Origin of the sequence: Klebsiella sp. 4_1_44FAA, from assembly GCF_000238715.1 — a bacterium.
Classification (GTDB): Bacteria; Pseudomonadota; Gammaproteobacteria; order Enterobacterales; family Enterobacteriaceae; genus Klebsiella; species Klebsiella pneumoniae.
Map to the genome: position 1 here is coordinate 383662 of NZ_JH414799.1, position 57671 is coordinate 441332.

Here is a 57671-nt window from a genome sequence, read left to right on the forward strand (position 1 = left end):
TGCGAGGCGTCGAGAATTTTACGTTCGTTGAACACGTAGGTGCCGCTGGCGGCTTTCGCCACGCGAGCTTTCCCTTCATCGGTGCTGGCGACAATAAAGTGCCACGGCTGGGAGTTGGTGCTAGACGGGCTGTACTGCAGCAGCGTTTTCAGCTGTTCCGCTTCCCCGGCAGTCAGCTTTTTCGTGGCGTCAAAGGCCTTGGTGGAATAGCGCTTCAAAGCGACCGATACGATATCCATAACTCTTCCTCACAGTTTACAGCACCTTACCGGTGCGTTCAGGAGAGGAAGAGTACAGCGAAGATCGCAAAATGATAAGGGTGAAAAATGCGATAACACTTATCGCATTTGGCTGAAAATCAGCGCGGACGCAGGCGCTGCTGGGCCTTTTTACTCAGCTTGTTCACCACCTGATGCCACGAATCGTCAATCAGCTCGGCCAGCAGATCCTCGCTGATATCCTCTCCTGGCACCACCGTGATCCAGTGTTTCTTGTTCATATGGTAGCCGGGTTCGATACTGCGATAAATTTGCTGATTCAGCAGCGACTTCTGCGGCTCGGCCTTGAGATTGACCAGCGCCCGCCCGCGAATAGTCATGGTGATCATAAAGATGCGGCCGTCGACCTTAAACACGTCGTACTCTGGCCCAAAGGGCCAGCAGTGTTCGGTAAACGGGTAGGTCAGGGCGATACGGTGAGCGCAGGGATGCAGTGTTTCCGGCGTCATTATGCGTCCGCCTCATGCAGGGCGTGCCACATGGCTTCAAAGCCGAGGGCGATAATCTCCCGGGCGCGCTGCGGATCGTGGCTGGCGAATTCGATGGTGGTTTCCGCCAGCGACAGAAACAGGGCGTCGCCAAAGGCGCGGTACGCCTCGCTGAGGAATATCTCTTTCACCGACAGCTGGCACATTTCGTTGAGCTCCGGAAAGCTCTCTTTTACCTGGCGGCGGGTTTCGTCGGTGATGCGCTCGCTGAGCGCCATCCGGCGGATCGCTTTGTGCTCCATCGGGTTGCGCACGCCCCAGTCGATATAGCTGTTCCAGATATTGCGCGCGTTCTCTTTCGGGCGCTTCTCGTCCGGATCCAGCCCGGCGATCATTGTGCGCACCAGGCGCAGCTTAATCGCGAGGTACAGCTCGTTGAGCAACTCATCCTTGGTGGCGAAATAGCGAAACAGCGTTCCCTCGGCCACACCGGCGCTGCGGGCGATGGCCGACGTCGAGGCGGCTATGCCGGACTGGGCGAAAGCCGCGGTGGCAGCTTCCAGTAACGCTTGCTTTTTATCTTCACTCTTTGGACGAGCCACTACTTTTTTCCTCACGCAGGTTTAAACAAACCGCCGATCTTGGCACGTCTGACCAGGTCGCTGCAACGGCGGAACGCAAAAATTGAAAATCGTCTTGACGACTTTCATCGCTTTCCTAATAATGAGTGCGTACTCACTCATAATCAAGTTATATCATAAAGCCTCCGGGATGGGGGCTTTTGTCTGGTCAGGATATGAACCGTGTCACTTTCAGCGTGGTCGCCATCATGTTACTCGCAGCAGCAACGACATTGCCGTTTGTTCTTAATGCCGGTTTTGGTAAAGCGCCGCAGGGGGCACAGCTTAGCCAGGTGGAAGCGTCTCCCCACTACCGGGACGGCCAGTTCCATAACCAATTGCCCACGCCAGGGTTCACCGGGCAGAAAAATATGCTGGCGGCGTGGTGGGATTTCCTGATGACCAAACGGGAAAACGCCCGTCCCGCGCAACCGCTGCCGCTGGTGAAGACCGATCTGGCGACGCTGCCCCTCGGGCAGGACGTGATGGTCTGGCTCGGCCACTCCTCCTGGTACCTGCAGCTGGCGGGAAAACGCATCCTGATCGACCCGGTGTTCAGCGATTACGCGGCGCCGTTCTCCTTTATCAATAAAGCCTTCCCCGGCGACTATCCGTGGCGGGCGGAAGGGATGCCGGAGATCGATCTGCTGATCATCTCCCACGATCACTACGACCATCTGGATTACGCCACCATTCGCGCCTTACTGCCGAAAATTAAGCGGGTCATTACGCCGCTGGGGGTCGGATCGCATCTGCGCTACTGGGGAATGGACGGGGCGCTGATTACCGAAGCGGACTGGCAGCAGGCGGTACCGGCCAGCGACGAGCTCACCGTCCACGTGCTGCCGGCGCGGCACTTTTCCGGCCGTGGGCTGAAGCGTAACCAGACGCTGTGGGCCAGTTTTCTGTTCGTTACCCGGCAGCAAAAGATTTATTACAGCGGCGACAGCGGGTATGGGCCGCACTTTAAAGCAATAGGCGATGAGTTCGGTCCGGTCGATCTGGCGATCATGGAGAACGGGCAGTATGACCAGGACTGGAAATATATCCACATGATGCCGGATGAAACGGCTCAGGCTGCCGACGACCTGCGCGCTCGCGCGGTGCTGCCTGGGCATGCAGGACGATTCGTTTTGGCGAAACACAGCTGGGATGAACCGTATCAACGGCTGGCGGCTGCCAGCGAAGGAAGGGCCTGGCGTCTGCTGACGCCTGTGCAGGGCGAGCCGGTGTGGGTCGCCGATAAGACGCAATCATTTAACGCCTGGTGGCGCTAAGCGCCAGTGCAGTATCAGAGGAGAGAGCATATGACGATTTCCGCTCAGGTGATTGATACTATCGTCGAGTGGATTGATGATAACCTGCATCAACCGCTGCGTATTGATGATATCGCTCGCCATGCCGGGTATTCGAAATGGCATCTGCAACGGCTGTTTTTACAGTACAAAGGGGAGAGCCTGGGGCGCTATATTCGCGAAAGGAAGCTGCTGCTGGCCGCCCGCGATCTGCGCGACACCGATCAGCGGGTCTACGATATCTGCCTCAAGTATGGCTTTGATTCGCAACAGACTTTTACCCGCGTCTTTACCCGGACCTTCAATCAGCCGCCGGGCGCCTACCGCAAAGAGAACCACAGTCGCGCCCACTGAGGCGCGCCTCTCCTGGTTTACCGCTCGAGGGAAAACCAGCGACGCCACACCCAGCGCAGCACCAGATACTCAATGGCGCCCAGCGCTAAGAACCACAGACAAAACAGCACCGTATAGAGCTGGTTGAGATCCATCATATGGAATGTCTCAACCAGCTTTTGCGCCAGCGTCAGGCCCAGCGAAGGCGCGGGCAACAGCAGACAGGAGAGCAGGGCCAGCAGTAAGATCCCGGCGGCGGAGAGCAGCGTTTCCAGTGGATGTTTCATGTCATGTTAATCATCAGTTAAAAAACATATTGTCCGGTAAAATAATGCTTAACGCAATATGCTTTGTTTTTTTACTCGCTATAACACGACTATTTTAAATATTATCGCCTGCCTTTCGCTCTCATGTTAATTAATCTGAAATAATTTGTAATTAAGTTAATTGCAGCCGGGTGTAAATTAACGTCATTATTATGCCAGCGCTTTTACAAAACTGTAAGTGCTATATCCCACCAGCGTAGCAATGATAATGGCTAACGCGATGTACAGCGCCAGACGGCGCCCGCGGTAGATTCCAAACATATTTTACCTCGTTTAGTTTTGGTTTATTAATATTCTGTAATAGTTGGTTTGTGGAATTAACTTATCACAAAATTTTTATTTTGCGAAAAATTTAGACTTGTATTGGTTCACATTTTTATCGGCATTTTTGCCCTCTTTTACCTCATTGGCCAGGAATGATTTCAGGCTTTCCGACTCACGGAATTTATAAGGAAAATGTAAATTGACCAAGATGAATAACCCAAAGTTTACGCCGCCCTCGGGCGACACCGCGCCACGGCAGGTCTGGCAGCAGACCGTTGACGCAGTGCTGGCGCAGACCAAAAGCCAGGCCGCTGGGTTAAGTTCCGCAGACGCCGCCGAGCGCCTGAATACCTGTGGGCCGAACGCGCTGCCGGAAAAGAAAGGCAAACCGGGCTGGCTGCGCTTTCTCGCCCACTTTAACGACGTACTGATTTACGTGCTGCTGGCCGCCGCGGCGCTGACCGCCATCATGGGGCACTGGGTCGATACCCTGGTAATCCTCGGCGTGACGGTGATTAACGCCCTGATCGGTCATATCCAGGAGAGCAACGCCGAAAAATCGCTGCAGGGGATCCGCAACATGCTCTCCAGCGATGCCCGCGTCCAGCGTAACGGCAAGCATGAGACTATCCCGACGCGCGACCTGGTTCCGGGGGATATCGTTATCCTGCGCGCCGGCGACCGCGTGCCGGCGGATATGCGCCTGATTGAAACCCACAACCTGCGGGTGGAAGAGGCGATCCTCACCGGCGAGTCGACGGTGGTGGATAAAATCACCGACGCGCTGGAGGGCGATCTGCCGCTGGGCGACCGGGTGAACATGGTCTTCTCCGGGACCACCGTCAGCGCCGGCGGCGGCGTCGGCGTGGTGACCGCCACCGGCGCGCAGACCGAACTCGGCCATATCAACCAGATGATGGCGGGTATTGAGAAGCACCGTACCCCGCTGCTGGTGCAGATGGATAAGCTCGGCAAAGCGATTTTCGCCATTATTCTCGCCATGATGGTGGCGCTGTTTATCTTCAGCCTCGCGCTGCGGGATATCCCGATGGGCGAGCTGCTGCTGTCGCTGATTAGCCTGGCGGTAGCCGCGGTACCGGAAGGACTGCCGGCGATCATCTCGATTATTCTGTCGCTCGGCGTGCAGACGATGGCGCGCAAGCGGGCGATTATTCGTAAGCTGCCGACCGTGGAAACCCTCGGCGCCATGACCGTGGTCTGCTCGGATAAAACCGGCACCCTGACGATGAACGAAATGACCGTCAAAGCGATCATCACCGCCGACTGCTGCTATCGGGTGGAAGGCGACAGCTACGAGCCGCAGGGGCGGATCTTCCTCGAGGGGAGCGATGAGCCCGTGCAGGTTCAGCCCGGCACCGTGCTGGAGACCTGGCTGCGCACCATCGACCTGTGTAACGACAGCCAGCTTACCCAGGATGAGCGCGGTCTGTGGGGGATCACCGGCGGGCCGACCGAAGGGGCGCTTAAAGTGCTGGCGGCGAAAGCGCAGCTCCCGGCGGTGGAGGCCCGTCTGGTGGCCAAGATCCCCTTTGACTCGCAGTACAAATATATGTCGACCCTGCAGCACATCGATGGCAATGCCCGGGTGCTGATCACCGGTGCGCCGGACGTTATCTTCGCCATGTGCCGCGAGCAGATGAGCCGCCACGGCGCGGTGCCGTTCGAGGCGCAGTACTGGGAAGAGGAGATGGCGCGCTTCGCCCGTCAGGGACTGCGGATGGTGGCGGCGGCCTGTAAGCCGGCCAGCCTTGATGCCACCACCCTCAACCATGAGGACCTGCAGGAGGGACTGATTTTCCTCGGCATCGCCGGGATGATGGATCCCCCGCGTCCGGAAGCCATTGACGCCATCCACGCCTGCCAGACCGCCGGCATACGCGTGAAAATGATCACCGGCGACCACCCGCAGACGGCGATGAGCATCGGCCAGATGCTGGGGATCACCAATAGCAGCCAGGCCATGACCGGCTACCAGCTGGAGCACATGGACGATGCGGCGCTGGCGAAGGCGGCGGTGGAGTACGACATCTTTGCCCGTACCAGCCCGGAGCATAAGCTGCGCCTGGTGAAAGCCCTGCAGGATAACGGCGAAGTGGTCGGCATGACCGGCGACGGCGTCAACGACGCGCCGGCGCTGCGCCAGGCCGACGTGGGTATCGCCATGGGTATCAAAGGCACCGAAGTCACCAAAGAGGCGGCCGACATGGTGTTAACCGATGATAACTTCGCGACCATCGCCAGCTCGGTAAAAGAGGGCCGTCGGGTCTATGACAACCTGAAGAAGACCATCCTCTTCATCATGCCGACCAACCTGGCGCAGGGGCTGCTGATCATCATCGCCCTGCTGGCGGGGAACATTATTCCGCTGACCCCGGTGCTGATCCTGTGGATGAACATGGCGACGTCGGCGACGCTATCCTTCGGCCTGGCCTTTGAGGCCGCAGAGCGCAACGTGATGAACCGTCCGCCGCGTAAAACCGGCCAGCATGTGATGGATGGTTTCGCCGTGTGGCGAGTGGCTTTCGTCGGGTCGATGATCGCGATTGCCGCCTTTATCCTTGAGGCCTGGCTGGCGCCGCGCGGCCACAGTCCGGAGTTTANCCGCACCGTGCTGCTGCAGATGCTGGTGACGGCGCAGGTCGGGTCTACATGATCAACTGCCGCAGCAGCGACAGCTTCTCCCTGAGCATGGGTCTGCTGCGCAACAAAGGCATCTGGCTGGTGACCGGCGTCCTGCTGCTGATGCAGCTGGTCATTATCTATGTCCCGCTGATGCAGAGCATGTTTGGTACGGAAGCGCTGCCGCTGCGCTACTGGTTTGTCACTCTGGTCATCGGCGTCGCCATGTTCCTGGTGGTGGAAGTCGAGAAGCGTCTGACGCGCCGGTTCCGCAAAACGGCCTGAACAATCTCGCGCGCCTCGCTGCAGGCGCGCGTTACTGTCGCAAGGATCCTCTATGATTAAAACCTTCCGCTTTGCTCTGCTGGCCTGCGGTCTGGTCGGCGGCACCCTGACGGCGACCGCCGCGCCGGCGGTGCCGGTCCGCGTCGCCACGGTTGAACTGGCTCCTCATGCTGAAGAACGCGCTATCCCCGGGCGGGTCGAGGCGATCCGCGCCGTCGACATTCGCGCGCGCACCGAAGGGGTGATTGTTCAGCGCCACTTCCAGGACGGCCAGTATGTTACCGAAGGCGACCTGCTGTTTACCCTCGATGACGCGCAGCCCCGCGCGGCGCTGGCTCTGGCGCAGGCCGAGCTGAAAAGCGCCGAAGCCTCATTACGTCAGTCGCAGCAGTTGCTCACTCGCTACGAGCGGCTTATCAACAACCACTCCATCAGCCGCAACGACGTCGATACGGCCCGGATGCAGCGCGACGTCGCCGCCGCTGCCGTACAGCAGGCCAAAGCCCGCGTCGAGGCCCAGCTGATTGTGCTCAGCTACACTCAGATTGCGGCGCCGGTGACCGGTCGCGTGGGCCATAGCGCCTTTCACGTCGGGACGCTGGTCAATTCGTCCAGCGGCGTGCTGGTGGACATTGTGCAGTTGGATCCGGTGCGGGTCTCGTTCGCCCTCGACGAAGCCGCGTTTTTCAGCAAAACCGGCCAGCACGCCGATATCCACGCTCTGAAGCAGGCGTGGCTGGCGCAGATTGAGGTTGATGGTAAACGGCGCGACGGGGTGTTGACCTCTATCGATAACCGGATCGACGCCCGCACCGGCAGCGTAGCGGTGCGGGCCGAGTTTGCCAATCCGCAGCACCGTCTGCTGCCGGGCGGCAGCGTGACGATCCTGTTCCGTCCGCAGGAACTGCCGTCGCGAGTGATGGTCCCGGCCGCCGCCGTGCAGCAGGATCCGCAGGGCTTTTTCAGCTGGGTGCTGAAGCCGGACCACACCGCCGGGCAGCGTCGTCTGACCCTCGCGGGGCAGCAGGGGCAGCAGTTTGCGGTCGAGAAAGGGCTGCAGGCGGGCGAGCAGGTGATCACCGACGGCGCGCAGCGGTTGCGCGAAGGCGCCGCGGTGCAGGTGCTGAACTAGCTAAGGAGAAGGGATGCTGTACCTTTTTTTATCCGTCGTCCGCGATTTGCCATGGTGATCGCGCTGCTGCTGACCTTTGTCGGCGCGGTGTCGCTGAAGCTGATCCCGGTGGAGCAGTACCCGGCGATCCACCCCCCCGGTGGTGAACGTCAGCGCCAGCTGGCCGGGCGCCAGCGCGTCAGACGTGGCGGAAGCCATCGCCGCCCCGCTGGAGACCCAGCTCAACGGCGTCGATCATATGCTGTATATGGAGTCCACCAGCTCGGATGAGGGGACGTACCGCCTGAGCATAACCTTCGCGGCGGGCACCGATGCCGACCTGGCGGCGATCGACGTGCAAAACCGGGTGGCGCAGGCGCTGGCGCAGCTCCCGGCGGAGGTGCAGCAGAATGGCGTCCAGGTGCGCAAGCGCGCCAGCAATCTGCTTATGGGGGTAAGCCTCTACTCGCCGCTGGGCACGCTGTCGCCGCTGTTTGTCAGCAACTACGCCAGCACCCAGGTGCGCGAGGCGCTGGCCCGCCTGCCCGGCGTCGGCGAGGTGCAGATGTTTGGCGCCCGGGATTACAGCATGCGTATCTGGCTGCGCCCGGACCGCATGAACGCGCTCAACATCACCACGGATGATGTCGCCCAGGCGCTGCGCGAGCAAAATGTGCAGGGCGCGGCGGGGCAGGTGGGCACCCCGCCGGTATTTAACGGCCAGCAGCAGACGCTGACCATCAACGGGCTGGGGCGTCTGAACGAGGCGGCCAGCTTTGGCGAGATTATCCTCCGCCGCGGCGCGCAGGGGCAGCTGGTGCGCCTCGCCGACGTGGCGACCATTGAGCTGGGCGCCCGCAGCTACAGCTCCGGCGCCCAGCTGAACGGTAAAGCGTCGGCCTATCTGGGGATCTATCCGACGCCCACCGCCAACGCCCTGCAGGTCGCCAGCGCAGTGCGTGCGGAGCTTAACCGCCTGCACACTCGCTTTCCGGCGGATCTCACCTGGGAGGTGAAGTTCGATACCACCCGCTTTGTGGCGGCGACGATCAAAGAGATCGGCGTCTCGCTGGCGCTGACCCTGCTGGCGGTGGTCGTGGTGGTGTCGCTGTTTTTGCAGAGCTGGCGGGCGACGCTGATCGTAGTGCTGGCGATCCCGGTGTCACTGATCGGCACCTTTGCGGTGCTCTATCTGCTGGGCTACAGCGCCAACACCCTCAGCCTGTTCGCGATCATTCTCGCCCTGACGATGGTGGTGGATGACGCCATTGTGGTGGTGGAGAATGTGGAAACCAAAATGGCGGAAGGGCTGGATCGCCTGCAGGCCACCGCCCAGGCGCTGCGGCAGATCGCCGGGCCGGTGATCGCCACGACCCTGGTGCTGCTGGCGGTGTTTGTGCCGGTGGCGCTGCTCCCGGGGATCGTCGGCGAGCTGTACCGGCAGTTTGCCGTGACGCTCTCCACCGCGGTGGCCCTGTCGAGCCTGGTGGCGCTAACCCTGACGCCGGCCCTCTGCGCGCTGCTGCTGCGCCCGCGTCCTGCCCGGCCAGCGGCGGTGTGGCGGGCGTTTAACCGTCTTCTCGACGGCATCCGCGACGGCTATGGCCGGCTGGTAGGCTGGATGAACCGCCGCCCCTGGCTGGCGCTGGCGGCGACGGTGGCGGCAGGCGCGCTGGTGGCGTTCAGCTTCACCTCGATGCCGAAAGGCTTCCTGCCGCAGGAAGATCAGGGTTACCTGTTTGCCAGCGTGCAGCTGCCGGAGGCGGCGTCGCTGGAGCGTACCGAAGCGGTGATGGCCCAGGCGCGTAAACTGCTGATGGCTAACCCGGCGGTGGAGGATGTGATTCAGGTGTCCGGGTTCAACATTCTCAACGGCACCAGCGCCTCTAACGGCGGGTTTATCTCGGTAATGCTCAAGGACTGGCATCAGCGGCCGCCGCTGGATGCGGTGATGGCGGATATTAAGCGCCAGCTGCTGTCGCTACCGGAGGCGACGATCATGACCTTCGCGCCGCCGACCCTGCCGGGCCTGGGCAATGCCTCGGGGTTTGATCTGCGCATCCTGGCGCAGGCCGGTCAGTCGTCGGCGGAGCTGGAGCAGGTGACGCGGGAGATCCTCCAGCTGGCGAACCAGCATTCGCAGCTGAGCCGGGTGTTTACCACCTGGAGCAGCAACGTGCCGCAGCTGACCCTGACGGTCGACCGCGATCGGGCGGCGCAGCTGGATGTGCCGGTGGCGCAGATCTTCAGCAGCCTGCAGACGGCGTTCGGCGGCACGCGCGCCGGCGATTTCAGCCGTAACAATCGTGTCTATCATGTGGTGATGCAAAATGAGATGCAGTGGCGCGAGCGGGCAGAGCAGATTAGCGAGCTGTACGTCCGCAGCCGCGACGGCGAGCGGGTGCGGCTGAGCAATCTGGTCACCATTACGCCGACGGTGGGGGCGCCGTTTATTCAGCAGTACAATCAGTTCCCGTCCGTTTCAGTGAGCGGTTCAGCGGCCGAGGGGGTCAGCAGCCGCACGGCGATGGCGGCCATGGAGCAGATTCTGCAGGCCCATCTGCCGTCGGGATATGACTATGCCTGGAGCGGGATCTCCTGGCAGGAGCAGCAGACCGGCAATCAGGCGGTGTGGATCGTGCTGGCGGCGGTGGCGATGGCGTGGCTGTTCCTGGTGGCGCAGTATGAGAGCTGGACGCTGCCGGCGAGCGTCATGCTCTCGGTGCTGTTCGCCATCGGCGGAGCGCTGCTCTGGCTGTGGACCGCGGGCTATGCCAACGATGTGTATGTTCAGATAGGGCTGGTGCTGCTGATCGCCCTGGCGGCGAAGAATGCGATTCTGATCGTTGAGTTCGCCCGCAGCCGGCGCGAGGAGGGGCTGTCGATAGTCGACGCTGCGCGAGAGGGGGCTACCCGCCGCTTCCGCGCGGTAATGATGACCGCGGTGTCGTTTATTATCGGTATCATGCCGATGATGCTCGCCACCGGCGCCGGGGCGCAGAGCCGGCGGATCATCGGCACCACGGTATTCAGCGGGATGCTGGTGGCGACGATGGTTGGCATCCTGTTTATCCCGTCGCTGTATGTACTGTTTCAACGTATGCGCGAGTGGGCGCATCGGCGGGGGTAAGCGCGGCGCTACCGGTCGGTAACGGGGATACTCCAGGCTGCAACGACTACCGGGCGGTCCCCTCTCCCTTTGGGAGAGGGGGAGGGTGAGGGTGGGTTTTGCGTTCACGTTGCGTTTGGGCGTGAACCCCGCCTTATCTGCCGACCTCCGGTTAGCTGATTTCAGCGGGAATCAGCCCTGCTGCACGCCCGTAGATTTCAGGGGCCATACCATAGCGAACAGACTCTGTAGGCCCGGTAAGCGCAGCGCCACCGGGCAAGGACATCGGGCACGGCGGCAATACCTTGCCCGGCCTGTCGTTAATTTATTCACTCTCCTGGCTGGAATGGCCGCCCCCAAACGCGCCCGCTATTTTCTCTCCACCGTTATCATGGTCACGAACGGATGATACTGCCACGGCACGCTGCCGCCTTTGCGGTACATCTTCGAAAGGGTGCCGTCGAGATAAAAGCATCTGCCGCACGCCAAGCTTTGACTGCGCATAGCAGGCAAAATCGTAAAAGTTGGTCTCGCGATCGCTGAGCATAAACACCACCCGGCCCTGCTTATCGATACCAACCCCGTTGCGCAGCTTGCGCGAACTGGCGGAGGGCTTCAGTCGCCAGTTGATGGCGCCATTTTCAATCAGCATCGGGCCGGACTGCACCGCATAGCGGATGGCGGGAGAGGGTTTGTACGCCGGCAGCGGCACGATTTTCGCCCGGCCGTTTTCCACCAGGAATACGCCGCCGGGGCGGATAAAGAAGTTCCCGCCGCCGGCGGAGCGGTTTACCGGCGTCAGCCGTTTGCCGTCTTCGATATACAGCCCCAGCGGCGCGTAGGCCTTATCGTAAATGCCGCCGTTCATCGCCATCTGCACCCGGCCGTCGCCATCGATACCCGCCAGCAGCGAACGCAGGGAACCCCAGGCTTTGCCGTGCCGATCCTGCCAGTACATCGCAATGCGCTCTTTCTGCGCATCCACCCGATAGCTCTGCAGGGTCAGCGTCGGGTCGGTGAGGGTACAGGCGGCGCTGGCGACGGCGGCCAGGGGCAGCAGCGCCAGAGGGAGCAGGCAACGTAATAACATGGGCAGTCCTTTCTATAGTCTGCGCCGAGTATACCCGCCTCGCTGCCTTATGCCGCCCAAATCTCACAGTGTTTTTGCACCAGCCCGGAAAGCGAACCGCCGTTGGCGATAAAGTCGCGCATCTGCTGCGCCTCGCTTTGCGGCGATTTCGCCTGGCGAACCACCGCCTCCAGCGCTGCCGTCGCCTTCAGCTGATGGGCGAAAGGGGCCAGCCGGTCGGCGAGCTGCAGGATCTCCTGGCGGATGCTGCGCTGCTCCCCGCTGCGCACGTCGGTGAGGGTCCCGTCCAGCCCGTAGCGGCAGGCCTGATAGCGGTTAAAGGGGTACAGCAGATAATCATCAGGCTGGTGCTTAAAAGGACGCTCCGTCAACAGCCAGCAGGCCAGGGTCTGAATAAAGCCGGCGATGTGGATCGCCTGGGCAAGGGTCAGGGGGGTGTCCATCACCCGCACCTCGACGGTACCAAACTGCGGGCTGGGGCGAATATCCCAGTGCAGATCCTTCATGCTATCGATCATGCTGGTGTAGCTCAGCTGGCGGAACAGGCGACGAAACCCTGCCAGTCGGCCACCCACGGCATCGGACCGTTGTCGGGATAGGAGGAGAAGCGGTTCAGGCGTGAACAGGCGAAACGGCTGTCGGTACTGTCAAACCACGGCGAGGCGGCGTTAAGGGCGATGAAGTGCGGTACAAAGCGCGACAGGCCATGCAGCAGATAGATGGCGTCGTCGCCGCTCTGGCAGCCGACGTGCACATGCTGGCCAAAGACCGTCGCCTGCTGCGCCAGATAGCCAAAATGCTCGACGGTTTTGACATAGCGCGGGTTATCGCTGATTTGCTGGCGCTGCCAGGCATGAAAGGGGTGGGAACCCCCGCCGCAGATCTGCAGATGATGGCGCAGCGCCGCGCGCTGGACCGCCTGCTGGATGGCGCTGAGCTGGATTTGCGCATGGCTGATGTCGCGGCACACCCCGGTGGCGATCTCCAGCATGCTCTCGGTGATGTCGTGTTTGGCTTCTCCCACGGTCAGCTCATGCTGGACGTCGGCAATCAGCGTCGAGGCATCCTGGCTGAGGTCGTAACCCGGCGGGTTCACCACCTGCAGCTCCAGTTCGATACCGAGGGTAAAAGGATCGGAGCGGTGAAAATCGGCTAAAGGCATAGTCTCTCCCGGTCGATGTGTTCCCTGAAGTATAGAAGGGATTGATCCCGACGGAGAATACGCGGCGGCGGTGGACGGGGGATGAATAAAAAGTGACGCAGAGTGATTATTTGAAATTTGCCATATAGCGGCTGGTGCAATTCTGCAACATATTTCCCGCTGGCGGTGCGGCGGAATAAGATGCAATTATTTTCCCATAATTATCATGGTGATAATATAAGTCATTCTTATTTTACCGGTCGGTTTTGGCCTATTTTCGTCCGCGTAAGAACTGGTACGCATTTTGCCTGTTAATCCGTGACATTTTATTTAACAGGGATCATGTGATGCACAAAACGAGATTATTTTCGCGTGCCGGTCGTTTCGCCGTGGCGGTGAGCGGCGCACTGGCCCTGGCGGGCGCCGCCTTACCTGCCAACGCCTCCACGCTGCGGATCGCCATGACCGCCGCGGATATTCCGTTAACCCTTGGCCAGCCGGATCAAGGTTATGAGGGCAACCGCTTTACCGGCATCCCGCTGTACGACGCGCTGGTGGAGTGGGATCTGTCGCAAGGTGAAAAGCCCAGCGGTCTGGTGCCGGGGCTGGCGACCGAGTGGCACATCGATCCGCAGAACACCAGCCGCTGGATTTTCACCCTGCGTCCGGGGGTGAAGTTTCATGATGGGACGGAGGTGAACGCCGACGCCATCGTCTGGAACGTGGATAAGGTGCTGAATAAAGCGGCGCCGCAGTACGCCCCGGGTCAGATCGGCAACACCCTGTCGCGCATGCCGACCCTCACCGGCGCAGAGAAAATTGACGACCACACCGTGGCGCTGACCACCTCGGAACCGGATGCGCTGCTGCCGTACAACATCACCAACCTGTTTATCGTCTCGCCGACGGCGTGGCAGAAGCAGTATGACGCGGTGCCGGCCAGCGTGAGAGATAGCGCCGCGCGCAGCAAACAGGCGTGGACCGCCTTCGCCGCCCACGCGGTGGGTAGCGGCCCGTTCAAACTGGAGAAGCTGGTGCCGCGTCAGCAGCTGATCCTCGATAAAAACCCCGACTACTGGAACAAAGATCGCATTCCCCGGGTGGATAAAGTGGTGCTGATCCCCTTGCCGGAGGCCAACGCCCGTTCCGCGGCGCTGTTGTCGAAGCAGGTGGACTGGATTGAAGCCCCGGCGCCGGACGCTATCGATCAGATCAAGTCTCAGGGTTTTCACCTCTACGCCAACACCCAGCCGCATCTGTGGCCCTGGCAGTTCTCCTTTGAAAAAGGATCGCCGTGGCAGGACATCCGCGTGCGCAAAGCGGCCAACTTGTGTCTGAACCGTGCTGAGCTGAAGAGCTACCTCGGCGGCTACATGACCGAGGCCACTGGGGTCTACGAGGCTGACAGCCCGTGGCATGGCAAACCCACCTTCCAGATCAAATATGACCCGGACGCCGCCCGCCAGCTAATGACCGAGGCCGGATACAGTGCCAGCAAACCGCTGCACGTCACGGTGGCTACCTCGGCCTCCGGCTCCGGGCAGATGCAGCCCTTGCCGATGAACGAGTATATCCAGCAGAGCCTGAAGAGCTGCTTCTTCAATGTGGATATCAAAGTGGTGGAATGGAACACCCTGTTTACCAACTGGCGCCTGGGCGCCCGGGACCCCTCGGCGAAAGGGATCGATGCGATCAACGTCAGCGCCGCGGTTAACGATCCTTACTTTGGCCTGATCCGCTTCTCGACGGCCAAAGCGTTTCCGCCGGTGGCGACCAACTGGGGTTACTTTTCCACGCCGGAGACGGAGAAGCTGGCCGCCGCCGTCAAGCACGCCTTTACCCCGGCGGAGATGAACAAAGCGGCCGGTGAGTTGCACGCCGCGCTGGTGGATCAGGTGCCATTCCTGTTTGTCGCCCACGACGTCGGGCCGCGTGCGATTTCCCCTGCGGTGACCGGGGTGGTGCAACCGCAGAGCTGGTTTATCGACTTCAGCCTGGTGAGCAAAAAAGAGTAATCGCGAAAGGGGCGACCGATGATCAATACGCTGCTATACCGCATTCTGCTGGCTATCCCCACCATGCTGGGGGTGGCGGTGATCTGTTTCATGCTGGTGCAGATCGCCCCGGGCGACCCGCTGGTGTCGGTGATGCCGCCGGACGCCTCGGAGGCGCTGCGTCAGACATTAATGCAGGCTTACGGCTTTGATAAGCCGCTGCCCCTGCAGTTTATCCACTGGCTGTGGCGGGCGCTGCACGGCGACCTTGGTATGTCGGTCGCCACCGGCCGCCCGGTGATAGACGAAGTGATGACCGCGGTGGCTTACTCTCTGCGCCTGGCGCTGCTGGCGACGGCGATCGGTTTTGTCCTCGGCAGCCTGTTCGGCTTTGTCGCTGGCTATTTTCGCAACAGCGTCATTGACCGTCTGGCCTCGGTATTGTCGGTGTTTGGCGTCAGCGTGCCGCACTACTGGCTGGGGATGCTGCTGGTGATCCTCTGCAGCGTCAAGTTCGCGCTGCTGCCGGCCACCGGCGGCGGGCCGATAGGCGAGGTGGGCTGGCAATGGGACTGGGCGCACCTGCAGTTCATGCTGCTGCCGGCTCTCACCCTGTCGGTGATCCCGACCGGGATTATCGCCCGCACCGTGCGCTCGCAGGTGGCCGATATCCTCAGCCGGGAGTTTATCGTTGGCCTGCGCGCCCGCGGGCTCAACGAGTCGCGCATCTTTGTCCATGTCATGAAAAATGCCGCGCCCACCGCGCTGGCGGTGATGGGGCTGCAGGTGGGCTATCTGATGGGCGGCTCGATCCTTGTGGAGACCGTTTTCTCCTGGCCGGGAACCGGATTGCTGCTCAATACCGCCATTTTTCAGCGCGACCTGCCCCTGCTGCAGGGCACCATCTGGGTGCTGGCGCTGTTTTTCGTGCTGCTCAACCTGCTGGTGGATATTCTGCAGACCACCCTCGACCCGCGTATTAAGAGGAGCTGACCATGGTGGATACGGCAACGACGAAAGTGGTCCCGGCCGCAGCGGCCCACGCTACCCGGCAAGGTTACTGGCGCGGCGTGCTGCGCCGCCTACTGCGCGACCCCGGCGGGGTGGTTGTGGGCGTGGTGATCCTCCTGCTGCTGGCCCTGGCGCTGTTCGGTCCGTGGCTTATCGTCAAAGATCCCTATCAAACGTCGATGTTCCTGCGCCTGAAACCCATCGGCAGCGACGGCTTCCCGCTGGGCTCGGATGAGCTGGGACGCGACATGCTGTCGCGGCTGATCCTTGGCACCCGACTGTCGCTGTTTATGGGAATTGTCCCGGTGGTGTTCGCCTTTTTTATCGGCGGGGCCATCGGGATTATCGCCGGCTATACGGGCGGCAAAACCAATACCGTGATTATGCGCACCGTGGATGTGTTCTATGCCTTTCCCTCCGTCCTGCTGGCGATTGCGCTGTCGGGAGCGTTGGGGGCGGGCATCGGCAATGCGCTGTTGTCGCTGACCCTCGTGTTTGTGCCGCAGGTGGCGCGAATTGCCGAGAGCGTGACCGCCCAGGTGCGGCATATGGACTATATCGACGCCGCCCGGGCCACTGGCGCCAGCGCGTTGACCATTATCCGCGTCCAGGTGTTGGGCAACGTGCTCGGGCCGATCTTCGTCTTCTCCACCGGGCTGATTTCGGTGTGCATGATCCTCGCCTCCGGCCTGTCGTTTCTCGGCCTCGGCGTGCGGCCGCCGGAGCCCGAGTGGGGGCTGATGCTCAATACGCTGCGCACGGCAATCTATACCCAGCCGTGGGTGGCCGCCCTGCCGGGCCTGATGATTTTTATCACCTCCATTTCGTTCAATATCCTCGCGGACCGCCTGCGTGCGGCAATGGCGATTAAGGAGTAAGCGATGCAACCCTTTATCAATATCGACCTTGGCGGGCCGGCGCAGCCGCTGCTGAAGGTCAATCACCTGCTGAAGTACTTTCGCGGCGGCAAAGGCCGGGAGGTGGTGCAGGCGGTGGACGATATCAGCTTCACGGTGATGAAAGGCGAAACCCTGGGGGTGGTCGGCGAGTCGGGCTGCGGCAAATCGACCACCGCCCGGCTGCTGATGCAGTTGCTCACCCAGGACAGCGGCGAACTGATCTTCGACGGACAGGGGGTCGGCTCGTCACGTCTGCCGCTGAAAGCCTACCGTCGCCAGGTGCAGATGGTTTTCCAGGATAGCTATGCTTCGCTCAATCCGCGCCTGACCATGGAGGAGAGCATCGCCTTCGGCCAGCGCGTCCACGGCGTCAGCGCCAGAGAGGCCAGCGAATATGCCCGCTATCTGCTGGCGCACGTTGGCCTTGAGCCGGCGCGCTTTGCCGACCGCTACCCGCATGCGCTCTCCGGCGGCCAGCGGCAGCGGGTGAATATCGCCCGCGCGCTGGCGATGAAGCCGCGGCTGGTGATCCTCGATGAGGCTGTGTCGGCGCTGGATAAATCGGTGGAAGCCCAGGTGCTGCAGCTGCTGCAGGAGCTTAAACGGACTCTCGAGCTGACCTACGTGTTCATCAGCCACGATCTACACGTGGTTCGCTGGCTGTCGGATCGGATCCTCGTCATGTACCTTGGCGAAGTGGTGGAGATTGGCCCGGCGGAGCAGCTGTTTACCGCCTCCGCCCACCCCTATACCCGGGCGCTGTTAAGCTCGATGCCCTCCATGGACCCGGAAAACCGCACCCTGACCTCGCCGCTAAGCGGCGATCCCCCCAGCCCCATCGCGCCGCCGAGCGGCTGCCGCTTTCACACCCGCTGCCCGCATGCGAAGGCGGTCTGCGCCGAAGTGAAACCGCAGCTGGAGGCGGTCGGGGAGGGGCACCAGAGCGCCTGCCTGATGGCGCAGCCGGCCTCGCCCTGGCATCAAAGCATCCCCCTTAAGGAGGTCAGCCATGTCGGATAACGCCTTTGTCCATGTGCGCGACCTGCGGGTCGTCTTTCGCCGCGACGGACAGACCATCAACGCGGTCAACGGGGTCTCCTTTGAGGTACGAAAAGGGGGAGTGATGGCGCTGATTGGCGAGTCGGGTTCCGGCAAGAGCGTGACCCTGCGGGCGCTGATGCGCCTACACCCGCCAGGGAGCAGTGAGCTCTCCGGCACCCTGCAGGTGGGGGACGACGAGGTGCTGACGATGAGCGCCAGCCAGCTGCGGCGCTATCGCGGCGGACGCTGCGCGATGATTTTTCAGGAGCCGCTGCTGGCCTTCGATCCGGTCTACACCGTCGGGCAGCAGATTATTGAAGGGTTGCGCCGCCACGAAGGGCTGTCGCGCCAGGCGGCCCGGGACAGGGCGCTGGAGGCCCTGCGCCAGGTGCGCATTCCCAGCCCCGAGCGGCGGCTGGATGCTTACCCGCACGAGATGTCCGGCGGAATGCGCCAGCGGGCGATGATCGCCCTTGCGCTCTCCTGTAACCCGCAGCTGCTGCTGGCGGATGAGCCGACCACCGCCCTCGACGCCACGGTGCAAATCCAGATCCTGATCCTGCTGCGCGAGCAGCAAAAGCAGCGCGGGCTGTCGATCGTGTTTGTGACCCACGATATCGGCGCCGCGGTGGAGATCGCCGACCGGGTGGCGGTGATGTACGCCGGGCGGATCGTCGAGGAAGCGTCGATGAGCGAGATCCTGCGCCACCCGCGCCATCCTTATACCCAGGTGCTGCTGGGCAGTCGGCCGAAAGAGGGGCTTAAGAAAGGTGATGCCCTGCACTGCATTCCCGGCGCGCCGCCGGATCTGGCGCGCTTGCCGCCCGGCTGCGCCTTTGCCGAGCGCTGCCCGCACCGTCGCCCGGTCTGTGAGCAGAGTCTGCCGCCGACGGAATCCGTCGCGGAGCGCCACGCGGTGAGTTGCCACCGCTGGCGCGAGCTGGCGATTGACGCTAACGCCCAGGCCCTGGCCGTCTGATCGGCGGCAAAAAACCATACAGGATGAAGACCAGGCGTTGATAGCGCATTCCCACCGCCGGTTACGCTGGCGGCGACCTTGATGTCAGGAGACTACCATGAGCAGTGATGTACTTTTTACCCCCGCGACCGACACCACCGGCTGGCGCATCAATGGCGACCGCCTGTGGGCGTCGTTAATGGATCTCGCGCAGATCGGCGCCACGCCGAAGGGCGGCTGCCGCCGTCTGACCCTCACCGACCTCGACCGCCAGGGGCGGGACAAGGTAATAGGCTGGGCGCGGGAGGCCGGGATGAGCGTCACCATCGATAAAATCGGCAATGTGTTTATGCGCCGGGAAGGCCGCAACCCCGGCCTGCCGCCCATCGTCTCCGGCAGCCATATTGACACTCAGCCCACCGGCGGCAAATTTGACGGCAACTACGGCGTGCTGGCGGCGCTGGAGGTGGTGCGCACGCTCAACGATCTGCAGATTGATACCGACGCGCCGATTGAGGTGGTGTTCTGGACCAACGAAGAGGGGTCGCGCTTTGTACCGGTGATGATGGGCTCCGGGGTCTTTGCCGGCGTCTTCCCGCTGGAGGAGACCTGGGCCGTCACGGATAAAGAGGGCATCAGCGTCGGCGAGGCGCTGGCGCAGATCGGCTATATTGGCGAGCAGACCCCGGGGGAGCATCCCGTCGGCGCCTATTTTGAGGCGCACATTGAGCAGGGGCCGATTCTCGAAGATGAAGCGAAAACCATCGGTATCGTGCAGGGCGTGCTGGGGATCCGCTGGTACGACTGCGTGGTCACCGGCCAGGCCTCGCACGCCGGACCCACGCCGATGCGCCTGCGTCAGGATGCCCTGCAGGTGGCGACCCGCATTATGCAGGAAGTGGTGGCCATTGCCGGGCGCAGCGAAGAGGGACGCGGCACGGTCGGTAGCGTGCAGGTGTGGCCCAACAGCCGCAACGTGGTGCCCGGGGAGGTCACCTTCTCCATTGATATGCGCAATCTCAGCGATGCGCTGGTGGACGAGATGGATCGCCAGCTGCGGGCGTTTATCGCGGAGGTTGAGCGGGAGAGCGGTCTGCAGGTGGCCCTGAAGCAGGTAAGCCACTATCCGGCGGCGCCGTTCGATGCCGAATGCCAGCAGGCCATTGCCGATGCCGCGCAGCGGCTGGGCTATCCGGCGCGGCCGATCGTCTCCGGCGCCGGGCATGACGCAGTGTATATGAGCTACCTGGCGCCCACCGGGATGATTTTTATCCCCTGCAAGGACGGGATCAGCCATAACGAAATTGAGTATGCCTCGCCGGAGCACGTCGCCGCCGGCGCCAACGTGCTGCTGCAGGTGATGCTTCAGTACGCGCGGCCGGTGTAGACGGTCGTCCTCCCCGGCGACGCGACCTCCAGCCGTTTATCATGCTATAGCCCGGGTAAGGCGGTTACGCCGCCGCGACCCGGGACGGCGGATGACGGGGCGGTCAATCACGGCTCGGGCTCCCTGCGCCAACCCGCTGGCGGCCAAATTTGCGCGAGCCCACCACGCACAGCACCACGCCCAGCGTGACCGCCAGCATCAAGGGGCTGACGGTTTCGTGCAACAGCGCCGCCGACAGGCCTAGTCCGAAGAACGGCTGCAATAGCTGGAGCTGGCCGACGGCGGCGATCCCGCCCGCGGCAAGCCCTTTGTACCAGAAGATGAAACCGATCAGCATGCTGAACAGCGACACATAGCCGAGCGCCGCCCAGGAGGAGGCCGAGATGGCATGCCAGGATGCGGGCTGAACCAGCAGCGAGGCGGGGAGCATCAACGGCAGGGCAATCACCAGCGCCCAGCAGATCACCTGCCAGCCGCCGAGCTCCCGCGTCAGCTTCGCCCCTTCCGCATAGCCGAGGCCGCAGGCGATAACCGCCGCCAGCATCAGCAGATCGCCGCTGAGTGAGGCCGCCGCACTTTGCGTCAGGGCGAATCCCACCACCAGCAGGCTGCCCAGCAGCGAAAAGATCCAGAAAGCCCGCCGCGGGCGTTCGCCGCCGCGCAGTACGCCAAAGAGGGCGGTCATCAGCGGCAGCAGACCAATAAACACAATCGAATGCGCCGAGGTAATGTGCTGCAGGGCCAGCGCCGTGAGTAGCGGAAAGCCGAGCACCACCCCAGATGAGACGATGATCAGGGACACAAGCTGCGCCAGGCGCGGGCGTTTCTGACGAAAGCCAACCAGCAGCGCGACGGCAAGCAGCCCGGCGATGGAGGCGCGCAGAAAGGTCAATAACAACGGATCCATATCCTGCACCGCCAGCCGCGTCGCGGGCAGCGACCCGCTGAAAATGATCACCCCCAGTAAACCATGAAGCCATCCGGACCAGGGGCCGGGCGCCGATTTATCCAGTGTTGAATCTACCACGTTAACCTCGCGTTATCAGATTGGGCTGCGCCCGCTTGAGCATCGTCTGCGGCGATGGTAATGTGCCCAATCTAATACAATCAAATTATTGTCATAGATACATTTCACGATGAAAGCCCGATATAAAGCCGTTGTCGACCGATATGCGCAGGCGATCCGCAGCGGGCAGCTGCCCGCAGGCAGCCGTCTGCCGACGCACCGTACCCTTGCCGCCGGAGAACGCCTCTCGCTGGCCACCGCCACGCGCGTCTACCGTGAACTGGAAGAGATGGGGTTGGTCAGCGGCGAAACCGGCCGCGGCACCTTCGTGCGCGACCTCTCGCTGCCTCCGGGGCACGGGGTCGATCAGCAGGTGGTCGCCGCCGATGTCGTGGATCTCAATTTCAACTACCCTTCGCTGCCGGAGCAGGGCGATGCGCTGCGCGAGGCGCTCAGGCAGCTGGCGATGGCGGGCGATATTGACTCGCATCTGCGCTATCAGCCTCATGCAGGGCGGCTCGCCGAGCGGGACATTATCGCCCGCCATTTGACCTGCCAGCACTTTGCGCCGGACGCGGAAAATGTCCTGATCGTCAACGGCGCACAGCACGGGCTGGCGGTGACCGTCATGGGGCTGTTACGTCCGGGGGATGTGGTGGCGGTGGATGCGCTGACCTATTCGGGCTTCAAAGTTCTGGCGGCGCTGTATCATCTGGAGCTGGCAGCGATCCCCTGTCGGCCGGAGGGACCGGACCTGCGGGCGCTTCATACGCTGTGCCAGCAGCGGCGGGTGCGGGCGGTGTATACCATGCCGACGCTGCACAATCCGCTGGGCTGGGTGCTCAACACCGGGCAGCGACAGGCGCTGGCCGATCTCGCGCGCCAGCACGATCTGCTGATTATTGAAGATGCCGCCTATGCCCGGCTGGTGAGCCATCCGCCGCGGCCGGTGGTCAGCTATGCGCCGGAAAGAACGGTGTATGTCACCGGATTTTCAAAAAATATCGCCACCGGACTGCGCGTGGGGGTGGTGATTTCTCCGCCGCGCTATCGGCCGGAGATTGAGCGCGCCATCCGGGCCACGACGTGGAATACGCCGACGCTGATAAGTTCGCTGATCTGCGCCTGGATTGAAGATGGCACGGTGGCGCGCTTTGAAACGCAGAAACGCCAGGATGCGCGACAGCGGCAGCAGGTGGCCCGCGAGGTGCTTTGTGGGCTTCCCGTCGTCAGTCATCCCGATTCGTACTTCGTCTGGCTGCCGCTGGGTGAAGAGAGCCGGGCCGATCGGCTGGCGAATGCGCTGATGGAACGCCGCATTTCGGTATCGACCGCCGAGCCGTTCTGCGTCTCCGCCACGATCCCGCAGGCGCTGCGCATTGCGCTCGGATCGGTGCCTTTCGACAGCCTGCGCCCGGCGCTGCTCAGCGTGCGCGACGCCGTTGAGTATGAACAATACCGCTAACCCATCTGCTCCAGCTGGCCGCGCAGGACCTCCACCCCCTGGGCGATGGCGTCAGGGTTAATGGCGTGGAATCCCATGCGAAAATAGTTATCCGGCGGCGCGGCGCTGAGAAAATGGCGCGCCCCGGGCTCAATCAGCACGCCGGCGTGGGCGGCGCGCCAGGTGAGCTGCTGGGTGTTGATCTGCGCCGGGGTCTGCAGCCAGAAGGCGTTAGCATGTTCGCTCCCTGCCAGCGCGCGACACGACGGCAGATAGCGCTGCAGGGCGGCGTGCAGACGCTCCCAGCGCTGGGCGGAGTCATAGTGGTAGCGCCGCAGATGGGTTTCATAATGGCCCTGTGCAAGGAAGTGGGCCATCTGGTACTGAATGTTGGTCGGCGGATGGCGATAGACCAGCCGGCGCAGGGCGCGCGCCTCGTCGATCAGGTCCGGGTCGGCGACCATAAACCCCAACCGCAGCCCCGGTGACAGCGCTTTTGACAGGCTGCTGACATACACCACCCGGCCGCTGCGATCGCTGGCCTTCAGCGCCGGCAGCGGGTTGAGGGTAAAGTTACTCTCCGAGTCATAATCATCTTCAATAATGACCGCGTCATGGCGGGCGGCATGCTCCAGCAACTGGCGACGCCGCGCACTGCTCATGGTCACCCCGGTGGGCACCTGATGGCCTGGAGTGACATAGTAGTAATCGCAGGGACGCTCATTAAGCACGATCCCCTCTTCATCCACCGGGTGCGGCACCACCTCGGCGTCGGCGAGCAGAAAGGTGTTGATGGCTTCGCGGAAGCAGGGGTTTTCGACGCCAATGCGGGTGGTGGAAGAGAGCAGCAGTCGGGTCAGCAGGTAGAGGGCATTTTGCGAGCCAAGGGTGATGAGAATTTCATCCGGCGCGGCGACAATGCCCCGCTTGGGCAGCACCCGGGTGCGGATCTGCTCGATCAGCATCGGCACATCCTGGTCAATATGGTCGATGACCCACGCCGGGTCGCGCACCCCGCCGTGCAGCCAGTTCGCCGCCGAGCGCCAGGTGGCCAGCGGGAATTGCCGGGTATCGGGCTGGCCGTAGATAAACGGGTAGCGGTAGTGCATCCAGCCCGCCGGTTTGAGGATCGACTCCTGCTGGCTGGGGGTCATCTGCAGCCGGTCGCCCCAGCGTGGTGCAGCGGCTTCGCGCTGCGGTGCACTCTCGACGGCGGCAGGCGAAGCTTCATGATAGTCGGGATGCAGGTAGTAACCGCTGCGTGGGCGGCTAATCAGGTAGCCCTCGTTGACCAGACTTTCAAACACCAGCGCGGTGGTGTTGCGCGAGACGCGAAGCTGGCTGGCCAACTGGCGACAGGAGGGCAGCGGGGTGTCGGCGGCGAAGATCCCGCTGAGAATGGCATTCACCAGCGTCTCTCGCACCTGTTCCTGCAAACCGCGGCCAGGCTGAAAATCAACGTGTAACAGGTGACGGATCATACGGGGCTCCTCTGGCAATAACGCATTGCGACCACCCGTTACACTCAGCAAATTCCATACCACCCTGCCGCCATCTGACACAGCGATGCGGCCCATCTGGCTCTATACGGAATTGAAAAACGCTCCCACATTAAAAACGTATTCAGCCGCCGTGGACTGGAACGTCCCCGGCCACTATTTTGCAGAAACCTTTTCGCGTTCTGGAATGAACCCGTCTGGCCAATCCATCAGGGGTGAAATAATGAAAAAATCATTGGCATCAATGTGTCTGAGCGCTGTATTAACGGTCGCTTTTTCTTATCACGCCGTCGCGGCCGATCTTCCGGAAATAGAAAAATCCGGCACCCTGAAAGTGGCGACGGAAGATGATTATGCGCCGTTTAACTTTATGAATAATGGCCAGGCTGATGGCTTTAACAAAGATATGCTTGAGGAATTACGTAAGTACGCCAAATTCCATGTCGACCAGAGCATATTACCGTGGACCGGATTATTAGCGGCTGTCTCCACCGGGCAATACGATATGGCCTTAACCGGGGCGGTTATTACCGATGAGCGGCTGAAGGTCTTTGATTTCACCCCACCGTGGGCCTCCGCGCAGCACTATTTCGTCAAACGCGCTGGCGATACCTCGCTAAATACCATTGCCGATCTCAGCGGCAAAAAAGTGGGGTTACAGGCCGGGAGCGCGCTGCTGGCGCGTTTGCCGGAGCTGAAGGCGATGCTGGAGAAGACCGGCGGCAAGCTGGGGCCGGTGGTGGAGTATCCCTCCTATCCGGAAGCCTACGCCGACCTGGCGAACAAGCGACTGGATTACGTGATTAACGTGGTGATCTCGGTAAACGACCTGGCGAAAGCCAAACCGAAGGTCTTCGCCAAAGGGCTGGCCGTCTCCGGACCGGGCTATATGGCGTGGCCGATCCCGAAAAACTCGCCGCAGCTGCTGGCCTATATGACCAGGTTTATGAACCACATGAAGGAGACCGGCAAGCTCGCCGAGCTGCAGAAAAAATGGTTCGGCGAAACCTATGACAACCTGCCGACCGAGGCGATCACCAGCCCGGAACAGTTTCACAAACTCGCCGGACTGTAATATTCCGCGGCGGGCGACCGCCGCCTGTTGTTGAGAAGGAGGGCCTCATGGATGCAATTTCCTGGCAGTTATTAATCGAAGGCGCATGGACGACCCTCTGGATTTCGGCCATCGCTATCGCCTTCGGGGTGGTGGCTGGCCTGCTGATCGCCCTGGTACGGATGCTGCGCCTGCCGGTGATCGACCAGCTGCTGGTGGTCTATATCAGTCTGGCCCGCGCGACGCCGCTGGTGACGCTGGTGCTATTTCTGTTCCTTTCCCTGCCCACGATGGGCATTAACCTCGACAAGAACGTGGCCGCCATCGTGGCGCTGACGCTTAACACGTCGGCGTTTAACGCTGAGATCTGGCGCAATGCCTTCCGCACCTTTCCGCGCGAACAGCGGGAGGCGGCGGAGTCGGTGGGGATGCGCCGCTGGACCTACTTCCGCTACATCATGCTGCCGCAGATGTGGATCGAGAGCCTGCCGGCGCTGGTCAATGAGATGTCCTTTTTGATCAAAGGTAGTCCGGCGATCGCCGTGATTGGCGTGGTGGATCTCACCCGGGTCACCAACCGTATCTCCTCGGTCACCTACGAGCCGCTGTCGCCGATCCTCGCCGCCGGCCTGCTGTATGTGGCGATCATCGGCTGTTTGTTGAAGCTGCAGGGTATTGCGGAACGTAAAGCCAGGCGTCTGGCGCGCTAGGAACGGGAGGCATTATGAATCAGTGGGGCGTTATCTGGTCGGTTCGCGATAGCTTTATTGCCGGGTTATTCGCGACCCTCGAACTGTTTATTACCGCCGCCCTGGCGGCGCTGATTATCGGTATTGCGCTGTGTTATTTTAGCGAATATCAAAAGAAAATGATTAACCGGATTATTATCGGTTTCGTCAGCCTGATGCGCGCGATCCCTTTTTTGATCCTCGCTTATCTTCTGTATTACGGACTGCCGCAGCTCGGTATTAGCATGGAGCCGTGGACCGCCGGTTTACTGGCCCTGATTATTTATCATGGCGCCTATTTCTTTGAAATATTGCGCAGCCAGCGGCGGGTATTTTCCGGCGGATATATTGAAGCGGCGATTGCTCAGGGCTTTTCTCGCTATGCCATTTTTCGGCGGATTATTTTACCCAATATCGTCTCTTCCGCCTTACCGCTGATCGGCAATCAGCTGATTATTTGCCTGAAGGACACCGCTTTCCTGAGCATTATTACCGTTCAGGAGATCACCGCCGCCGCCAACAGCGTCCAGGCGACCTATTTTATTCCGTTTAACGCCTTTATCGTCGCCATTGGGCTTTACTGGGCGATCAGCATTCTGCTGGAGCTGCTGATTAAGCGCCTGACCGCCTGGGGAGCCAAAAGAGGAATGAGCCATGCCTGAGTCTATTGCCGTAAGCGTCAAAAACGTCTCCAAACAGTTCGATAATGTGGAAGTCCTGCGGGATATTAACCTGACGGTGGAGAAGGGGACCGTGGTGAGTATTCTCGGCTCGTCCGGGTCGGGAAAATCCACCCTGTTGCGCTGTATGAACTGGCTGGAACAGCCGGACCGCGGTGAAATTCATATCGGCGGTCAGCGGCTGGGGATTGATGAACAGCGCGGCCGGGCGATGTCGCACCGCCAGCTGGCCAAAATCCGCGAGCGGGTGGGGATGGTCTTTCAGAGTTTTAACCTGTGGCCGCATCTGACCGTGCAGCAGAACGTCAGCGAGGCGCTGCTGCGCGTTAAGGGCATGAAACGAGACGAGGCGAAGGCCATGGCCATGCAGCAGCTGGAGAAAGTGGGCATGGCGCACAAAGCCGATGTTTACCCGATCACTCTCTCCGGCGGGCAGAAGCAGCGGGTGGCGATCGCCCGTTCGCTGGCGATGTCGCCGGAAGTTATTCTCTTCGATGAACCGACCTCGGCGCTGGATCCGGAGCTGGTTAATGAGGTGTTGGGGGTAATGAAAGCCCTCGCCGCCGAGGGTTACACCATGGTAGTGGTGACCCACGAGATGGATTTTGCCCGCCAGGTGTCCAACGAGGTGGTGTTTCTGGAGAAGGGACTGCTGATTGAGAAGGCGCCGCCGGAGAAGTTCTTCACTCAGCCTGACTCCGAACGCGTCAGGCAGTTTCTGCAAAGCAGCCGTTAGTCCGGCCTGCATTCCCTGCCGGCAGCGCCGGCAGGGGATGCGTCGGGTTTCGCTTAATCCCGATCGATGGCGAACGGCTGCCACGCCTGACGCACCGGCATCACCTCCACCCGGTTAATGTTCATATGCGCCGGCAGCGTGGCGATATAAAACATCTGCTCGGCGATATCGCGCGCGCTCAGCGGCGTGGTGCCGCGATAGAGCTTATCCGATGCCGCCTGGTCGCCCTTAGTACGCACCAGGGTAAATTCGGTCTCGGCAATCCCCGGCGCCAGATCGGTGACCCGCACGCCGGTGCCAAGCAGATCGCAGCGCAGGTTATAGCTGAACTGCTTCACAAACGCCTTGCTGGCGCCATACACATGGCTGCCGGGATAGGGCCACTGCCCGGCGATCGAGCCGATATTGATAATACTCGCCCCGGCGCCATGGCGGATCAGCGTCGGCAGCAGGGCGTGGGTGACTGTCACCAGACCGGTGACGTTGGTGTCGATCATCGTTTTCCAGTCCTCCAGCGCCACCTCCTGCGCCGGCAGCGGCGACAGCGCCAGCCCGGCGTTGTTGATCAGGGTGGTGATATCGGCGAAATCGGCGGGCAGCGACGCCACGGCGGCAGCCACCGCCTCGCTGTCACGAACGTCAAGCTCAATAATATGCACCGGCACCCTGGCGGCGAGTCTGTCCTGCAAGGCCTTCAGTCGCGGATAGCGGCGCCCGCTCAGCACCAGCGACCAGCCCGCGTCGGCAAACACCTGCGCTGCCGCTTCGCCAAAACCCGAGGTCGCCCCGGTGATAAACACTACGTTGCTCGTTGCCATCTCATTCTCCTGTGCGGTTGTCCCTTCACTATAAAAACGCCGGACGACAAGGCACAGGGCCAGACGACGGGCGGGGATGTGACACCGTGTCACATCGTTATGCGCGCACTGGCTCTATCCGATTTGCGCGGCCAAGGCCAATGATGAAGCCAACCACTACGACATGAGAGAGGGCAGGGTATGAAGCTGGCAATTCACAACGAGGTCGCGGTAAGCAATGACGAAGTTCGGCAATTAGATCGCGCCTATGTGTTTCATTCATGGTCGATGCAGGGCAATCTCAACCCGCTGGTCATCGCCGGGGCGCAAGGCTGCGAGCTATGGGATTATGAGGGGAACACCTGGCTCGATTTCAGCAGCCAGCTGGTGAACGTCAACATTGGCTATCAGCACCCCCGGGTACTGGCGGCCATGAAGGCGCAGCTGGAAACCCTGGTCACCATCGCGCCCGCCACCGCCAACCTTGCCCGCGGCGAAGCAGCGAAGCGCATCGTCGACCTGGCGCCGGCGGGCTTCAGTAAGGTGTTCTTCACTAACGCCGGGGCGGATGCCAATGAGAACGCGATTCGCATGGCGCGGCTCTATACCGGGCGCGACAAGGTGCTGTCGGCCTATCGTTCCTATCATGGCAACACCGGCAGCGCGATCGCCGCTACCGGCGACTGGCGCCGGGTGCCGAATGAGTTCTCCCGCGGCCACGTTCACTTCTTCAACCCCTACCTTTACCGCAGCGAGTTCAACGCCGCGACTGAGGAAGAGGAGTGCCAGCGCGCGCTGGCGCATCTGCGGCGGATCATTGAATGCGAGGGGCCGACGGCCATCGCGGCGATCCTGCTGGAGTCCATCCCCGGCACCGCCGGGATCCTCGTGCCGCCGGCAGGCTATATGCAGGGCGTGCGCGCCCTGGCCGACGAGTTTGGCATCGTGCTGATCCTCGATGAGGTGATGGCCGGCTTTGGCCGCACCGGCAGCTGGTTCGCCTTCGAGCAGGATGGCGTGGTGCCGGATCTGGTGACCTTTGCCAAGGGGGTTAACGCCGGCTACGTGCCGGCGGGCGGGGTGCTGATTAGCGAGCCGATTGCCCGCTATTTTGACGACCACTTCTTTGCCGGGGGGCTGACCTACTCCGGCCATCCGCTGGCGATGGCGGCGATTGTCGCCACCATTGGCGCGATGAAAGAGGAGAAGGTGGTTGAGAACGCGGCCTCTATCGGCAACGAGGTGCTGCGCCCCGGTCTCGAGGCGCTGGCGGAGAAGCACGCCATTATCGGCGAGGTGCGCGGTCGCGGCCTGTTCCAGGCGCTGGAGCTGGTGAGCAGCCGTGAACAAAAAACGCCGCTGACCGCCGCCGACATGGCTGCGATCAAAGGGGCCCTGACCGAAGCCGGGCTGCTGGCCTTTGTGGTGGAGAACCGCATTCACGTGGTGCCGCCGTGCACCATTATTGCTGAGCAGGTGGCGCAGGGGCTGGCGATTTTTGATGCGGTCTTTGCTCGCTTTGCCAGCCTGGCGAAGTAGGGGAGGGGGCCGGATACTGTTGCCCGGCGGCGCGCTTGCACGGGCCTACGGGGTGTGAGCCTGTGAGTGGATCCTGTAGGCCGGGTAAGGCGCAGCCGCCACCCGGCGAAATCAAGGATACCGTGCCTGATATCTTGCCCGGCGGCGCTGCGCTTGCCGGGCCTACGGGGTGTGAGCCTGTGAATGGATCCTGTAGGCCGGGTAAGGCGCAGCCGCCACCCGGCAACACCACGGGTACCGTGCCTGATATCTTGCCCGGCGGCGCTGCGCTTGCACGGGCTTAAACGCCAGCCGGACGGTTCCCTCTCCCTCCGGGAGAGGGCCAGGGTGAGGGGAAGCACTGCAGTGTGGTTGTTTATGTTATCGGTGGCTTCAGCGTAGTTTGCGCTCCCGGTTAATCGCCTGCGTTATGTCACTCCTGGCGCAGGGAGCGCACAGGGGGCGGCCAGTCGCCGCCGCCGCCTGTACCCCCGGGCTCCGGCCAGCAACATCGCCGCTGCGCGGTGCCTTCGACTTTTCCCTGCAGGCTTCGGGTCGGGCCGAGGCAGCGTCCGTGCAAAACACGGCCCTCAGCCCGCATCCATGCGGGCTGCCCCGGCCTTCCGGGAACGTCTCAGCGATGTTGAGGCCGCCAGCACCGGCAGTTTCAGCAGCCCCAGGACCCGCGGTGATTTGGGGCTGTAGGCCGGGTAAGGCGCAGCCGCCACCCGGCGAAATCAAGGATACCGTGCCTGATATCTTGCCCGGCGGCGCTGCGCTTGCACGGGCCTACGGGGTGTGAGCCTGTGAGTGGATCCTGTAGGTCGGGTAAGCGAAGCGCCACCCGACAAAACAACCGCGCATCCGCTGGCCTCACCTCATCCGGTGCTCTCCGTTGACCAACGCTTCGCGATCGAAAAAGCGCTGGATCACGCCCTCCGCCATAAACGCCGCCCGATCGGACATATGGGCGATGACGTCGGCATCGTGGCTGACCAGCAGATAGGTCATGCCGTGCTCCTGTTTCAGACGATTAAGTAGATTAAGGATTTCCGCCTGTACCGACATATCCAGCGCCGAGGTCGGCTCATCCAGCAGCAGGATCTGCGGGCGCAGCAGCAGGGCGCGGGCAATGGCCACGCGCTGCCGTTGGCCGCCGGAGAGCTGATGCGGATAGCGGCGCACGGCGTCGGCGGCCAGACCCACCTGCTCAAGGGCGGTGGTTACTCGCGGGGCAACGTCGCGGATGCCGTGGATCTGCAGCGGCTCCGCCAGGGTGCGCCACAGGGTATGGTTGGGATGCAGCGAGGCGTACGGATCCTGAAACACCATCTGCACGTTGCGCCGCAGATCGCCCTGAAAGCGGGCGCCCGGCATAATGGCCTGGCCGAGCAGATCCACGCTGCCGCGCCATTCGCGCTGCAATCCGGCCAGCACGCGCAAAATCGTCGATTTGCCGCAGCCCGAGGCGCCGATCAGGCTGAAGGTTTCCCCGGCGTCGACACGGAAACTGGCGGCGGAGACCGCCGTCTTCGCGCCGAATGTAACCTGTAAATCCTTAAGATTAACGATCGCCATGGGCTGTCTCCGTAAAGTCCTGGGTTCTGTCGAGGGTCGGCAGCATCTGGCCGTAGGTGTGCGCATTTGGCCGGCAGGTCCACAGGGTGCGGGTGTAAGGGTGCTTCGCGCTCGGCAGCGCCCGCGCCGGCATCTCGTCGACCTGTCTTCCCTGGTACATCACCAGCACGCGATCGCAATGCGCGGCCACCAGCGGTAGATCGTGGCTGATCAGTAACATGGCCATCTGCCGCTGCGCGCTCTGCTCCACCAGCAGCTCGAGGATCTGGTTGCGCAGGCGGGCGTCGAGGGCCGAGGTCGGCTCGTCGGCTATCAGCACCTTCGGGTTATTGAGCAGCGCGAGGGCGATCATCACCCGCTGTCCCATCCCGCCGGAGAGTTCGCCGGGATAGCGGCTGAGGACCGGCAGATCCAGACCGACGGCGGCGATGGCGTCTTTGACCGCCTCAGCGCGCGCGCGGCGGCTCAGACGCTGATGCAGGGTTAACGCCTCCTCCAGCTGCGTCTGAATGGACTGCACCGGATTCAGCGCATAGCGCGGGTCCTGCAGCACCATGGCGATATCGTTGCCGCGCAGCGCGCGCCAGCCGCGGGCGCTGAGGGTCAGCACATCGCGCCCCAGCACCTCCAGCCGTTCAGCGCTCACCACCCCGGGCTTGCGCACCAGGCCCATCAGCGCACGGGCGGTCATCGATTTGCCGGAGCCGGATTCGCCCACCAGCGCCAGCCGCTCGTTGCCGAGGGTGAAGCTGACGTTGTCCACCACCCGGGCGGTGGGATAGTCGACGGCGAGTCCCTGGACGGTGAGTCGGATGTCAGTCATGTTGTGGCTCCAGAATATCGCGCAGGCCATCGCCCAGCAGGTTAAACGCCAGGCTGGCAAGCAGGATCGCCGCGCCGGGGATGGCGGCGATCCACCATTGGTCGAAAATCACCTGCATCCCGTCGGCAATCATCGCTCCCCACTCCGCCATCGGCGGGCGGGCGCCCAGACCGAGAAAGCCGAGCCCGGCGGCGGCAAGGATAATACCCGCCAGATCGAGCGCCAGCCGGACAATCGCCGACGGCAGACACAGCGGCAGAATATGGCCGACCAGCAGCCGCCCGCCGCGGATGCCCAGCATCTCCGCCGCGGCGAGGTAGTCGCTATGGCGCAGGCGCTGAATTTCGCTGCGCGCCTGACGGGCGTAGGCCGGCCAGGTGGTCAGGGCTAACGCCAGCGCGCCGTTTACCAGCCCCGGGCCGAGCATCGCCACGAACGCGAAGGCGAGGATCAGGCGCGGCATCGACATCACCACGTCGGTAAAGCGCATCAGTATCCGCTCCAGCCACCCGCCATAGTAGCCGGAGAGGATACCCACCAGCAGACCGACGGGCAGGGTAATGGCGGTCACCAGCGCCACCAGACCCAGCGCCGGGCGGGCGCCGTAGAGCAAGCGCGACAGCAGGTCGCGGCCGTAGCTGTCGGTGCCGAGCCAGTGTCCCGCCCCGGGCCCCTGCAGACGAGCGGCGGCATCCTGCCAGTTGGGATCATGCGGCGCCAGCCACGGGGCAAACAGCGCGGTCAGCACCAGCAGGATCACCAGGGTCAGGCCGCTGAAGGCGGCGGGTGAGCGGCGCAGACGGCGTAAAAACAGATAAGTCGGCATCAGCGCACCCTCGGATCGGTTAACCGTACCAACAGGTCGGTCAGGTTATTGATCAGCACAAAACTCACGCCGATCAGCAGCGTGCCGCCCATGATCGCCGTGGTATCCCCAGCGAACAGCCCCGTGGTGAGGTAGCGGCCGATCCCCGGCCACGAGAAGACGGTTTCGGTGAGCACCGCCCCTTCGAGCATGGAGGTCCAGGCGAGGGCGGTCACCGTCAGCAGAGTGCCGCGGATATTGGGCAGGACATGGCGCAGCAGAATCGTCATCTCTCCGGCCCCTTTGGCCCGCGCCAGCAGAATGTACTCTTTGTTCATCTCGCTCAGGCAGGCGGAGCGGGTCAGGCGGGTGATGCTGGCCAGCGAGTAATAGGCCAGCACCAGCACCGGCAGCGCCAGATGGCCGATCGCATTTTTAAACGCCGCGGTATCGCCGGAGAGCCAGGTGTCGATCAGCGCAAAACCGCTGCGTGGCTCGACGGTGTACTGATAAATATCGTCGAGGCGACCCGGGCCTGGCGCCCACTGCAGCCGGGCGTAGAACAGGGCCAGCATCAGCAGGCCGAGCCAGAAAATGGGCACCGAGTTGCCCAACAGGGTAAAGGTGCGAACCGCCAGATCCCACGGCGAACCGGCGTAACGGGCGCACAGCACCCCGGCGACGATGCCCAGTACCGCGCCGACGATCAGCGCCAGGGTCGCCAGCTCAAGGGTCGCCGGAAAGACCGCCAGCAGGTCGTGGAGCACCGGCTGGCCGGTAGCGCTGGCGATGCCAAGATCGCCATGGGCCAGGTTGACCAGGTAGTGCCAGAACTGCACCGGCAGCGGCTGGTCGAGACCCAGCTGATGGCGAACCTGGTCATAGGTCGACTGGCTGGCATGGTCGCCGACGATCTGCAGTACGCGGTCGACGGGCGACAGCGCGGAGAGCGAGAAGGTGACCAGCAACAGCCCGAACAGCGTGAGCAGCAGCGTAAACAGCCCCTGCAGCAGGCGGGTAAGGTGAGTGGAAAACGATGGCATGGAAAATGGAAATTCCTGGTATATCAGCATTGTACCCGGCGGCGCGATGCCGACCGGGCCCGGGTGAGGAGTCGGTCATCCGGGCAGACAAGGCCGCCGTACCCGGTGACAAAACCCGCTTACTTGGTCACGTTATCGTACCAGACCATGTCGGCGTTCAGTCCCTGCTGATAGCCCTTCACGTTGTCACGCACCACGATCTGGGTTTTCCCCTGGTCAATAAAGACGTACGGCGAATGCTGGAGCAGGGTTTCCTGCATCGTTTTGTACAGGCCGAGGCGTTTCGCCGGGTCCGGCTCCGCCACCGCGGCGAGGGTGGCTTTATTCAGCTCAGGGATCTGCCAGCCGTTGAGCCCGGCCACGGTGCTGGATTTACCATCGTTCCAGGCAAAGGCGCTGGCATTGGAGTGGGCATCAAAGTAGTCCGGGATCCACAGGCGGATCGCCGCCTGATGCTGCTTCGCGCGCACCCGGGCATAGACCTGGCTGCCGGCGGCCGGCAGGAGATCCACCTTCACCCCGCCCTGGGCAAAGCTGGCCTGCAGCGATTGGGCGATGGTGATAAACGGCGGTTTGTTCTCCACATCGAGGGTGAAGTGGGCATCCTTAATGCCCGCTTTATCGAGGATAGCCTTAGCTTTTTGCGGATCAAAGGTGAACGGATTAGTCTCCAGCGCCCCCGGCAGGCCGGCCGGCAGGAAGCTTTGGTGAATAAAGTACTGGCCTTTCAGCAGATTTTTGGTGATGCCATCATAATCAACCAGCCAGCGCGCCGCCTCCCAGAAGGCCGGATTATTGAGCAGCGGGTTGGCGCTGTTGGCGGTATTAAACACCAGGTAGTTCTGCTCGGCGGACGGGATGCTCAGCACCTTCACGCCGGGTTTATCCTGCAGGGCGGCAATCTGGTCAGCGCCGAGATCGCGCGCCACGTCGGCATCCCCCTGCTGGATCAGCAGGCGGCGGGAAGCCGGGTCGGGGACGTTTTTAATAATGATGCTCTTGATCTTCGGCGCGCCGGTGGGGGAGCTGGCGTTGGCCTCCAGCACGATGGCCTGATGCGGCTGGTAGACGCGCATTTTATAGGCCCCGCTGCCCGCCGAGTGCATCTTCAGCCAGTCGTTGCCGAAGTCATTATTTTTCGCGTTCGGCGCCACCTGTTTTTCATCAACGATAGAGGCGATGGGGGTGGAGAGAATATTCAGCGCCACCGCCGGGCTGACGTCGGCGGTCCAGTGCAGCGTCAGGGTATGGTCATCAACCTTTTTCAGCTGGCTGGCGATGTTGTCCGGCTGCCAGCCGAGCACGTTGAGAATAAACGCTGGCGATTTATTCAGCGTCACCGCGCGGGTGTAAGAGAAAATCACATCTTCCGGGCGCAGCGGATTACCGGAGGCGAATTTGGCATCCGGCTTCAGTTTAATGGTCAGGGTTTTCGCCGCCGGATCGGCCTGCCAGCTTTCGGCGAGGATCGGCACGATTTTTTCAGGGTTGTTGCGGTCGGGCTGCACCAGACGCTGATAGAGGCTGGGGACCGTCTGAATGCTGGAGAGTTCGTTCGCTTCCGCCGGGTCGAGGCTGACGATATCGTCGAGACCCTGGGCGACCACCAGCGTGTTGGGCGGCGTGGCGGCATGCGCGGCGGCGGAGAGCGCCGACAGTAGCAGTAAAGGCAACAGTTTTTTGGTCATGTGCAATCCCTGAAGAATGGTTATTTTATTGTTTTATGCCTCGCTACGTTAGGCCGCTTGCCATAAGGCGTAAAGTCAAAATAAGGATATCCTTATGCTAAAAACGCATATTCAAGAACGACAGGTTATTGCCGGTCGCGCAGAAGCGCCTTTCTCCGCTGCGGGGTTTTTGCTATAACGCATTGTCTATTGCGAGGAGGTGGGTGTGCCGGAAATTAATGAGTATGGCCAGCAGGTGAACGACCTGGTCCCTGGCTGGCAGGGGGCGCAAGTCCTGCGGCGGACGGCGTTAAATGGCCGTTTTTGCCGCCTGGAGCCGCTGGACGTTGACCGTCATGCGGCGGATCTGTTTGCCGCCTATGCGCTCGGCGACAACAGCGACTGGACGTGGCTGGCGTCTACGCGGCCGGAGAGCGTGGCGGCGACCGCCCACTGGATCGCGGGCAAGGTGAATGATGATGCCCTGGTGCCGTATGCGGTGGTTGACCTGCGTAGCGAGCAGGCGGTGGGCATCGTCAGCTATATGGCGATCGAGCGGGAAATGGGCACGGTTGAGATCGGCCATGTCACCTGGTCGCGACGGATGAAAAACACCCCGCTGGGTACCGAAGCGGTCTGGCTGCTGCTCAAAAACGGCTTTGACCATGGCTATCGTCGGCTGGAGTGGAAATGCGATTCGATGAATGTCGCCTCGCGCCGCGCCGCCGAGCGGCTGGGCTTTAGCTGGGAAGGACGTCTGCGGCAGAGGCTGGTGCGTAAAGGGCGGACGCGCGACAGCGATATGCTGTCCATCATCGACGGCGAGTGGCCTGCGCGCGATGCGGCGCTGCGGGCGTGGCTGGCGGCGGAGAACTTTACTGCCGACGGTCAGCAGATTAAGCGCCTGGAGGCGTTTCGCTAACATCAACCTATGGGGTCAAAACCCGGAACGGCACCCCGGTCGCGCTGCGCTTACCGGGGCTACGTTACATCGCCTCAGGGTAGGCCGGGCAAGGCGTAGTCGCCGCCCGGCATTGACCTGTTAGCGGCGAACCGGCGCGTCGCCAGCGACATAATACGTCGCGGTGCTGCGCGGCAGCGGCTGGCGGCCGCGAATGGCGTCGGCCATCTTCTCGCCGATCATAATGGTGGTGGCGTTGAGGTTGCCGGTGATGATCTGCGGCATGATCGAGGCGTCGACCACCCGCAATCCTTCCAGACCGTGGACGCGGCCCTCGCCATCGACCACCGCCATCTCGTCGTAACCCATCTTACAGGTCCCGCACGGGTGGAACGCGGTCTCGGCGTGGTTGCGCACAAACTCATCCAGTTCGGCATCGCTCTGGCATTCTATTCCCGGACTGATTTCGCGGCCGCGATACTTATCCAGCGCCGGCTGGTTCATGATCTCCCGGGTAATGCGGATGGCGTCGCGGAACTCCTGCCAGTCCTGCTCATGGGACATATAGTTAAACAGGATCGCCGGATGGGCGTGCGGGTCGCGCGACTTCAGGCGCACGTGGCCGCGGCTGGGCGAACGCATCGAGCCGACGTGGCACTGGAAGCCGTGCTCTTTCACCGCGTTGGAGCCATTGTAGTTAATCGCCACCGGCAGGAAGTGGTACTGAATGTTCGGCCAGGCGAACTCTGCGCGGCTGCGGATAAAACCGCCCGCTTCGAACTGGTTGCTGGCGCCGATGCCGGTGCCGCCGAACAGCCACTCGGCGCCGATCTTCGGCTGGTTCCACCACTGTAGCGCCGGGTAGAGCGATACCGGCTCTTTGCACTCGTACTGCAGATACATCTCCAGATGGTCCTGCAGGTTCTCACCCACGCCGGGGAGATCGTGCACCACCGGGATATCGAACTGCCTGAGCAGCTCCGGGTTACCCACGCCGGAGCGCTGCAGGATCTGCGGCGAGGCAATCGCCCCGGCGCACAGCAGCACCTCTTTGTTGGCCGTCGCTTTTGACGGGATCGTGCTCTCTCCCTCCAGCCACTCGACGCCCACCGCGCGCTTGCCGGCAAAAATAATGTGATCGGTCAGCGCATGGGTGCGGATGGTCAGGTTCGGGCGACCGCGCGCCTGGTCGAGATAGCCGCGGGCGGTGCTGGCGCGACGGCCCTGCGGCGTCACGGTGCGGTCCATCGGGCCAAAGCCTTCCTGCTGGTAGCCGTTGAGATCGTCGGTACGCGGATAGCCCGCCTGCACCCCGGCTTCAACCATCGCCTCGAAGAGCGGATTATTGCCCGGCTTCGGTGTCGTCACGCTCACCGGGCCATCGCCGCCGTGGTAGTCGTTAGGCCCGATATCGCGGGTTTCCGCTTTCCGGTAGTAGGGCAGGCAGTCGAGATAGCTCCAGTGTTCCAGACCCGGCTCTTTGGCCCAGTTATCCAGATCCATCGCGTTACCGCGAATGTAGCACATGCCGTTGATCAGCGAGGATCCGCCGAGCCCTTTGCCGCGTCCGCACTCCATGCGGCGATTGTTCATGTACGGCTCCGGTTCGGTTTCGTAGGCCCAGTTGTAGCGCTTGCCCTGCAGCGGATAAGCCAGCGCGGCGGGCATCTGGGTGCGGAAATCGAACCGGTAGTCAGGGCCGCCGGCTTCCAGCAGCAGGACGGTGGTGTTTGGATCTTCAGTCAGTCGTGTTGCCAGAACGTTGCCGGCGGAGCCGGCACCAATAATGATGTAGTCAAATTGCAAAAAAACCTCCCGGTTAAAATATGGACTGGAATTTACCCATCTCAACCTGGATGGACTTCACCTGGGTGTAACTCTGCAGCGTCATGACGCCGTTCTCGCGGCCAATGCCGGAGTGTTTGTAGCCGCCAACCGGCATTTCCGCCGGGGATTCCCCCCAGCTGTTGATCCAGCAGATGCCGGCTTCCAGCTGGTGGATAATTCGGTGAGCGCGGTTGAGGTTGGGCGTCACCACGCCGGCGGCGAGGCCGTATTCGGTGGCGTTGGCGCGGCGAATGACCTCCGCTTCGTCGGCATAGCTGAGGATCGACATCACCGGGCCGAAGATCTCTTCACGCACGATGGTCATCTCGTCGCTGCAATCGGTAAACACCGTCGGGGCGACCCACGCGCCGTTATCGAAACCGTCGCCTTTCAGCGCCTCGCCGCCGCACAGCAGGCGCGCGCCTTCGCGTTTGCCGCTCTCGATATAGCGCAGAACGTTGTCGCGATGGGGGAAGCTGACCAGCGGGCCGAAGTTGGTGTCGTCGGCAAACAGATCGCCGGCGCGGATGCGGGCCACCCGCTCGAGGATCTTGTGCTCGAATTCCGCCTTCCGTTTCGCCGGGACAAACACCCGGGTGCCGTTGGTGCACACCTGGCCGGAGCTGTAAAAGTTGGCCATCATGGCAATATCGGCGGCGAGGTCGAGGTCGGCATCGTCGGCGATAATCAGCGGCGATTTGCCGCCCAGCTCCATGGTGACCTCTTTCAGTGATGAAGCGGCCGAGTTGGCCATTACTTTTTTGCCGCTGGCGACGCCGCCGGTGAAGGATATTTTGGCGATGTCCGGATGCTCGGTCAGATACTGGCCGGTTTCCGCGCCGATCCCTGGCAGGACGTTAAACACCCCGTCCGGCAGGCCCGCTTCGCTGTAAATTTCCGCCAGCTTGAGGGCGGTCAGCGGGGTGACTTCGCTCGGTTTGAAAATCATCGCATTGCCAGCGGCCAGCGCTGGCGCCGATTTCCACAGGGCGATCTGGATCGGGTAGTTCCACGCGCCGATCCCGGCTACCACCCCCAGCGGTTCGCGACGGGTGTAGACGAAGGAACTGTCGCGCAGCGGGATCTGGCTGCCTTCCAGCGCCGGGATCAATCCGGCGTAATATTCCAGCACGTCGGCGCCGGTGACGATATCAACGGCGGCGGTTTCGCTGAGGGGTTTCCCGGTATCCAGGGTCTCCAGTCGCGCCAGCTCGTCGTTGCGCTGGCGCAGAAGGTCGACGGCGCGACGCAGGATGCGCGAGCGTTCCATGGCGGTCATCGCCGCCCAGATTTTTTGCCCACGCTGCGCGCTCTCAACGGCGCGGTCGACATCCTCGCGTCCGGCAGCCTGAACGGTCGCCAGCACCTCGCCAGTGGCAGGGTTGATGGTCTCGAAGGTGCGACCGCTGGTGGCCGATGTATAACCACCATTAATATAAAGCTGCTGTTCTGCCATTCGGGACATAACGCCTCCTCGGTTATGGGTTCGGTAAATGCTGACGAATAAAGTGGCTGGTCAGCGACTGCGCCAGCGTTTTATCCAGCGGTTTGCCGCTGAGCGCCGCCCGCAGCCACAGGCCGTCTATCAGCGCCGCCAGCCCGTAGCCGGCCTCCTGCGCCTGCTCGCGCGGCAGCTCGCGGCGGAATTCGTACACCAGGTTCGACAGCAGGCGACGGCTGCTGACCTGCTGTAACCGATAAAGCATCGGCTGGTGCATGCTGCTGGCCCAAAAGGCCAGCCAGGCCTTCATCGCCGCGCTGCTGATCTGCGTCTCATCAAAGTTGCCGCCGACAATCGCCTGCAGACGCTGGCTGGCGCTGCCGTCCGGCAGAGCGTGCAGACGGTTGAGCACCGCGTCGCGCAGCTGGCTGGTGATGTCGCGCATGGTCGCCTCCAGCAGACCATTTTTGTCTTTGAAATAGTGACTGATGATCCCCGTCGATACGCCCGCCCGCCGGGCAATTTGCGCGATGGTCGCGTCGTGCATTCCGACTTCATTTATTGCGTCCAGCGTGGCGTCGATCAGCTGCCTGCGCCGGATCGGCTGCATCCCCAGTTTGGGCATTTTTGCCACTCCATTCATCAGCGTTGGTTAACTATTAAAGCGGTTTTTGATTGGACGTTCAATATAAAATGTGTCTTAATTGTTGCGGATTTGGATTTTAATAGTTACAAAAACAGTGGGGATACTGGATGACAGATCTTTCGCAAAGCAGAGAAAAGGACAAAATCAATCCGGTGGTTTTTTATACCTCGGCCGGACTGATTTTGTTGTTTTCCCTGATGACGATCTTTTTTCGCGATTTTTCTGCCGAGTGGATTGGGCGCACCCTGGACTGGGTGTCGAAAACCTTCGGCTGGTACTATCTGCTGGCGGCGACGCTGTATATCGTCTTCGTCGTCTGCATTGCCTGCTCGCGCTTCGGCTCGGTGAAGCTCGGGCCGGAGCAGTCAAAGCCCGAGTTCAGCCTGCTGAGCTGGGCGGCGATGCTGTTCGCCGCCGGCATCGGCATCGACCTGATGTTCTTCTCAGTCGCCGAGCCGGTGACGCAATATATGCAGCCGCCGGAAGGGGCGGGGCAGACCATCGAGGCGGCGCGCCAGGCGATGGTCTGGACCCTGTTTCACTATGGCTTAACCGGTTGGTCAATGTATGCCCTGATGGGCATGGCGCTGGGATACTTTAGCTATCGTTATAATTTGCCGCTCACCATCCGCTCGGCGCTGTACCCGATTTTTGGCAAACGGATCAATGGGCCCATCGGCCACAGCGTCGATATTGCGGCGGTGATCGGCACCATCTTCGGCATCGCCACCACCCTCGGTATCGGCGTCGTGCAGCTCAACTACGGTCTGAGCGTGCTGTTCGATATTCCGGACTCGCTGGCGGCGAAAGCGGCCCTGATTGCGCTGTCGGTGATCATCGCCACCATCTCGGTCACCTCCGGGGTGGACAAGGGCATCCGCGTGCTCTCCGAACTGAACGTCGCCCTCGCGCTGGGGCTGATCCTGTTCGTGCTGTTCATGGGCGATACCTCCTTCCTGCTCAATGCGTTAGTGCTCAACGTCGGCGACTACGTCAATCGCTTTATGGGCATGACGCTGAACAGCTTCGCCTTCGACCGGCCGGTGGAATGGATGAACAACTGGACGCTCTTTTTCTGGGCGTGGTGGGTGGCCTGGTCGCCGTTTGTGGGCCTGTTCCTGGCGCGCATTTCGCGCGGGCGCACCATCCGCCAGTTTGTGATGGGCACCCTGATTATTCCCTTCACCTTTACGCTGCTGTGGCTGTCGGTGTTCGGCAACAGCGCGCTGTATGAGATCATCCACGGCGACGCGGCCTTTGCCCAGGAGGCGATGGCCCACCCGGAGCGCGGTTTCTATAGCCTGCTGGCGCAGTATCCGGCGTTTACCTTTAGCGCGTCGGTGGCGACCATCACCGGTCTGCTGTTTTACGTTACCTCCGCCGACTCCGGCGCGCTGGTGCTGGGGAACTTCACCTCGAAGCTGAAGGACATCAACAGCGACGCCCCGAACTGGCTGCGCATCTTCTGGTCGGTGGCCATCGGTCTGCTGACCCTCGGGATGCTGATGACCAACGGCATCTCGGCGCTGCAGAACACCACGGTGATCATGGGGCTGCCGTTCAGCTTTGTGATTTTCTTCGTGATGGCCGGACTGTATAAATCTCTGAAAGTGGAAGATTACCGCCGGGTCAGCGCCAGCCGCGACACCGCCCCGCGCCCGATGGGCCTCCAGGATCGTCTGAGCTGGAAGAAGCGCCTGTCGCGGCTGATGAATTACCCCGGCACGCGCTATACCAAACTGATGATGGAGACGGTGTGCTACCCGGCGATGGAGGAGGTGGCCCAGGAGCTGCGGCTGCGCGGCGCGGCGGTGGAACTGAAGAGCCTGCCGCCGGAAGAGGGTGAGAACCTTGGCCACCTCGATCTGCTGGTGCACATGGGCGACGAGCAGAACTTTATCTACAAGATCTGGCCGCAGCAGTACTCGGTGCCGGGCTTTACCTATCGGGCGCGCAGCGGGAAATCCACCTATTACCGGCTGGAGACCTTCCTGCTGGAGGGCAGTCAGGGTAACGACCTGATGGACTACAGCAAAGAGCAGGTGATCACCGATATTCTCGACCAGTACGAGCGGCACCTGAACTTTATCCATCTGCATCGGGAAGCGCCGGGGAACAGCGTGATGTTCCCGGATGGCTAATCAGGGAAGCCCCCGTCGGGGAAAGGCTGACGGGGGCGATGGTCGTTACTGGTAGTTAAAGGCGTCCGGATGGTTGTCGAGGCTGCCGCTGAGGGCGGCAAACAGCACGGTTTTGCCATCGATGGACAGGGCATCGCTGACGTTAAGCCAGGTCAGCTTCTCCTGGTCGGTTTTTTCATCGACCACTGAGTAAACGCCGGACATCTGTTTGCTTTTTTCCGACCAGATCACCGCGATACGTTCATGGCCGCAGTCGTGGGGTTTGCAGGCGCTTAACACCTGCCAGGATTCGCTACCCAGTTTCACCGTCTGCGCGGGCGAACCGGTGCCGCCGGTGGTCACCCAGGCGGGCAGCTGATGGCCTTTGACCATCTGGTTAAACGACGCCCGGGTGGCGGCATCGTGAGCCAGACTGTTCAGCGTGACATCGCTTTGCGCCATAACGCTGGCGGAGGCGGCTAAGGCGACGATAGCGGTAAGAGCTTTAAACATGTTTCCTCCTGGACTTATTCCGTCCTCATAACAAGCCTCTTTATAGTGAGCGTAGAGAATGATTAATGCAAACTCTGACATATTTTCTGTGAATGATTAGAGGCGGTGCGCGCATGGACGTTACGCTAAGCGATATGCCATGATGCGGATTGATTTATTTTCCAAATATATGCCCTTGGGATAAAGCAGTTAGCGAAGTGGCATAGTTATTCAGGCGATAAAGCATGGCGTATGTGAATCATCTACTGACGTTTATTGAGAGTAATCCGGCGCTGGCGGTGGGGTTTAATCTTATTCTGCTGCTGCTCTCCGGCATATTTGCCCATCTTTTATGCAAGTTCTTGCTGATTAAAGTGGTGCGTAAGGTCTTCTTTAGTAGCCACAAACAGGATGTGCCGCTGGAGAAGGATCGACGCATCGCCGAAAAGCTGTCCAATTTCATTCCGGTTATTATCGTCTATTACGTTCTGCAGTTTATGCCGGCGATGCCGGCATCGCTGGTGACGGCGATTAATACTATCTGCGGGATCTTGTTTTTTATTTTTATGTCGGTGTTTTTCAACGAGATGCTGGATATTGTCAACAGTTCCTATCTGCGAAAGACCAAACGTAAAAATCATTCCATTAAGGGCTATATCCAGATAGGCAAAATCTTAGTCCACATCCTGGCGGCGATTATGATCCTCGCCGTGATGTCGAACAAATCGCCGATCATTATTATCTCCAGTCTGGGGGCCGTGGCGGCGGTACTGATGATCGTGTTCCAGCATACTCTGCTGTCGCTGGTGGCGAACGTTCAGCTGTCGTCCAACGACGTGCTCCAGCTGGGGGACTGGATTGAAATGCCTGACAAGAACCTCAGCGGTGAGGTGACGGATATCGCGCTGCACACCATTACCATCCGCAACTGGGACAATACCATCTCCCGTATCCCGACCAAGAATTTCCTCACCGAGACCTATACCAACTGGCAGGCGATGTTCTCCTCCGGGGCGCGGCGGATCATGCGCAGTATCGCCATCGATCAACACTCGGTGCGTTTTCTCGACCAGGAGATGCTCTCCTCGATGCTGACCATCCGCGGGGTGAGTGAGCCTTTGGGCACGCTGCTTGACGGCCGGGATCCCGGCGGCGTGGCCGACCGCTGGTTTATCGATAACGGGCTGACCAACCTGACCCTGTTTCGCCACTATCTGATGCACTATCTCGCCGAGCGGCCGGATATTATTAAAGAGATGTACATTGTGGCGAGAACGCTGAAACCGTCGCCCTCGGGCATTCCGTTGGAGATTTACTGCTTCACCTCCTCAACGCTTTGGAAAGACTACGAAAACACCCAGTCGGCGATATTTGAGTACATTACTGCGGTGGCCGGACAGTTTTCCCTGCGCCTCTATCAGTATCCCGCCGGGCACGATTTTTGGCGTCTCTCCCAGGAGTACGCCGCCCGGGCGGGCCTGCCGCCGTCGGCCGAAGGCTAAGCGCTGATCTGCTGGCGCCAGAGGGCGATCTCCTCCTCCAGCCAGGCGATGAACCGGGCGACTTCCGGCCGGTTCTCCGCCTGCGGGGAGACGGTTAGCCAGTAGTGCCAGGGGTAGGGGACGGTGACGGCGGTGAGCTGCACCAGCTCGCCGCGGGCTATCGCCCCCGCCACCAGGGAGCGCCGCTCCAGCGCCACGCCGGCCCCCAGACGAACCGCCTCCAGCACCAGATTGGAGTCGTTCAGGCGCAGGCCCGCGGGGACGATCGGCTTTTCCAGCCCCGCCTGGCTGCACCAGGCATGCCAGGACTCCATGGAAAAAATGATATCGCTGGCGGCGATCGCCTGCGGGGTGGTCGGCAGGTTACCGCCGCGATAGCCGGGGGCGGCGACCACCAGCTGTTCATCGGCAAACAGATGCCGGCTTTCCATCCCCTCCCAGTCGCCTTGCCCCATGCGTATGGCCAGATCGATACCCTCCTGTTGCAGGTTAACCACCGCCAGGCTGGTCAGCAGGCGCACCGCGATCTGCGGATGCCGCGCCTGAAAGCGCGCCAGCCGAGGCAGCAGCCAGTGGCAGCCAAAGGAGGGGAGCGTCGCCAGGGTCACTTCCAGGGTGCGGGGTTTGATCTGCACCATGCGCGTGGCGTCGGCGATGTGCTGTAACGCCTCGCGGATTTGCAGGGCATAGAGCCGTCCTTCTTCCGTGATGCGCACTCCGCGGCCGTGGCGGATAAAGAGCGTGACGCCGACCAGGGCTTCCAGCTGTTTGATGTGCTGGCTGACCGCCGAATGGGTCACGCTCAACTCGTGGGCGGCCTGCGTTACGCTGCCGAGGCGCGCCACCGCTTCAAAGCTGCGCAGGCTGGCGACAGGGGGAAAATCTGCCATGGTGGTTTCTCTGTCAGTGAGTCGATACGTTAACGTTACTACCGGGTTAGCGGCTTTTAAAGCCGCTGCAAACAAGCTGAAAAGGAGCCAAATGCCGCCTCAGTCGGTATAGCACAAGGGGAACTGGAGGGCTACCGCGAATCTCCAATCTGTTAGTTTGACTAACCATTGCGGTAAGTATCCCGTGATATTCGCGGCATCGGTTTTCCAGTAAGGTAAAGCCGCAACCCCTTTATCGCAGGCAGGAGTGACGATGAAACTCATTGGTATGATGGATTCACCTTATGTAAGACGCGTGGCGGTTTCTCTGGCGCTCTATGGCGTGGAATTCGAGAGCCTGCCGCTATCGGTCTTTAGCGGCTTTGACGAATTTTCCCGCATTAATCCGGTGGTCAAGGCGCCGACGGTGGTGCTCGATAACGGGACGCAGCTGATGGACTCCACGCTGCTCCTCCACTATTTCGAAACGACCAATCCGGCCGGGCGCCGGCTGCTTCCCGCGCATCCCGAGGCGCTGGCCCGCGATCTGCACCTGCTGGGGGTGATCCTCGCCGCCTGTGAAAAAGCGGTCCAGCATGTTTATGAGCACCGTCTGCGGCCGGAAGAGAAGCAGCACCAGCCGTGGATAGCCCGGGTGACCGGCCAGCTGCTGGCCGCCTGCCGGGAGTGGGACGCCCGGCTGGCAGACCGCGCCGCCGCCGCGCAGCCGGATCAGGTGCTGGTCACCAGCACGGTGGTCTGGTCCTTTATCCAGTTGATGATCCCGGCGGTGGTGTCGGCCGCGGCGTTTCCGCATATTCGCGCGCTGGCGGAGAAGGGGGAGGCGCTGCCGGCGTTTCAACAGTATCCGCTGGGTTAACGGCAGGGGTGGAGAGGGGCGCCGCAGCGTGGCGCCCTGAAGCAGGAGAGGATCACCAGCAGACAAACCCGCCGTCGACCACCAGGTCTACGCCGGTGCAGAACGAGGCGGCGTCGCTGGCGAGGAACAGCGCCGGGCCGGCCATCTCTTCCACCTTCGCCATCCGCTGCATCGGCGTCTGGCTTTCAAACTCGCGGGTCTGGTGCACCATCTCCGGACGGGTATTCATCGGCGTGGCGGTATATCCCGGACTGATGGAATTGACGCGGATCCCTTTGCCCACCCACTCCATCGCCAGGCTTTTCGACAGATGGATCACGCCGGCTTTGGAGCAGTTGTAATGCGCCTGGTCGAGGCCGCGGTTAACAATAATCCCCGACATCGAGGCGATATTGATAATCGACCCGCCGCCGGACTCCAGCATCAGTTCCGCTTCCGCTTTGCAGGAGTTCCATACGCCAGTGAGATTGATATCGATCACCCGCTGCCATTGCTCGCTCTCCATCTCCAGGGCCGGATTGGCGTTGGCGATCCCGGCGGCGTTAACGGCGATATCGAGGCGGCCATAGCGGCTTTTGGCCAGCGCGACGGCGGCGCGCAGGTCGGCAATCTGGCGGACATCGCCGTTATAAGAGCAAGCCTGACCGCCGATGGATTCAATATGGCTGACCGTTTCCGCCAGCCCGCCGTCGTCGCGAAGATCAAAACAGACTACCCGTGCACCCGCGCTGGCGAGGCTGCAGGCGATGGTCTGTCCGATGCCGCTGCCGGCGCCGGTGACGAAGGCGACGCGATCCCGCAGGCTAAATAGGTGTTGTGCAAAGTCTTTACCGATCATAATGTTTATTCTCTTCAATATAGTGTCGAACGTCGGGAGCCTGGCTTCCCGGATGGTGGTGCGCCGCGCCTTATCCGGGCTACCTTTCGGCGGTGTTACGTAGCCCCGGTAAGCGTAGCGCCACCGGGGGGCCGTCCCGGAGTGGTAGCGCCAATTCGGGACGCCTTATTCGGGCGATGGGGCCCGCTAACCCGCGGGGATTACGACATAATCAAACCGCCATCGATATTGATGGTCTGCCCGGTGAGATAGCGCGCGTCGTCGGAGGCGAGGAAGGCCACCAGCCCGGCCACGTCTTCCGGCTTACCGGCGCGTTTCATTGGGATCCCTTCGACCCATTCCGCCATCAGTTCGCCCTTGCCGTAGCGCTTCTGCTCGGTGCTGAGAATTTCGCCCCACACGCGGTCGTTGTAATCCCACATCTCGCTCTCAATGATGCCGGGGCAGAAGGCGTTGACGGTGATATTCCACGGTGCCAGCTCGTGCGCCAGGCTTTGGGTAATGCCGATCACGCCCATTTTGCTGGCGGCGTAGTGCGGCGTGTAGATAAACCCCTGTCGCCCCTGGCCGGAAGAGGTGTTGATCAGGCTGCCGTGATTCTGTTTCACCATATATTTGGCCGCCTCGCGGCAGCACAGCCACACGCCGGTGGTGTTGACCGCCAGCACTTTTTCGAAATCGGCTTTTGGCATCCGGTCGTAGTAATCGATGGTGATCACCCCGGCGTTCTGAATGGAGACGTCGATGGTGCCGAAGCGCGCGGCGGCCTGCTCATATAGCCCCTGAACCTGGGCTTCATCGGTGACATCGACCTGCAGCGATAAAATATCCGCCTGATAGCGCTGACGCAGGGTTTCGGCGGTCTCGTGAACGCGCTCGGCGTTGGAGACCATCACCAGATTCGCGCCGTCGCGGGCAAAGCGCTCGGCAATGCCTGCGCCGATGCCGCGGCAGGCGCCGGTGATCACCACCGTTTTGTTCTGGAAATCTCGTTGCATATTTTTTCCCTTTCGCTGAGCCGGGCACCAGGCCCGGCGGAAGATGTGAATCGTTGCCGGTTAGCTGGAGGTGGCGCCGTTGGGGGGGATGGCGGCCAGTTTTTCCTCGTGGCGGCGCATCAGGATGACCTTGCTCTGCAGCTTCTGCTGGAACTGGTCGACGACCACAGCGGTGACAATCACCACGCCTTTAATCACCATCTGCCAGAAGTCGCTGACGCCCATCATCACCATGCCGTCGGCAAGGAAGACGATGACGAAGGCGCCGATAATTGACCCGGTCACCCGGCCGCGGCCGCCGGCCAGCGCGGTACCGCCGAGCACGGTGGCGCCGATGGCGTCCATCTCAAACATGTTGCCGGTCATCGGGTGCGCGGTTTGCAGCTGTGATGCGACGATCAGGCCGACAAACGCCGCGCACAGGCCGGAGAAGGCATAGACGAATATTTTCGCTTTCACGATCGGCACGCCGGCGAGGCGGGCGGCAGACTCATTGCCGCCGATGGCGTAGATGTAGCGGCCAAGCGGCGTTTTAGTGGTCAGCCAGTAGCCCAGCACGAGGAAGCCGATCATCAGCCAGATCGGCAGATAGACGCCGAGCAGGGTGCCGGATCCGAGGGTGGCGAAACCGGTGTTGCCCAGCGCTTCCATGCCGTTGAGATTCGGGTAGGTGCTCCCGTCGTTAAACAGCAGCGCGGAGCCGCGGGCGACGTACATCATGCCTAAGGTGCAGATAAACGGCGCCACGCCGAAGCGGGTGATCACCGCGCCGTTGACCAGACCGACCAGCACACCGAAGATCGCCACGCAGAGGATCACCTCCGGGACATTAAAGAAGAGGATATCGCCGTTCCACAGCGGCAGGCCGTTGGTCAGCAGCGCGCCCGCGACCATGCCGCAGATCCCCGCCACCGCGCCGACGGACAAATCAATGCCGCCGCTGAGAATGACCAGCGTCATGCCGATGGCCAGCAGGCCGGTGATCGCCACGTGCTGGGTCATGATCAGCAGGTTAGAGGCGGTCAGGAAGTTGGGTACCATCACGCTGAAGAACGCGATCACCAGCAGGAGGGCGATAAAGGTGCGGGCCTTCAGCAGGTACATATAAATCATATATTTCTGGTTCATGATGGATTCCAGCCTGATTAATCTTGAGGTGTTGAAGCCGCGATTAACTGTTCGCGGGTCACCGCATGGCGCGGTAAATCGGCGGTAATGCGGCCATCGGCCATCACCAGGATGCGGTCGGCCAGGGCCATCACCTCATCCAGTTCCGAAGATGAGAACATCACCGCCAGCCCCTGCTGAGCCATTTTGCCGATCAGGTGATAGACGTCGGTTTTCGCGCCGACGTCGATGCCGCGCGTCGGTTCGTCGAGGAACACCACCTGCGGCTGGGTCATCAGCGCTTTACCCAGCACCACTTTTTGTTGATTGCCGCCGCTCAGCGAGGTGATGGGCAATGTGGCGTCGCTGACCTTGATCGCCAGCTGCTGGATCATCTCTTTCACGCAGGTCTCTTCTTTTTGCGGGTTCAACCAGCGCCAGGCGCGGCGGAACCCCTGCAGGCTGAAATCAGAGAGCGTCATGTTGGCCTGAATCGACATCATCTGCACCACGCCTTCGCCCTGACGGTCCTCCGGCACCAGCGCCAGCCCCTTTTTCAGGCGCTGTTGAAAGCGAGATTTGCCGATGCTTTCGCCGTTAAGATGCACCTCGCCGCGCTGGCAGGGCATCAAGCCGACCAGGCCTTTAAACAGCTCGGTGCGCCCGGCGCCCAGCAGGCCGTAAATACCGATCACTTCGCCTTTGCTGAGGGTGAAGGTGACGTCATTGAGCTTGTAACCGCCGCTGGGATGCAGCGCGGTCAGCCCTTTGACGTCAAGCACTGCGTCGCCTTTTGGCGCCGGTTGATAATCAAAGTGTTTTTTCTTATCACCGACCATCTGCTCGATGATCCACGGTACGCTGGCGTCGCTGACGTGACGCTCGCTGATAAAGCGACCGTCGCGGAAAATGGTGATGTTGTCGCCAATCTCCATCAGCTCTTCGAGGCGATGCGAGATATAGATGATGGTCACGCCGCGCCGCTTAAGCTGCGCGATCACCTTGAACAGCACTTTGACCTCAGACTGGCTCAGCGCCGAGGTGGGCTCGTCCATGATCAGCACGCGGGTGTCTTTCGACAGGGCGCGGGCAATCTCGACTAACTGCTGGTGGCCGATACCGAGTTCACCCAGCGGAGCGTAAGGATCGACATCCAGCTCCAGCCGTTCCAGCAGCGATTTGGCCAGCGCGTACTGGTATTTTTCGTTAATGCGTCCTTTCTGAAAGAATTCATTCGCCATGAAGATGTTGTCCATCACATTCATATTGGGAAATAAATTCAGTTCCTGAAAAATAATACTGATGCCCAGTTTTTCTGCCTGATGCGTCGACTGTAATGAAACTGCTTCACCATCGAGGATAATTTGCCCGGAGGAGGGCGTTTCCACACCGGCAAGCATTTTCATCATGGTGGATTTACCCGCACCATTTTCTCCGATTAGCACGTTGACCTTATTTCGATAGACCCGGTAATTGACATTATCCAGGGCGGTTACGCCGGGATAGACGCGCGACAGGCCGCGGGTTTCGATAATCACTTCGGACTCAACGGGCTGGGGAGCGACGAGATCGTGCGGCGCCATATTATTGTCCCCCTGCATGAATGATTTTCGCCGGGGTAATTTCCGGGAGAGTTTGTGGAATATCCCAGGCCGAGAAGACGCCGTACACCTCCACGCTGTCGCCGGTTTTGACGTTGGCTGTCTGAATCATTTTGACCGCCTGACTGTTGATATTCTTGCTGTACTCGCCGAACAGCACCTGGTCATTAAAGTCCTGATAGCTGGCGCCGCTGTAGCCGTCGCGCAGCTGGGTGCCGCGCAGGGTAGGGCCAATCTGCACCGTCACCTTCCCGACGCTGGCGTCGGTCAAGGTCATTTTGCCGCTGCGCGAGGCGGTATCGAGTTTGCTGACGGTACCTGAAACCTTGACGTAGAAGATGCAGGGGTTTTCATCCTGCGCACGGTAGCCGAGGGTTTTACAGGCGCTATCAATGTCTTTTGCCGCCTTGAGCGCGCTCATCAGTTCCGCCGCCGGACGCGCTTTCGTCACCACCTGCGGTACGATGCTCTGCTGCCAGGTTTTATCCATATTCGCCATATGCGGGTTGGGCGGGGATTTCAGGTCTGCCAGCTCCTGCTGCGAGACGATGCGACAGCCCCCTAGCGCCAGTACGGCCAGCGTCAGACAGGTTTTCTTAAACATAATGCTCTCCTCTGCGCCCCCGCAGGGGCGCAACCACCCGAACTCAGGACTTAATGTTGAAATCCTGGACTTTATCGGCGTTATCCTGAGTAATCAGAATGCCACGGAACATCACGCGCTGCTTCGCCGGCTTCTCGCCTTTTTGCAGGTAGTTATCCAGATCGGTGACGCCCTGAGCGGCGATGGCCTGCGCCTGCAGCATCACGGTTGCCTGCAGGGTGCCGGCTTTCACGGCGTCGCGCTCATCGTTGCTGCCGTCGATGCCGACGACGATCACATCGCTACGGTTGGCCGCTTTCAGCGCCGCAATCGCGCCAAGGGCTACCGGCCCGTTGCCACAGATGACGCCTTTCACGTCGGGGTGCGCCTGCAGGATGCTGTCCATGATGCGTTTGCCGTCGATCAGGGTGCCTTTGGCATCCTGTTTCGCCACGCTGACCATATCCGGATATTGGTCAATGACCTGATGGAAAGATTTAGAACGGGTGACGCAGTTATTATCGGCGAGGTTGCAGGTCAGCTCGGCGTATTTGCCTTTCTCCGCCATTTTCTCGACGAAGACGTTGGCGACCTCAGAGCCGGCCTGGAAGTTATTGTGGGTAATTTGTTCCAGTGCCACATCATCAACCGGAATTTCGCGGTTAATTAAGACCACCGGAATGCCCGCTTTTTTGGCTTTTTCAACGGCGGCGACGCTGGCGGTGGAGTCAGCGTTATCGAGAATAATGCCCTGCACTTTTTTACCAATCGCGGTGTCGATAAGCTCATTCTGCTTTTTGACATCTTCGCCATGGGACATCACGGTGGTTTTGTAGCCGAGAGCTTGCGCTTTTTCGCTGGCGCCTTTGGCTTCCGAGGCGTAATACGGGTTATCCAGCGAGTTGACCATGATCATAATGGTGCCTTTCTCCGCGGCGTGCGCGGCAAAGGAGAAGGCGGTCAGGGTCGCAGCGGTTAAAAGGGTTATACGTAATTTCATGACTCTGTTCCTGTATTTTTATATTCGAACAAATGAGCCCCTGAGCGGGCAGGCTTTTACGGTCTGAAATTTCCCCTAATGTATTCGGGGATAGCGATATCGTTATGGGCCGGTTTTCTCCTGTGATAAGTGAATGCGTGTCGTCGCGCAGTCTGGCGGTCAGGCTGGCGAGTCCGGTTTCCATAATGTTCGGTCGACCGCATGGCGCCACTCCTGCCAGCGCGTTTGTAAGCGCTGGTGGCGGGCCATGTCGGGCTGAAAGGTGCTATGTTCGGTTAAGAAGGCCTGCAGATCGGCGGTCGATCCCGGATGGAGCGCTTTGCGTGCCAGCAACGCCGCGCCGATGGCGGACAGCTCCGGCACGTCGCTGCGCATCACCGGGCAGCCGAGCAGATCGGCCTGGTATTGCATCAGCCAGTCATTGTTGGTCGGCCCGCCGTCCACCATCAACGCCGTCAGGGTGAACTCCTCATGCTGACGCATCGCCACCACCACGTCGGCTATCTGATAGGTGATGGACTCCAGCGCCGCACGGATCAGATGCGCGCGTTTCACCCCGCGACTCAGGCCGCAAATCACGCCGCGGGCGCTGTCATCCCACCAGGGCGCGCCAAGACCGGTCAGCGCCGGCACGAAGTAGACCCCGAGGGTTGAGTCGACGGAGGCGGGGAGGGTATTCAGCTCATGGGCCAGCTCGGCGGCAGAGAGTTCGCTCAGTCCGGTGCTGTCCGCCATCCAGGCGACAGCATCGCCGGTGTGGGGAATATTCCCTTCCAGGCCCCACACCAGCTGGTCGCCATCGTGCCAGGCGACGGTGGTCGCCAGCGCGTCGATATCGCACTGCGCCGATTTGACCGGGGCCATGACCGAAGAGCCGGTGCCGTAGGTGGCTTTGACGCAGCCTGCCTCGCCGAGCGCGTGGCCGAACAGCGCGGCGTGGGAGTCGCCGATCATCGACATGATCGGAATACCGTCCGGAATGGCGGCCAGTCCTTTGGTATGGCCGAAGAGGCCGCTCGATGGTTTAATGTCCGGCAACGCCGCGCGCGGAATGCCGAACAGCGCCAGCATCTCGTCGTCCCACTCGCCGCGGTGCAGGTTCAGCAGCTGGGTGCGGGCGGCATTGGAGTAGTCGCAGCAGAAGGCTTCTCCAGCAGTCAGATTCCACAGCAGCCAGCTGTCGATGGTGCCGAGGCATATCCCACCGCGTTCGGCGCGCAGGTGGCCATCGACAGTCGCATCCAGCAGCCAGCGCATTTTGGAGGCCGAGAACAGCGGGGCGATTGGCAGGCCGGTGGCACGCTTAATGTGCTGTTCCTGACGATCGTGACGCAGTGTGTCGCAGAACGCGGCGCTGCGGGTGCATTGCCAGGTAATGGCCGCGTTAATCGGTTCGCCGCTGTCGCGATACCAGCCGATGGCGGTTTCCCGCTGGTTGCTGATGGCCAGCGCGGCGACGTTTTCCGCGCCAACGTGGGCCACCGCGCTGGCGATCACCGTCAGTGAGGCGGTAACCAGCGCTTCGCCCGATTGCTCCACCCAGCCGTCGCGCGGCGTTTGGATCGCCAGCGGCTGCGAGAATTTGACGATAACTTTGCCCCGGCTATCCAGCACCACCGCTTTGGCGTTGGTGGTGCCTTCATCCAGGGCAATGATGAACTCTTTTGCTGTCGCCTGCATCGTGCTCTCCTCGGTCACTCGGTGTCCTGGAACCGCGAAGACGAGGAATATCTCCCACCGTCTCCTGCGTCTGTGCAGGCCATGTTGTGACATTTCATTATCATCTTTTTAATCACTGAATATATATTCGATAGTGATTATTTATTTGATACCTTAAGCCACAAACCCGGTGACGGGCTACCGGAAAAATCATCAATTGTGCTGGCAATCACATTTCGCCGATCGGCGAAAGCGGCGATAGGCGGCTGGAGTGGTTGATTAACTGATTGAATTTAAATGTATTAACAGAGCCAGCCCTGAAGCTAAAAAAGCACGTCAGGGCGGCAGAGAGGAAAAGCAGCGCGGCAGGTTAGTCGCTAACCAGCATGCGAGCGGTAGGGTAATCGGTGATTAAAACATCAATGTAGCCGCCGGTGAGGGCGCCTTTGATGGCCGCGACTTTGTCGGTACCGCCGGCCAGCGCGACCACGTTCGGGCATTTTTTGACCTTCTCCAGCGCCATACCGATCACCGGATCTTCATCATCGCGTAACACCGGATGGCCGTTTTTGTCGTAGTAGTGCAGGCAGATATCACCCACCGCGCCGCGCGCCGCCAGCACCTGCAGCATATCTTCGTGATAGTAGTTACCGGAGGTTTTCAGCAGTTGAGAGGGTTCGAGAATGCCGATGCCGACGATGGCGATATCCACTTCATCAAAGCGCGACACCACGTCAGCGACGTCTTTGCTGGCCAGCAGCCGGTTGCGCTCCTCCATGGATCCTTCGATGCTCTGTGACGGCAGCAGCCAGGCGTCGCAATTCAGGCGCTGGGCGAGGGTCTGGGTAAGAATCGTCGCCTGCACGTTACCGTTTGGCCCGACGCCGCCGAGCAGTTGGATCACGCCGCTGGCTTTCAGGTTTTGCGCATGAACTTCATCGACCATCGCGCGAATGGTTGAGCTCCACGAGGAGACGCCAATCAGATCTTTTGGCCGCAGCCGGGTTTCCAGATAGTGGGCGGCGGCGGAGCCAATCGCCCGCTTGATGGTATGATCGCTGGCCTCTTCCTCGGTATCCACCACCACCGCCTGCTTAAGGCCGTAGCGATCCTCAAGCCCTTTTTCGAGCTTCAGAAAGATGTTGGACGGCTGAACGACGCTGATCTTGACGACGCCTTCTTTCTGGCAGCGGGTAATGGCGCGGGAGACAAATGACTGAGACAGCGAGAGAAGTTGGGCGATATCAGACTGCTTTCGTCCTTCCAGATAGTAAAGCGTGGCAATCTTAACCAATAGCCGTTGTTCATCCTGCTTAGCCATATTAATCCTCGAAAATCATTTATCGCCTTTCTTCAGGCGGTTAGCTGCAGCCATTATCGTAGTGACTTTTATCATACGCGAAAAAAAATCAGACTTAAGTGTGACAGGCGTCTAACTTTTGCCAATCCTCAAAATCGACTATGGACAAAAACAAAACAGCCAGGCCATAATCGAATAAAGAATCATTATTGAATATATATTCAAGGCGATTTCGAGTCAATGTGTTTATCCGGGCTTCGCCTGGAGCGGGAGGCAGAATGTTCCTGAGTAGGGCGCTGTGGCAGAAGGCTTACCACCCGGCATAGGGATATCTGGTTTTTTTAGTCCTTGCTGGAATAAATATTCCATGCTGAAAATAAATTCAGAGGTGTGAAATGAATCCCTACAGATATGATATTCAGACGCTGGAGCGTAAAGCCCGCGCGGTGCGGCGCCATATTGTGCGCTTAAACGCCAATAGTCCGGCCGGCGGCCACACCGGGGCTGACCTTTCGCAGGTCGAACTGTTAACCGCGCTCTATTTCCGCGTCCTTAACGTCGCGCCGGACCGGCTCGACGACCCGCAGCGCGATATCTACATCCAGTCGAAAGGCCACGCCGTGGGCTGCTACTACTGCGTCCTGGCGGAAGCCGGCTTCTTCCCGGTCGAGTGGCTGGAGACCTACCAGCATGCCAATTCCCATCTCCCCGGCCACCCGGTGCGGCAAAAAACGCCGGGCATCGAGCTCAACACCGGCGCGCTGGGCCACGGTTTGCCTGTTGCGGTGGGGCTGGCGCTGGCCGCGAAGAAAAGCAACAGCACCCGCCGCATTTTTTTGATCACCGGCGACGGCGAACTGGCGGAAGGCAGTAACTGGGAAGCCGCCCTGGCGGCGGCGCACTACGGTCTGGATAACCTGGTCATTATTAATGATAAGAACAATCTCCAACTGGCCGGGCCGACGCGCGAGATCATGAATACCGATCCGCTGGCCGACAAATGGCGCGCCTTCGGCATGGCGGTCAGCGAATGCGAGGGGAACGATATGGCCTCGTTGGTCGCGGCCATCGAGGGGCTGAAACAGGAAGGTAAACCCAACGTTATTATTGCCAACACCACGAAAGGTGCCGGTATTTCCTTTATCCAGGGGCGCCCGGAGTGGCACCACCGGGTGCCGAAAGGCGAAGAAATTGCACTGGCACTGGAGGAACTGAAAGATGAGTAATGCAGAACACCTGGCTAACGTCATGGTCGAAGCCTTTATCGCCGCCGTGGAGCGCGGCGTCGATCTGGTGCCGGTGGTAGCCGACTCCACGTCAACGGCCAAAATCGCGCCGTTTATTAAACAGTTCCCCGGCCGGCTGGTGAACGTCGGCATCGCCGAGCAGAGCATGGTCGGCACCGCCGCCGGTCTGGCGCTGGGCGGAAAAGTGGCGGTGACCTGTAACGCTGCGCCGTTTCTTATCTCGCGGGCCAATGAGCAAATCAAAGTGGATGTCTGTTACAACAACACCAACGTCAAGCTGTTTGGCCTAAACGCCGGGGCCAGCTACGGTCCGCTGGCCAGCACCCACCATTCAATTGATGACCTGGCGGTGATGCGCGGCTTCGGCAATATCCAGATCTTCGCCCCCTCCACGCCGCGCGAATGTCGGCAGATCATCGACTATGCTCTTGCTTATCAGGGCCCGGTCTATATTCGTCTCGATGGCAAGGCGCTGCCGGAGCTGCTTGACGAGTCGTATCGCTTTGTTCCCGGCGCCGTGTTGACCCTGCGCGAAGGCGAGGACGTCGCGCTGGTGGCCACCGGTTCGACGGTGCATGAGGTGGTGGAGGCGGCGCAGCAGCTTACCGACCTCGGTATCCAGGCGAAAGTGGTCAGCGTGCCGTCGATCCGACCCTGCGATACCGCGGCGCTGCTGGCGGCACTCCGGCCGTGCGGCTCGGTGATCACCGTCGAAGAGCATAACGTCAACGGCGGGCTGGGCAGCCTGGTGGCGGAAGTATTGGCTGAGGCTGGGGTGGGTATCCCGCTCAAACGTCTGGGGATCCCGGATGGTGAGTATGCGGCGGCGGCAGATCGCGGCTGGCTGCGTAAACACCACGGTTTCGATGCCGCTTCCGTCGCGGAGCTGGCGCAGAAAATGCGCTGATTTTTCGCCGTCTAAAACCGATAACCCGTGCGGGATGCCGCGCGGGTTTTTTTACGGCGCGCAGAGCGTGATGATGTATTCCCCTGCCTGAATCCATTGCAGCCGATACTCCACGGTGGAGAGCCGAAGACGCAGATTTCCTTCCTTTATTGCAGCCAGCGTAAA

General features: G+C 61.1%; 47 protein-coding genes and 5 pseudogenes (2 of these 52 only partly in view). 24 read left to right on the forward strand and 28 right to left on the reverse strand.

Translation table 11 applies throughout. The annotated features are described in order from the left end of the window. The 3 genes from nfsB to HMPREF1024_RS18565 all read right to left on the reverse strand — a co-directional run. Positions 1–239 carry the 5' portion of an oxygen-insensitive NAD(P)H nitroreductase gene (nfsB, locus tag HMPREF1024_RS18575; RefSeq protein WP_004178896.1) on the reverse strand. Its footprint begins 415 nt before the window's first position, so only the first 239 of its 654 coding nucleotides appear in the window; the start codon lies at positions 237–239; the stop codon falls past the left edge of the window. A gap of 119 nt (positions 240–358) precedes the next feature. After that, on the reverse strand, positions 359–727 hold the full coding sequence (locus HMPREF1024_RS18570) for an MmcQ/YjbR family DNA-binding protein (protein ID WP_004142557.1): 369 nt from the start codon (positions 725–727) through the stop codon (positions 359–361). Further along, a complete protein-coding gene (locus HMPREF1024_RS18565; protein WP_004176968.1) occupies positions 727–1308 on the reverse strand; it encodes a TetR/AcrR family transcriptional regulator in 582 nt (193 codons plus the stop codon). The genes HMPREF1024_RS18570 and HMPREF1024_RS18565 overlap by 1 nt, the downstream gene beginning before the upstream one ends. A 179-nt stretch (positions 1309–1487) precedes the next feature. Here HMPREF1024_RS18565 and HMPREF1024_RS18560 point away from each other — a divergent pair, with 179 nt between their 5' ends. Both HMPREF1024_RS18560 and HMPREF1024_RS18555 read left to right on the forward strand, forming a co-directional pair. Continuing rightward, positions 1488–2603: an MBL fold metallo-hydrolase gene (locus HMPREF1024_RS18560; protein WP_012737592.1), complete on the forward strand. Its 1116-nt coding sequence runs from the start codon at positions 1488–1490 to the stop codon at positions 2601–2603. 30 nt (positions 2604–2633) lie between these two features. Beyond that, positions 2634–2975 carry a RamA family antibiotic efflux transcriptional regulator gene (locus HMPREF1024_RS18555; protein ID WP_002893035.1) on the forward strand — a complete coding sequence of 114 codons (342 nt, stop codon included), beginning with the start codon at positions 2634–2636 and terminating at the stop codon, positions 2973–2975. Between the two features lie 17 nt (positions 2976–2992). Here HMPREF1024_RS18555 and HMPREF1024_RS18550 read toward each other — a convergent pair whose 3' ends face one another. Continuing rightward, complete coding sequence (locus tag HMPREF1024_RS18550) at positions 2993–3241, reverse strand: DUF1158 domain-containing protein (protein WP_002893037.1); 249 nt, start codon at positions 3239–3241, stop codon at positions 2993–2995. A gap of 502 nt (positions 3242–3743) precedes the next feature. On the opposite strand from HMPREF1024_RS18550, the pseudogene HMPREF1024_RS18545 reads away from it, so the two are divergent. The 3 genes and pseudogenes from HMPREF1024_RS18545 to HMPREF1024_RS18535 all read left to right on the forward strand — a co-directional run bounded on the left by HMPREF1024_RS18545 (position 3744) and on the right by HMPREF1024_RS18535 (position 10710). Further along, a pseudogene (locus tag HMPREF1024_RS18545) lies at positions 3744–6469 on the forward strand (cation-transporting P-type ATPase). A gap of 52 nt (positions 6470–6521) precedes the next feature. Then, positions 6522–7601 carry an efflux RND transporter periplasmic adaptor subunit gene (locus HMPREF1024_RS18540; protein WP_009308101.1) on the forward strand — a complete coding sequence of 360 codons (1080 nt, stop codon included), beginning with the start codon at positions 6522–6524 and terminating at the stop codon, positions 7599–7601. A gap of 51 nt (positions 7602–7652) precedes the next feature. Further along, positions 7653–10710 (forward strand): annotated as a pseudogene (locus HMPREF1024_RS18535) (efflux RND transporter permease subunit). A gap of 348 nt (positions 10711–11058) precedes the next feature. Here the strand turns inward: HMPREF1024_RS18535 and HMPREF1024_RS18530 are convergent. Continuing rightward, positions 11059–11779 (reverse strand): annotated as a pseudogene (locus HMPREF1024_RS18530) (phosphodiester glycosidase family protein). A 47-nt stretch (positions 11780–11826) separates the two neighbouring features. Beyond that, positions 11827–12941: pseudogene (locus HMPREF1024_RS0126040) on the reverse strand (YbdK family carboxylate-amine ligase). 326 nt (positions 12942–13267) lie between these two features. On the opposite strand from HMPREF1024_RS0126040, the gene HMPREF1024_RS18525 reads away from it, so the two are divergent. The 6 genes from HMPREF1024_RS18525 to HMPREF1024_RS18500 all read left to right on the forward strand — a co-directional run bounded on the left by HMPREF1024_RS18525 (position 13268) and on the right by HMPREF1024_RS18500 (position 20210). Then, positions 13268–14935: an ABC transporter substrate-binding protein gene (locus HMPREF1024_RS18525; RefSeq protein ID WP_009308106.1), complete on the forward strand. Its 1668-nt coding sequence runs from the start codon at positions 13268–13270 to the stop codon at positions 14933–14935. Between the two features lie 18 nt (positions 14936–14953). Continuing rightward, entirely contained in the window at positions 14954–15907 is a 954-nt protein-coding gene (locus HMPREF1024_RS18520) for an ABC transporter permease (protein ID WP_009308107.1), read from the forward strand. Positions 15908–15909: 2 nt separating this feature from the next. After that, positions 15910–16803 carry an ABC transporter permease gene (locus HMPREF1024_RS18515; RefSeq protein ID WP_009308108.1) on the forward strand — a complete coding sequence of 298 codons (894 nt, stop codon included), beginning with the start codon at positions 15910–15912 and terminating at the stop codon, positions 16801–16803. Positions 16804–16806: 3 nt separating this feature from the next. After that, entirely contained in the window at positions 16807–17844 is a 1038-nt protein-coding gene (locus HMPREF1024_RS18510) for an ABC transporter ATP-binding protein (RefSeq protein WP_009308109.1), read from the forward strand. After that, entirely contained in the window at positions 17834–18844 is a 1011-nt protein-coding gene (locus HMPREF1024_RS18505) for an ABC transporter ATP-binding protein (RefSeq protein WP_009308110.1), read from the forward strand. Before HMPREF1024_RS18510 ends, HMPREF1024_RS18505 begins: the two co-directional genes overlap by 11 nt. A 97-nt stretch (positions 18845–18941) precedes the next feature. Beyond that, positions 18942–20210, forward strand: a complete 1269-nt coding sequence (locus HMPREF1024_RS18500) for a Zn-dependent hydrolase (protein ID WP_009308111.1) — start codon at positions 18942–18944, stop codon at positions 20208–20210. A 103-nt stretch (positions 20211–20313) separates the two neighbouring features. Here HMPREF1024_RS18500 and HMPREF1024_RS18495 read toward each other — a convergent pair whose 3' ends face one another. Next, the gene (locus HMPREF1024_RS18495; protein ID WP_032451360.1) at positions 20314–21222 is read right to left on the reverse strand and encodes a DMT family transporter; all 909 of its coding nucleotides are present in this window, start codon (positions 21220–21222) and stop codon (positions 20314–20316) included. Between the two features lie 124 nt (positions 21223–21346). Between HMPREF1024_RS18495 and HMPREF1024_RS18490 the strand changes: the two genes are divergently transcribed. After that, complete coding sequence (locus HMPREF1024_RS18490; RefSeq protein WP_009308113.1) at positions 21347–22681, forward strand: PLP-dependent aminotransferase family protein; 1335 nt, start codon at positions 21347–21349, stop codon at positions 22679–22681. Here the strand turns inward: HMPREF1024_RS18490 and HMPREF1024_RS18485 are convergent. Next, positions 22678–24141, reverse strand: coding sequence for a PLP-dependent aminotransferase family protein (locus HMPREF1024_RS18485; protein ID WP_004176948.1), 1464 nt, complete (start codon positions 24139–24141; stop codon positions 22678–22680). The genes HMPREF1024_RS18490 and HMPREF1024_RS18485 overlap by 4 nt on opposite strands. Before the next feature lie 241 nt (positions 24142–24382). Here HMPREF1024_RS18485 and HMPREF1024_RS18480 point away from each other — a divergent pair, with 241 nt between their 5' ends. From HMPREF1024_RS18480 to HMPREF1024_RS18465, 4 genes are read left to right on the forward strand one after another with little or no spacing between them, the layout of a single operon-like run. After that, entirely contained in the window at positions 24383–25234 is an 852-nt protein-coding gene (locus tag HMPREF1024_RS18480) for a transporter substrate-binding domain-containing protein (protein ID WP_004178926.1), read from the forward strand. A 47-nt stretch (positions 25235–25281) separates the two neighbouring features. Continuing rightward, positions 25282–25923, forward strand: coding sequence for an amino acid ABC transporter permease (locus HMPREF1024_RS18475; RefSeq protein ID WP_002893187.1), 642 nt, complete (start codon positions 25282–25284; stop codon positions 25921–25923). A gap of 14 nt (positions 25924–25937) precedes the next feature. Then, positions 25938–26603 (forward strand): amino acid ABC transporter permease, encoded by a 666-nt coding sequence (locus HMPREF1024_RS18470; RefSeq protein ID WP_009308114.1) that lies wholly within the window; start codon positions 25938–25940, stop codon positions 26601–26603. Then, entirely contained in the window at positions 26596–27357 is a 762-nt protein-coding gene (locus HMPREF1024_RS18465; protein WP_004151676.1) for an amino acid ABC transporter ATP-binding protein, read from the forward strand. Before HMPREF1024_RS18470 ends, HMPREF1024_RS18465 begins: the two co-directional genes overlap by 8 nt. Before the next feature lie 53 nt (positions 27358–27410). Here HMPREF1024_RS18465 and HMPREF1024_RS18460 read toward each other — a convergent pair whose 3' ends face one another. Continuing rightward, complete coding sequence (locus tag HMPREF1024_RS18460; RefSeq protein WP_004176941.1) at positions 27411–28175, reverse strand: SDR family NAD(P)-dependent oxidoreductase; 765 nt, start codon at positions 28173–28175, stop codon at positions 27411–27413. 180 nt (positions 28176–28355) lie between these two features. On the opposite strand from HMPREF1024_RS18460, the gene HMPREF1024_RS18455 reads away from it, so the two are divergent. Further along, complete coding sequence (locus HMPREF1024_RS18455) at positions 28356–29693, forward strand: aspartate aminotransferase family protein (RefSeq protein WP_009308115.1); 1338 nt, start codon at positions 28356–28358, stop codon at positions 29691–29693. 852 nt (positions 29694–30545) lie between these two features. Here the strand turns inward: HMPREF1024_RS18455 and HMPREF1024_RS18450 are convergent. The 5 genes from HMPREF1024_RS18450 to HMPREF1024_RS18430 all read right to left on the reverse strand — a co-directional run bounded on the left by HMPREF1024_RS18450 (position 30546) and on the right by HMPREF1024_RS18430 (position 35609). Beyond that, the gene (locus HMPREF1024_RS18450) at positions 30546–31250 is read right to left on the reverse strand and encodes an ABC transporter ATP-binding protein (protein ID WP_009308116.1); all 705 of its coding nucleotides are present in this window, start codon (positions 31248–31250) and stop codon (positions 30546–30548) included. Further along, positions 31237–32073 carry an ABC transporter ATP-binding protein gene (locus HMPREF1024_RS18445; RefSeq protein ID WP_009308117.1) on the reverse strand — a complete coding sequence of 279 codons (837 nt, stop codon included), beginning with the start codon at positions 32071–32073 and terminating at the stop codon, positions 31237–31239. Before HMPREF1024_RS18445 ends, HMPREF1024_RS18450 begins: the two co-directional genes overlap by 14 nt. Continuing rightward, positions 32066–32899, reverse strand: a complete 834-nt coding sequence (locus tag HMPREF1024_RS18440) for an ABC transporter permease (RefSeq protein WP_004142505.1) — start codon at positions 32897–32899, stop codon at positions 32066–32068. The genes HMPREF1024_RS18445 and HMPREF1024_RS18440 overlap by 8 nt, the downstream gene beginning before the upstream one ends. Further along, entirely contained in the window at positions 32899–33921 is a 1023-nt protein-coding gene (locus HMPREF1024_RS18435; RefSeq protein WP_009308118.1) for an ABC transporter permease, read from the reverse strand. Before HMPREF1024_RS18435 ends, HMPREF1024_RS18440 begins: the two co-directional genes overlap by 1 nt. Positions 33922–34040: 119 nt before the next feature. Then, on the reverse strand, positions 34041–35609 hold the full coding sequence (locus HMPREF1024_RS18430; RefSeq protein ID WP_009308119.1) for an ABC transporter substrate-binding protein: 1569 nt from the start codon (positions 35607–35609) through the stop codon (positions 34041–34043). A 205-nt stretch (positions 35610–35814) separates the two neighbouring features. On the opposite strand from HMPREF1024_RS18430, the gene HMPREF1024_RS18425 reads away from it, so the two are divergent. Next, positions 35815–36510, forward strand: a complete 696-nt coding sequence (locus HMPREF1024_RS18425) for a GNAT family N-acetyltransferase (protein WP_002893466.1) — start codon at positions 35815–35817, stop codon at positions 36508–36510. Between the two features lie 120 nt (positions 36511–36630). On the opposite strand, the gene betA is transcribed toward HMPREF1024_RS18425, so the two are convergent. Genes betA through betI form a run of 3 tightly spaced genes read right to left on the reverse strand, consistent with a single transcriptional unit; the run spans position 36631 to position 40382 of the window. Beyond that, positions 36631–38295 carry a choline dehydrogenase gene (betA, locus tag HMPREF1024_RS18420; protein WP_004142489.1) on the reverse strand — a complete coding sequence of 555 codons (1665 nt, stop codon included), beginning with the start codon at positions 38293–38295 and terminating at the stop codon, positions 36631–36633. 13 nt (positions 38296–38308) lie between these two features. Beyond that, positions 38309–39781 (reverse strand): betaine-aldehyde dehydrogenase, encoded by a 1473-nt coding sequence (gene betB / locus HMPREF1024_RS18415; protein WP_004178943.1) that lies wholly within the window; start codon positions 39779–39781, stop codon positions 38309–38311. 13 nt (positions 39782–39794) lie between these two features. Further along, on the reverse strand, positions 39795–40382 hold the full coding sequence (gene betI, locus HMPREF1024_RS18410) for a transcriptional regulator BetI (protein ID WP_004151671.1): 588 nt from the start codon (positions 40380–40382) through the stop codon (positions 39795–39797). Positions 40383–40510: 128 nt separating this feature from the next. Between betI and betT the strand changes: the two genes are divergently transcribed. Continuing rightward, the gene (gene betT, locus HMPREF1024_RS18405; protein WP_004142478.1) at positions 40511–42544 is read left to right on the forward strand and encodes a choline BCCT transporter BetT; all 2034 of its coding nucleotides are present in this window, start codon (positions 40511–40513) and stop codon (positions 42542–42544) included. Positions 42545–42589: 45 nt separating this feature from the next. Here betT and ivy read toward each other — a convergent pair whose 3' ends face one another. Then, entirely contained in the window at positions 42590–43036 is a 447-nt protein-coding gene (ivy, locus tag HMPREF1024_RS18400; RefSeq protein ID WP_004210923.1) for an Ivy family C-type lysozyme inhibitor, read from the reverse strand. Positions 43037–43260: 224 nt separating this feature from the next. On the opposite strand from ivy, the pseudogene HMPREF1024_RS31740 reads away from it, so the two are divergent. Both HMPREF1024_RS31740 and HMPREF1024_RS18395 read left to right on the forward strand, forming a co-directional pair. After that, positions 43261–43681 (forward strand): annotated as a pseudogene (locus tag HMPREF1024_RS31740) (hypothetical protein). Positions 43682–43788: 107 nt separating this feature from the next. Beyond that, the gene (locus HMPREF1024_RS18395; RefSeq protein ID WP_322972589.1) at positions 43789–44517 is read left to right on the forward strand and encodes a mechanosensitive ion channel domain-containing protein; all 729 of its coding nucleotides are present in this window, start codon (positions 43789–43791) and stop codon (positions 44515–44517) included. Here HMPREF1024_RS18395 and HMPREF1024_RS18390 read toward each other — a convergent pair. Then, positions 44514–45407 carry a LysR substrate-binding domain-containing protein gene (locus HMPREF1024_RS18390; protein WP_009308121.1) on the reverse strand — a complete coding sequence of 298 codons (894 nt, stop codon included), beginning with the start codon at positions 45405–45407 and terminating at the stop codon, positions 44514–44516. The two genes, HMPREF1024_RS18395 and HMPREF1024_RS18390, sit on opposite strands and share 4 nt — an antisense overlap. A gap of 253 nt (positions 45408–45660) precedes the next feature. Between HMPREF1024_RS18390 and HMPREF1024_RS18385 the strand changes: the two genes are divergently transcribed. Beyond that, complete coding sequence (locus HMPREF1024_RS18385; RefSeq protein WP_009308122.1) at positions 45661–46266, forward strand: glutathione S-transferase; 606 nt, start codon at positions 45661–45663, stop codon at positions 46264–46266. A gap of 52 nt (positions 46267–46318) precedes the next feature. On the opposite strand, the gene HMPREF1024_RS18380 is transcribed toward HMPREF1024_RS18385, so the two are convergent. The 8 genes from HMPREF1024_RS18380 to HMPREF1024_RS18345 form a co-directional block, all read right to left on the reverse strand. Next, on the reverse strand, positions 46319–47104 hold the full coding sequence (locus HMPREF1024_RS18380) for an SDR family oxidoreductase (protein WP_004151668.1): 786 nt from the start codon (positions 47102–47104) through the stop codon (positions 46319–46321). Between the two features lie 200 nt (positions 47105–47304). Continuing rightward, positions 47305–48102 (reverse strand): SDR family oxidoreductase, encoded by a 798-nt coding sequence (locus tag HMPREF1024_RS18375; protein ID WP_002893589.1) that lies wholly within the window; start codon positions 48100–48102, stop codon positions 47305–47307. A 60-nt stretch (positions 48103–48162) separates the two neighbouring features. After that, positions 48163–49230 carry an ABC transporter permease gene (locus HMPREF1024_RS18370; protein ID WP_009308123.1) on the reverse strand — a complete coding sequence of 356 codons (1068 nt, stop codon included), beginning with the start codon at positions 49228–49230 and terminating at the stop codon, positions 48163–48165. 17 nt (positions 49231–49247) lie between these two features. After that, complete coding sequence (locus HMPREF1024_RS18365; protein ID WP_004176928.1) at positions 49248–50792, reverse strand: sugar ABC transporter ATP-binding protein; 1545 nt, start codon at positions 50790–50792, stop codon at positions 49248–49250. Position 50793: 1 nt separating this feature from the next. Then, positions 50794–51414, reverse strand: coding sequence for a DUF2291 family protein (locus HMPREF1024_RS18360; protein ID WP_002893596.1), 621 nt, complete (start codon positions 51412–51414; stop codon positions 50794–50796). A 43-nt stretch (positions 51415–51457) separates the two neighbouring features. After that, the gene (locus tag HMPREF1024_RS18355) at positions 51458–52393 is read right to left on the reverse strand and encodes a D-ribose ABC transporter substrate-binding protein (RefSeq protein ID WP_009308124.1); all 936 of its coding nucleotides are present in this window, start codon (positions 52391–52393) and stop codon (positions 51458–51460) included. 159 nt (positions 52394–52552) lie between these two features. Then, positions 52553–54073, reverse strand: coding sequence for an FGGY family carbohydrate kinase (locus HMPREF1024_RS18350; protein ID WP_009308125.1), 1521 nt, complete (start codon positions 54071–54073; stop codon positions 52553–52555). 349 nt (positions 54074–54422) lie between these two features. Beyond that, a complete protein-coding gene (locus HMPREF1024_RS18345) occupies positions 54423–55373 on the reverse strand; it encodes a sugar-binding transcriptional regulator (RefSeq protein ID WP_002893602.1) in 951 nt (316 codons plus the stop codon). A 374-nt stretch (positions 55374–55747) separates the two neighbouring features. Here HMPREF1024_RS18345 and HMPREF1024_RS18340 point away from each other — a divergent pair, with 374 nt between their 5' ends. Both HMPREF1024_RS18340 and HMPREF1024_RS18335 read left to right on the forward strand, forming a co-directional pair. Further along, positions 55748–56578: a transketolase gene (locus HMPREF1024_RS18340; protein WP_009308127.1), complete on the forward strand. Its 831-nt coding sequence runs from the start codon at positions 55748–55750 to the stop codon at positions 56576–56578. Further along, entirely contained in the window at positions 56571–57506 is a 936-nt protein-coding gene (locus HMPREF1024_RS18335) for a transketolase family protein (RefSeq protein ID WP_009308129.1), read from the forward strand. Before HMPREF1024_RS18340 ends, HMPREF1024_RS18335 begins: the two co-directional genes overlap by 8 nt. 51 nt (positions 57507–57557) lie before the next feature. Here HMPREF1024_RS18335 and entD read toward each other — a convergent pair whose 3' ends face one another. Next, positions 57558–57671, reverse strand: partial view of an enterobactin synthase subunit EntD gene (entD, locus tag HMPREF1024_RS18330; RefSeq protein ID WP_009308131.1) — the 3' end only. The gene runs 510 nt beyond the window's last position; 114 of the gene's 624 nt are visible here — the last part of the coding sequence; the start codon falls outside the window, past its right edge; the stop codon is at positions 57558–57560.

Bases quoted from the DNA above. Each gene is read 5' to 3' on its own strand.
- HMPREF1024_RS18435 (WP_009308118.1), bottom strand. From the start codon at position 33,921: ATGCCATCGTTTTCCACTCACCTTACCCGCCTGCTGCAGGGGCTGTTT.
- HMPREF1024_RS18340 (WP_009308127.1), top strand. From the start codon at position 55,748: ATGAATCCCTACAGATATGATATTCAGACGCTGGAGCGTAAAGCCCGC.
- HMPREF1024_RS18505 (WP_009308110.1), top strand. From the start codon at position 17,834: ATGTCGGATAACGCCTTTGTCCATGTGCGCGACCTGCGGGTCGTCTTT.
- HMPREF1024_RS18445 (WP_009308117.1), bottom strand. From the start codon at position 32,073: ATGACTGACATCCGACTCACCGTCCAGGGACTCGCCGTCGACTATCCC.
- HMPREF1024_RS18430 (WP_009308119.1), bottom strand. From the start codon at position 35,609: ATGACCAAAAAACTGTTGCCTTTACTGCTACTGTCGGCGCTCTCCGCC.
- HMPREF1024_RS18550 (WP_002893037.1), bottom strand. From the start codon at position 3,241: ATGAAACATCCACTGGAAACGCTGCTCTCCGCCGCCGGGATCTTACTG.
- HMPREF1024_RS18365 (WP_004176928.1), bottom strand. From the start codon at position 50,792: ATGGCGCCGCACGATCTCGTCGCTCCCCAGCCCGTTGAGTCCGAAGTG.
- ivy (WP_004210923.1), bottom strand. From the start codon at position 43,036: ATGTTTAAAGCTCTTACCGCTATCGTCGCCTTAGCCGCCTCCGCCAGC.
- HMPREF1024_RS18510 (WP_009308109.1), top strand. From the start codon at position 16,807: ATGCAACCCTTTATCAATATCGACCTTGGCGGGCCGGCGCAGCCGCTG.
- HMPREF1024_RS18395 (WP_322972589.1), top strand. From the start codon at position 43,789: ATGATCGTGTTCCAGCATACTCTGCTGTCGCTGGTGGCGAACGTTCAG.
- HMPREF1024_RS18355 (WP_009308124.1), bottom strand. From the start codon at position 52,393: ATGAAATTACGTATAACCCTTTTAACCGCTGCGACCCTGACCGCCTTC.
- HMPREF1024_RS18335 (WP_009308129.1), top strand. From the start codon at position 56,571: ATGAGTAATGCAGAACACCTGGCTAACGTCATGGTCGAAGCCTTTATC.
- HMPREF1024_RS18540 (WP_009308101.1), top strand. From the start codon at position 6,522: ATGATTAAAACCTTCCGCTTTGCTCTGCTGGCCTGCGGTCTGGTCGGC.
- betT (WP_004142478.1), top strand. From the start codon at position 40,511: ATGACAGATCTTTCGCAAAGCAGAGAAAAGGACAAAATCAATCCGGTG.
- HMPREF1024_RS18360 (WP_002893596.1), bottom strand. From the start codon at position 51,414: ATGTTTAAGAAAACCTGTCTGACGCTGGCCGTACTGGCGCTAGGGGGC.
- HMPREF1024_RS18485 (WP_004176948.1), bottom strand. From the start codon at position 24,141: ATGATCCGTCACCTGTTACACGTTGATTTTCAGCCTGGCCGCGGTTTG.
- HMPREF1024_RS18370 (WP_009308123.1), bottom strand. From the start codon at position 49,230: ATGAACCAGAAATATATGATTTATATGTACCTGCTGAAGGCCCGCACC.
- HMPREF1024_RS18450 (WP_009308116.1), bottom strand. From the start codon at position 31,250: ATGGCGATCGTTAATCTTAAGGATTTACAGGTTACATTCGGCGCGAAG.
- HMPREF1024_RS18555 (WP_002893035.1), top strand. From the start codon at position 2,634: ATGACGATTTCCGCTCAGGTGATTGATACTATCGTCGAGTGGATTGAT.
- betI (WP_004151671.1), bottom strand. From the start codon at position 40,382: ATGCCCAAACTGGGGATGCAGCCGATCCGGCGCAGGCAGCTGATCGAC.
- HMPREF1024_RS18465 (WP_004151676.1), top strand. From the start codon at position 26,596: ATGCCTGAGTCTATTGCCGTAAGCGTCAAAAACGTCTCCAAACAGTTC.
- HMPREF1024_RS18470 (WP_009308114.1), top strand. From the start codon at position 25,938: ATGAATCAGTGGGGCGTTATCTGGTCGGTTCGCGATAGCTTTATTGCC.
- HMPREF1024_RS18525 (WP_009308106.1), top strand. From the start codon at position 13,268: ATGCACAAAACGAGATTATTTTCGCGTGCCGGTCGTTTCGCCGTGGCG.
- HMPREF1024_RS18460 (WP_004176941.1), bottom strand. From the start codon at position 28,175: ATGGCAACGAGCAACGTAGTGTTTATCACCGGGGCGACCTCGGGTTTT.
- HMPREF1024_RS18375 (WP_002893589.1), bottom strand. From the start codon at position 48,102: ATGCAACGAGATTTCCAGAACAAAACGGTGGTGATCACCGGCGCCTGC.
- HMPREF1024_RS18380 (WP_004151668.1), bottom strand. From the start codon at position 47,104: ATGATCGGTAAAGACTTTGCACAACACCTATTTAGCCTGCGGGATCGC.
- HMPREF1024_RS18515 (WP_009308108.1), top strand. From the start codon at position 15,910: ATGGTGGATACGGCAACGACGAAAGTGGTCCCGGCCGCAGCGGCCCAC.
- HMPREF1024_RS18385 (WP_009308122.1), top strand. From the start codon at position 45,661: ATGAAACTCATTGGTATGATGGATTCACCTTATGTAAGACGCGTGGCG.
- HMPREF1024_RS18480 (WP_004178926.1), top strand. From the start codon at position 24,383: ATGAAAAAATCATTGGCATCAATGTGTCTGAGCGCTGTATTAACGGTC.
- HMPREF1024_RS18350 (WP_009308125.1), bottom strand. From the start codon at position 54,073: ATGCAGGCGACAGCAAAAGAGTTCATCATTGCCCTGGATGAAGGCACC.
- HMPREF1024_RS18345 (WP_002893602.1), bottom strand. From the start codon at position 55,373: ATGGCTAAGCAGGATGAACAACGGCTATTGGTTAAGATTGCCACGCTT.
- HMPREF1024_RS18475 (WP_002893187.1), top strand. From the start codon at position 25,282: ATGGATGCAATTTCCTGGCAGTTATTAATCGAAGGCGCATGGACGACC.
- HMPREF1024_RS18390 (WP_009308121.1), bottom strand. From the start codon at position 45,407: ATGGCAGATTTTCCCCCTGTCGCCAGCCTGCGCAGCTTTGAAGCGGTG.
- HMPREF1024_RS18520 (WP_009308107.1), top strand. From the start codon at position 14,954: ATGATCAATACGCTGCTATACCGCATTCTGCTGGCTATCCCCACCATG.
- betB (WP_004178943.1), bottom strand. From the start codon at position 39,781: ATGTCCCGAATGGCAGAACAGCAGCTTTATATTAATGGTGGTTATACA.
- HMPREF1024_RS18490 (WP_009308113.1), top strand. From the start codon at position 21,347: ATGAAAGCCCGATATAAAGCCGTTGTCGACCGATATGCGCAGGCGATC.
- HMPREF1024_RS18440 (WP_004142505.1), bottom strand. From the start codon at position 32,899: ATGCCGACTTATCTGTTTTTACGCCGTCTGCGCCGCTCACCCGCCGCC.
- HMPREF1024_RS18455 (WP_009308115.1), top strand. From the start codon at position 28,356: ATGAAGCTGGCAATTCACAACGAGGTCGCGGTAAGCAATGACGAAGTT.
- HMPREF1024_RS18570 (WP_004142557.1), bottom strand. From the start codon at position 727: ATGACGCCGGAAACACTGCATCCCTGCGCTCACCGTATCGCCCTGACC.
- HMPREF1024_RS18500 (WP_009308111.1), top strand. From the start codon at position 18,942: ATGAGCAGTGATGTACTTTTTACCCCCGCGACCGACACCACCGGCTGG.